Origin of the sequence: Prevotella communis (assembly GCF_022024175.1) — a bacterium.
Taxonomy (GTDB): Bacteria; Bacteroidota; Bacteroidia; order Bacteroidales; family Bacteroidaceae; genus Prevotella; species Prevotella communis.
Window position 1 is genome coordinate 3,460,290 of sequence record NZ_CP091794.1, and the last position, 57,671, is coordinate 3,517,960.

Annotated in this window: 46 protein-coding genes, 2 pseudogenes and 1 riboswitch (2 of these 49 cut by a window edge); of the genes and pseudogenes, 24 read left to right on the forward strand and 24 right to left on the reverse strand. The window is 50.9% G+C overall.

The window, feature by feature from the left end; translation table 11 throughout:
* Both rnr and trhA read left to right on the forward strand, forming a co-directional pair.
* Positions 1-649, forward strand: the 3' end of a protein-coding gene (rnr, locus tag L6466_RS13855; RefSeq protein ID WP_237802490.1) for a ribonuclease R. Its footprint begins 1,532 nt before the window's first position; 649 of the gene's 2,181 nt are visible here — the last part of the coding sequence; its start codon lies off the left edge, out of view; the stop codon is at positions 647-649.
* A 28-nt stretch (positions 650-677) separates the two neighbouring features.
* Entirely contained in the window at positions 678-1,337 is a 660-nt protein-coding gene (trhA, locus tag L6466_RS13860) for a PAQR family membrane homeostasis protein TrhA (protein ID WP_091819157.1), read from the forward strand.
* A 21-nt stretch (positions 1,338-1,358) separates the two neighbouring features.
* Here trhA and L6466_RS13865 read toward each other — a convergent pair whose 3' ends face one another.
* Entirely contained in the window at positions 1,359-2,189 is an 831-nt protein-coding gene (locus L6466_RS13865) for an ABC transporter ATP-binding protein (protein ID WP_091853910.1), read from the reverse strand.
* A gap of 139 nt (positions 2,190-2,328) precedes the next feature.
* On the opposite strand from L6466_RS13865, the gene L6466_RS13870 reads away from it, so the two are divergent.
* The 4 genes from L6466_RS13870 to L6466_RS13885 all read left to right on the forward strand — a co-directional run bounded on the left by L6466_RS13870 (position 2,329) and on the right by L6466_RS13885 (position 9,479).
* A complete protein-coding gene (locus L6466_RS13870) occupies positions 2,329-3,846 on the forward strand; it encodes an RluA family pseudouridine synthase (protein WP_237794060.1) in 1,518 nt (505 codons plus the stop codon).
* Positions 3,847-3,849: 3 nt separating this feature from the next.
* Positions 3,850-5,727 carry an AAA domain-containing protein gene (locus L6466_RS13875; RefSeq protein WP_237794052.1) on the forward strand — a complete coding sequence of 626 codons (1,878 nt, stop codon included), beginning with the start codon at positions 3,850-3,852 and terminating at the stop codon, positions 5,725-5,727.
* A complete protein-coding gene (locus tag L6466_RS13880) occupies positions 5,724-8,861 on the forward strand; it encodes a DEAD/DEAH box helicase (RefSeq protein ID WP_237802489.1) in 3,138 nt (1,045 codons plus the stop codon). The genes L6466_RS13875 and L6466_RS13880 overlap by 4 nt, the downstream gene beginning before the upstream one ends.
* Positions 8,862-8,930: 69 nt before the next feature.
* Positions 8,931-9,479: a DUF3332 domain-containing protein gene (locus L6466_RS13885; RefSeq protein ID WP_237802488.1), complete on the forward strand. Its 549-nt coding sequence runs from the start codon at positions 8,931-8,933 to the stop codon at positions 9,477-9,479.
* A gap of 60 nt (positions 9,480-9,539) precedes the next feature.
* Here L6466_RS13885 and L6466_RS13890 read toward each other — a convergent pair whose 3' ends face one another.
* Positions 9,540-10,835 (reverse strand): DUF2264 domain-containing protein, encoded by a 1,296-nt coding sequence (locus L6466_RS13890; RefSeq protein WP_091819151.1) that lies wholly within the window; start codon positions 10,833-10,835, stop codon positions 9,540-9,542.
* A 145-nt stretch (positions 10,836-10,980) separates the two neighbouring features.
* Between L6466_RS13890 and L6466_RS13895 the strand changes: the two genes are divergently transcribed.
* Positions 10,981-12,069, forward strand: coding sequence for an OprO/OprP family phosphate-selective porin (locus L6466_RS13895; RefSeq protein ID WP_237802487.1), 1,089 nt, complete (start codon positions 10,981-10,983; stop codon positions 12,067-12,069).
* Between the two features lie 30 nt (positions 12,070-12,099).
* Positions 12,100-13,617 carry a sodium:solute symporter family transporter gene (locus L6466_RS13900; RefSeq protein WP_237802486.1) on the forward strand — a complete coding sequence of 506 codons (1,518 nt, stop codon included), beginning with the start codon at positions 12,100-12,102 and terminating at the stop codon, positions 13,615-13,617.
* 28 nt (positions 13,618-13,645) lie between these two features.
* Here L6466_RS13900 and L6466_RS13905 read toward each other — a convergent pair whose 3' ends face one another.
* Entirely contained in the window at positions 13,646-14,626 is a 981-nt protein-coding gene (locus L6466_RS13905; RefSeq protein WP_237802485.1) for a leucine-rich repeat domain-containing protein, read from the reverse strand.
* 148 nt (positions 14,627-14,774) lie between these two features.
* Between L6466_RS13905 and L6466_RS13910 the strand changes: the two genes are divergently transcribed.
* Both L6466_RS13910 and L6466_RS13915 read left to right on the forward strand, forming a co-directional pair.
* Positions 14,775-15,791, forward strand: coding sequence for an NAD-dependent epimerase/dehydratase family protein (locus L6466_RS13910; RefSeq protein ID WP_237802484.1), 1,017 nt, complete (start codon positions 14,775-14,777; stop codon positions 15,789-15,791).
* A 32-nt stretch (positions 15,792-15,823) separates the two neighbouring features.
* On the forward strand, positions 15,824-16,798 hold the full coding sequence (locus tag L6466_RS13915) for a phosphatase PAP2 family protein (protein WP_237802483.1): 975 nt from the start codon (positions 15,824-15,826) through the stop codon (positions 16,796-16,798).
* Between the two features lie 29 nt (positions 16,799-16,827).
* On the opposite strand, the gene L6466_RS13920 is transcribed toward L6466_RS13915, so the two are convergent.
* Positions 16,828-18,018, reverse strand: a complete 1,191-nt coding sequence (locus tag L6466_RS13920; RefSeq protein WP_237802482.1) for an MFS transporter — start codon at positions 18,016-18,018, stop codon at positions 16,828-16,830.
* Positions 18,019-18,114: 96 nt separating this feature from the next.
* Here L6466_RS13920 and L6466_RS13925 point away from each other — a divergent pair, with 96 nt between their 5' ends.
* The 3 genes from L6466_RS13925 to L6466_RS13935 all read left to right on the forward strand — a co-directional run bounded on the left by L6466_RS13925 (position 18,115) and on the right by L6466_RS13935 (position 22,440).
* Positions 18,115-19,587: an amidophosphoribosyltransferase gene (locus L6466_RS13925; protein WP_091853890.1), complete on the forward strand. Its 1,473-nt coding sequence runs from the start codon at positions 18,115-18,117 to the stop codon at positions 19,585-19,587.
* 64 nt (positions 19,588-19,651) lie between these two features.
* Complete coding sequence (locus L6466_RS13930) at positions 19,652-20,317, forward strand: helix-turn-helix domain-containing protein (RefSeq protein WP_237802481.1); 666 nt, start codon at positions 19,652-19,654, stop codon at positions 20,315-20,317.
* A gap of 98 nt (positions 20,318-20,415) precedes the next feature.
* A complete protein-coding gene (locus L6466_RS13935) occupies positions 20,416-22,440 on the forward strand; it encodes a TonB-dependent receptor (RefSeq protein WP_237802480.1) in 2,025 nt (674 codons plus the stop codon).
* A gap of 46 nt (positions 22,441-22,486) precedes the next feature.
* Here the strand turns inward: L6466_RS13935 and L6466_RS14345 are convergent, their stop codons facing one another.
* The 3 genes from L6466_RS14345 to L6466_RS13945 form a co-directional block, all read right to left on the reverse strand.
* Entirely contained in the window at positions 22,487-22,675 is a 189-nt protein-coding gene (locus L6466_RS14345) for a Rha family transcriptional regulator (RefSeq protein ID WP_431356523.1), read from the reverse strand.
* Positions 22,676-22,789: 114 nt separating this feature from the next.
* The gene (locus tag L6466_RS13940; protein ID WP_237802479.1) at positions 22,790-23,014 is read right to left on the reverse strand and encodes a DUF8507 family protein; all 225 of its coding nucleotides are present in this window, start codon (positions 23,012-23,014) and stop codon (positions 22,790-22,792) included.
* Positions 23,015-23,218: 204 nt separating this feature from the next.
* Entirely contained in the window at positions 23,219-23,398 is a 180-nt protein-coding gene (locus tag L6466_RS13945) for a Rha family transcriptional regulator (RefSeq protein ID WP_237802478.1), read from the reverse strand.
* A gap of 217 nt (positions 23,399-23,615) precedes the next feature.
* Between L6466_RS13945 and L6466_RS13950 the strand changes: the two genes are divergently transcribed.
* Positions 23,616-24,143, forward strand: a complete 528-nt coding sequence (locus L6466_RS13950) for a BRO-N domain-containing protein (RefSeq protein ID WP_237802477.1) — start codon at positions 23,616-23,618, stop codon at positions 24,141-24,143.
* Positions 24,144-24,211: 68 nt separating this feature from the next.
* Here L6466_RS13950 and L6466_RS13955 read toward each other — a convergent pair whose 3' ends face one another.
* Positions 24,212-24,508, reverse strand: a complete 297-nt coding sequence (locus L6466_RS13955; RefSeq protein ID WP_237802476.1) for a Rha family transcriptional regulator — start codon at positions 24,506-24,508, stop codon at positions 24,212-24,214.
* A 435-nt stretch (positions 24,509-24,943) separates the two neighbouring features.
* Between L6466_RS13955 and L6466_RS13960 the strand changes: the two genes are divergently transcribed.
* From L6466_RS13960 to L6466_RS14355, 4 genes and pseudogenes are all read left to right on the forward strand, one after another.
* Positions 24,944-25,495: an HU family DNA-binding protein gene (locus tag L6466_RS13960; protein WP_237794006.1), complete on the forward strand. Its 552-nt coding sequence runs from the start codon at positions 24,944-24,946 to the stop codon at positions 25,493-25,495.
* A gap of 223 nt (positions 25,496-25,718) precedes the next feature.
* Positions 25,719-25,814, forward strand: a complete 96-nt coding sequence (locus L6466_RS13965) for a smalltalk protein (RefSeq protein WP_237794004.1) — start codon at positions 25,719-25,721, stop codon at positions 25,812-25,814.
* 231 nt (positions 25,815-26,045) lie between these two features.
* Positions 26,046-26,204, forward strand: a pseudogene (locus tag L6466_RS14350) (serine dehydratase beta chain); the annotation flags it as partial.
* Between the two features lie 89 nt (positions 26,205-26,293).
* Positions 26,294-26,479 (forward strand): annotated as a pseudogene (locus tag L6466_RS14355) (L-serine ammonia-lyase, iron-sulfur-dependent, subunit alpha); the annotation flags it as partial.
* Between the two features lie 30 nt (positions 26,480-26,509).
* Here L6466_RS14355 and L6466_RS13975 read toward each other — a convergent pair.
* A complete protein-coding gene (locus L6466_RS13975; RefSeq protein ID WP_237802475.1) occupies positions 26,510-26,674 on the reverse strand; it encodes a hypothetical protein in 165 nt (54 codons plus the stop codon).
* Between the two features lie 75 nt (positions 26,675-26,749).
* Here L6466_RS13975 and L6466_RS13980 point away from each other — a divergent pair, with 75 nt between their 5' ends.
* The 5 genes from L6466_RS13980 to pnuC all read left to right on the forward strand — a co-directional run bounded on the left by L6466_RS13980 (position 26,750) and on the right by pnuC (position 32,744).
* Entirely contained in the window at positions 26,750-27,991 is a 1,242-nt protein-coding gene (locus L6466_RS13980) for a S41 family peptidase (RefSeq protein ID WP_237794002.1), read from the forward strand.
* 65 nt (positions 27,992-28,056) lie between these two features.
* On the forward strand, positions 28,057-28,836 hold the full coding sequence (locus L6466_RS13985) for a putative polyvalent protein kinase domain-containing protein (RefSeq protein ID WP_237794000.1): 780 nt from the start codon (positions 28,057-28,059) through the stop codon (positions 28,834-28,836).
* 45 nt (positions 28,837-28,881) lie between these two features.
* On the forward strand, positions 28,882-29,475 hold the full coding sequence (locus tag L6466_RS13990) for a TlpA family protein disulfide reductase (RefSeq protein ID WP_348535150.1): 594 nt from the start codon (positions 28,882-28,884) through the stop codon (positions 29,473-29,475).
* Between the two features lie 49 nt (positions 29,476-29,524).
* A riboswitch (TPP riboswitch) is annotated at positions 29,525-29,619 on the forward strand.
* 51 nt (positions 29,620-29,670) lie between these two features.
* Positions 29,671-32,112 (forward strand): TonB-dependent receptor, encoded by a 2,442-nt coding sequence (locus L6466_RS13995; protein WP_431356502.1) that lies wholly within the window; start codon positions 29,671-29,673, stop codon positions 32,110-32,112.
* Positions 32,112-32,744, forward strand: coding sequence for a nicotinamide riboside transporter PnuC (gene pnuC, locus L6466_RS14000; protein ID WP_237802474.1), 633 nt, complete (start codon positions 32,112-32,114; stop codon positions 32,742-32,744). The genes L6466_RS13995 and pnuC overlap by 1 nt, the downstream gene beginning before the upstream one ends.
* 31 nt (positions 32,745-32,775) lie before the next feature.
* Here the strand turns inward: pnuC and L6466_RS14005 are convergent, their stop codons facing one another.
* From L6466_RS14005 to L6466_RS14020, 4 genes are read right to left on the reverse strand one after another with little or no spacing between them, the layout of a single operon-like run.
* Entirely contained in the window at positions 32,776-34,794 is a 2,019-nt protein-coding gene (locus L6466_RS14005) for a cytochrome c biogenesis protein CcsA (RefSeq protein ID WP_237802473.1), read from the reverse strand.
* A 9-nt stretch (positions 34,795-34,803) separates the two neighbouring features.
* Entirely contained in the window at positions 34,804-36,585 is a 1,782-nt protein-coding gene (locus L6466_RS14010; protein ID WP_237802472.1) for a di-heme oxidoredictase family protein, read from the reverse strand.
* A gap of 21 nt (positions 36,586-36,606) precedes the next feature.
* A complete protein-coding gene (locus L6466_RS14015) occupies positions 36,607-37,860 on the reverse strand; it encodes an imelysin family protein (RefSeq protein ID WP_237802471.1) in 1,254 nt (417 codons plus the stop codon).
* A 56-nt stretch (positions 37,861-37,916) separates the two neighbouring features.
* Positions 37,917-39,182 (reverse strand): autotransporter outer membrane beta-barrel domain-containing protein, encoded by a 1,266-nt coding sequence (locus L6466_RS14020; protein ID WP_237802470.1) that lies wholly within the window; start codon positions 39,180-39,182, stop codon positions 37,917-37,919.
* Positions 39,183-39,381: 199 nt separating this feature from the next.
* Between L6466_RS14020 and L6466_RS14025 the strand changes: the two genes are divergently transcribed.
* Positions 39,382-40,950 carry a S41 family peptidase gene (locus L6466_RS14025; protein WP_237802469.1) on the forward strand — a complete coding sequence of 523 codons (1,569 nt, stop codon included), beginning with the start codon at positions 39,382-39,384 and terminating at the stop codon, positions 40,948-40,950.
* A 79-nt stretch (positions 40,951-41,029) separates the two neighbouring features.
* On the opposite strand, the gene L6466_RS14030 is transcribed toward L6466_RS14025, so the two are convergent.
* From L6466_RS14030 to L6466_RS14080, 11 genes are all read right to left on the reverse strand, one after another.
* Positions 41,030-43,147, reverse strand: a complete 2,118-nt coding sequence (locus L6466_RS14030) for an MBG domain-containing protein (protein WP_237802468.1) — start codon at positions 43,145-43,147, stop codon at positions 41,030-41,032.
* 189 nt (positions 43,148-43,336) lie between these two features.
* Complete coding sequence (locus tag L6466_RS14035) at positions 43,337-44,794, reverse strand: hypothetical protein (RefSeq protein ID WP_237802467.1); 1,458 nt, start codon at positions 44,792-44,794, stop codon at positions 43,337-43,339.
* Positions 44,795-44,846: 52 nt separating this feature from the next.
* Positions 44,847-46,592 (reverse strand): leucine-rich repeat domain-containing protein, encoded by a 1,746-nt coding sequence (locus L6466_RS14040; protein WP_237793973.1) that lies wholly within the window; start codon positions 46,590-46,592, stop codon positions 44,847-44,849.
* A 56-nt stretch (positions 46,593-46,648) separates the two neighbouring features.
* Positions 46,649-48,334, reverse strand: coding sequence for an InlB B-repeat-containing protein (locus tag L6466_RS14045; RefSeq protein ID WP_237793972.1), 1,686 nt, complete (start codon positions 48,332-48,334; stop codon positions 46,649-46,651).
* A 59-nt stretch (positions 48,335-48,393) separates the two neighbouring features.
* Positions 48,394-50,094, reverse strand: coding sequence for a hypothetical protein (locus L6466_RS14050; RefSeq protein WP_237802466.1), 1,701 nt, complete (start codon positions 50,092-50,094; stop codon positions 48,394-48,396).
* Positions 50,095-50,471: 377 nt separating this feature from the next.
* Positions 50,472-52,454 (reverse strand): hypothetical protein, encoded by a 1,983-nt coding sequence (locus tag L6466_RS14055; protein WP_237802465.1) that lies wholly within the window; start codon positions 52,452-52,454, stop codon positions 50,472-50,474.
* A gap of 468 nt (positions 52,455-52,922) precedes the next feature.
* Entirely contained in the window at positions 52,923-53,744 is an 822-nt protein-coding gene (locus L6466_RS14060; RefSeq protein WP_237802464.1) for an AraC family transcriptional regulator, read from the reverse strand.
* Positions 53,745-53,784: 40 nt separating this feature from the next.
* Entirely contained in the window at positions 53,785-54,195 is a 411-nt protein-coding gene (ybeY, locus tag L6466_RS14065) for an rRNA maturation RNase YbeY (protein WP_237802463.1), read from the reverse strand.
* A 38-nt stretch (positions 54,196-54,233) separates the two neighbouring features.
* Positions 54,234-54,704 carry a pantetheine-phosphate adenylyltransferase gene (coaD, locus tag L6466_RS14070; RefSeq protein WP_091853320.1) on the reverse strand — a complete coding sequence of 157 codons (471 nt, stop codon included), beginning with the start codon at positions 54,702-54,704 and terminating at the stop codon, positions 54,234-54,236.
* A 64-nt stretch (positions 54,705-54,768) separates the two neighbouring features.
* On the reverse strand, positions 54,769-56,694 hold the full coding sequence (locus L6466_RS14075; RefSeq protein ID WP_237802462.1) for an ATP-binding protein: 1,926 nt from the start codon (positions 56,692-56,694) through the stop codon (positions 54,769-54,771).
* Positions 56,687-57,671, reverse strand: partial view of a HAMP domain-containing protein gene (locus tag L6466_RS14080; RefSeq protein WP_237802461.1) — the 3' portion only. 518 nt of this gene lie beyond the right edge of the window; the window shows 985 of its 1,503 coding nt (coding positions 519-1,503); its start codon lies beyond the right edge, outside the window; the stop codon is at positions 56,687-56,689. The genes L6466_RS14075 and L6466_RS14080 overlap by 8 nt, the downstream gene beginning before the upstream one ends.

Here is a 57,671-nt window from a genome sequence, read left to right on the forward strand (position 1 = left end):
GGCTCCTTTCGGTTATAAGGTGAAAACCAGCGGCACAAAGGGTGCTATCTCAAAGAATCTCAACAACTTAATGGAGGAAGCACAAGGCGAGCGCGAACAAAAACTCGTAGAGACGCTGACCCTGCGTGCGATGATGAAAGCCAGATATTCGACCCACAACATTGGGCACTACGGACTGGCTTTTGACTACTACACGCACTTCACCTCCCCCATCCGTCGTTATCCTGACACGATGGTGCACCGTCTGCTCACCCGTTATCAGGATGGTGGACGTTCTGTGAACCAGGATCACTACGAGGAACTCTGCGAGCACTGCAGTCAGATGGAGCAGACCGCCCAGAATGCAGAGCGCGACTCTATCAAATACAAGATGGTGGAATTCATGGCCGATAAGGTAGGTATGGAGTTTGATGCCCATATCAGTGGTGTCCAGTCATACGGCATCTACTGCGAGATTGATGAGAACCACTGCGAAGGACTTGTGGGTATGCATGACCTCGATGGCGACTATTACGAGTTCGACGAGCGCAACTACTGTCTGGTAGGCCGCCGTCATCATCAGAAATATCAGCTTGGCGATGCCGTCCGTATCAAGGTGGCTCGTGCCAACATAGAGAAACGCCAGCTCGACTTTGTCCTAGTTGACTAGCCCTCAACTCTCAAACCTCAAACCAAAAATGGCAATAAGATACACACACAAGGAGGAAGTTTGGAATTCATGGAGTCATGCTGGCGGTGCTATAATGGCCGGAGCAGTGGGCATCGCATTTTTTATCGTCGTATTATTAGGCAATAACGACCGCTCATGGGCAGCTATTGGTGTTGGGCTTTACCTCTTCGGTATGCTGGGCAGCTATTTGGCATCTACCATTTATCACGCCCTGAAACTCAGGAATCCATGGCGAGAACATTTCCGGAAGTGGGACCATGCAGCCATCTATTGGCACATAGCAGGCAGCTATTCGCCTATCACACTGATGGCACTACGCAATGAAGGATATTGGGGATGGACGCTTTTCACCTTTGTATGGGTCTGCGCCCTCATAGGTACCCTGATCAGTTTCATCAAACTGAAAGACCACTCAAATATCGAAACGGCATGCTTTGTGATAATGGGTCTTAGCGTATTGGCTGCCTTTAAGCCATTGGTTGACACAGTTTCAACGAATGCTTTCGTCTGGATTGTGCTCGAGGGAGTATTTTATATCACGGGTGCTGTGTTCTATTCGTTCAACAAAAAGAAATATATGCATACGGTATTCCATTTCTGCGTATTGGCTGGTAGTATCTGTCATATCGTTGCAGTATGGGATATTCTGATACGTGACATTTTCTAGGTCACACAGAAATCACTGAAATCACAGAAATTTCTTGACCCTGACACTGAGTGTAGCTTTATTAAACTCGATACCTTTGCCTCGTTCAACAAACTGGCTCAAGGCACCACTCTGTGCCAATTCGTGTGGTGTTCCTATCAGGAGCTTTGCTCCTCTTTCTGTGATTTCAGTGATTTCTGTGTGAGGTCTAGTCATCAGCCATATCTCGTCAGCCACCTGCAAAGCCAGTTCCAAATCATGGGTCGATAGAAACACCGTTTTCTGTGCCTCCCTACTGATACGACTCAGCAACAAAAGCATGTCCACCTTACTGGGATAATCCAAGAAGGCTGTAGGCTCATCCAAATAAATGATAGGTGTCTGCTGCGCCAGTGTCTTCGCTATCATGACCTTCTGGCGCTCGCCATCGCTCAAAGTCTCAATCATCCTGTTTTTCAGATGACCAATGCCTATCAAAGCCATTGCTTCCTCACAAGCCCTTCGGTCATCATCATTCAGTCGTCCCCAGAACCCAGTATAAGGCGCGCGTCCCATTTCTACCAGTTCCATCGCCGTCATTTGCTGCACATCAGGTTTCTCTGTTAACACAATACCAATAGTACGAGCCAGCTCGCGCTCAGTGTATTGTCCCAACTCACGTCCCTGGATACAGATACTTCCACCCAGTTGTGGCTGGAAGGCAGACAACGTCTTGAGCAATGTCGACTTACCCACACCATTCTCACCCAACAGACAAGTAAGACACCCCTGATGAATGTTGGCCGTAAGATGTTCAGCCACCACCCTGGTGCCCTGCTTATTCCTGTAACCTATACTCAGGTCGTTCAGCGTGACAGATATATTGCTATTCATTTTGTCGGAAGTCTTGACATTCTCCGTGCAAAAGTATGCTTTTTTTTTGATGTGAGCAAGTAATATCGAAAAAGTTTTGTACTTTTGCATTCAAATGCCGTTTCATCTTCTACACACCCTGACACCACGTCCAAAACAGATGAATAATCCGTTTTGCTACGAGCCGCATCCACTTTGTTTGGAGGCGGCCGATGAGGTGCGTGCATACCTAAAGCAGCACCCTAAATGGGACGAAGAGATACAGGCAGGAAAGATGTTTGGTGTCTTGGTGTGCGAGAATCAGCAAGGCCAACTTGGTTTCCTTGCAGCTTATAGCGGGCAGATTGGCGGACGCGAAGACTGGCCTTGGTTTGTGCCAGCTATCTTCGACTATCTGCAGCCCGATGGTTATTTCAAACAAGAGGAGGCTCGTATCTCTGCCATCAATCAACAGGTGGAGGCATTAGAAAAGAACAATGAGCACCTGGCCCTACAAGCAGAATGGCAGCAGGTCAACCAACAGGCCAACCAGGAAATTGCAGCCTATAAGCAACTGATGCAACAGTCAAAAAAGCGACGTGATGAACAACGGGAAAAAGATGGTGAGACTGAGACGATAATTCGCGAGAGTCAGTTTCAGAAAGCCGAACTACGCCGCTTGAAGAAACGTTGGCAGGAGCAAATGGATACCATTGAGAGACGCCTGCAACCATTCTCCGCAGAGATTGCCTCATTGAAAGCTGAGCGGAAACAGCGCTCTGATGCTTTGCAACGTTGGCTATTTGACCATTTCATGATGGCGAATAGCGAGAATAAATATCGCTCGCTGACCAACATCTTTTCCCAAACGCCTCAAGGAGTGCCTCCCTCTGGTTCAGGTGAATGCTGTGCCCCTAAGTTACTCCAGTATGCCTTTACCCATCAACTGCGTCCATTGAGTATGGCAGAATTCTGGCAAGGCAGGTCACCTCGCATGGAGATACGTCATCATAACCACTACTATCCTGCTTGTCGGGGTAAATGCAGACCTATCCTAGGATGGATGCTCCCCATGGAAACCAATGAGGCCCACAAGTCCCTGGAACCTATCATCATACACCAGGCATCCGGTTTCCTCGTTATCTACAAGCCAGCTGGCCTACTATCCGTTCCTGGTCTCTCTGATGCCCCATCAGTAGAAAGTCTTCTCAAGAAGCAATATTCGGAAATCTATATGGTACATCGTCTGGATATGGATACCTCGGGTGTGATGGTCGTGGCGCTGACCCAAGAGGCCTACCATCATTTGCAAAACCAGTTCTTAGCGCGAACAGTACAGAAAGAATATGTCGCGATATTGGAAAAAGAGATACAAGGGAGCGGCACCATTAGTCTGCCCCTACGACCAGACTTGACAGACCGTCCCCGTCAGGTGGTGGATACTGAGTACGGCAAGCCTGCCCTGACAGAATATCAGGCCTTAGGCGATTGTCGTATCCGACTGACTCCCCATACTGGTCGCACCCATCAGTTGCGTGTGCATTGTGCCCACGAGCAAGGTCTCAATAATCCTATCAAGGGCGATCCTCTTTATGGACGACAGAAAGCCGACCGCTTGTATCTGCACGCCGAACTGCTGTCCTTTAATGACCCGGAAACAAACGAACGGCTAACGTTCCGCTATCCTGCACCATTTTAATTTATGAGCAAAGAAATAACATCCCCTATACTTGAACTGCAACGCCAGCGTGCTTTGTTGCAGATGGAATACGATGAAGAGAAGCGCGCCTTCCAACAGCAGACCGAAGCCCTCGGCATGCTGCGAAGGGTGAAACGTGGTGATGCCTGGATGCCTTTGCGTGTTGGCAAGTCGTACTATAACTCCCTGAATCAATATTGCGTGGAGGTATTCCGCCAGGCAGACGATGACACAGACCATAACTTTGAATTCGGACGACCAGTCCAATTCTTCGTACAAAAGGAGAAAGAGATTCATTTCTTCCATGCCACTGGTAGCGTGAGCTATGTCGATGGCGACCGTATGGTGGTCAGCATACCCGACGGCTTTCCTGTTGGGGATTTACAGATCACCGATGGTCAGCTAGGCATCCAACTCTTCTTCGACGAGACCTCCTATCGCCTGATGTTCGATGCCATCGACCGCACCATGCGTGCCAAAGGCCGATTGGGTTATCTGCGCGACCTTTTCTACTCGCATCAGAAAGCCGAGACATTTTCTTTTCCTGACATCGGTTTCTCGTATCTGAATGAAACCCAGCAGCATGCTGTCAACGAAGTGCTGCGAGCCAAGGATGTAGCCATTGTACATGGCCCTCCAGGCACAGGAAAGACAACCACCCTTGTAGAAGCCATCTATGAGACCCTGCGTCGCGAGAGTCAGGTACTGGTATGCGCCCAGAGCAATACGGCGGTAGACTGGATATCGGAGAAACTCGTAGATAGAGGTCTGAACGTTTTGCGTATAGGAAACCCCGTCAGGGTAGACGATAAGATGCTCTCCTTTACCTACGAGCGTCGCTTCGAGGCTCATCCTGACTATCCCCAGCTATGGGCTATCCGCAAGGCTATCCGTGAATTGCGCAGTCATAGAAAACGTACAGACAACTGGCACCAGAAGATGGATCGCCTGAAGAGTCGTGCCACCGAACTGGAGATACGCATCAATGCCGAACTCTTTGGTGAGGCACGCGTCATAGCCTGTACCCTGGTAGGCTCTGCCAACCGTCTGCTCGACGGCATGAAGTTTGGCACCCTTTTCATCGACGAGGCCGCCCAGGCCCTTGAAGCAGCCTGTTGGATACCCATCCGCAGGGCCAGTCGTGTAATCCTGGCAGGCGACCATTGTCAGTTGCCCCCTACGGTAAAATGCTATGAAGCCCTGAAAGGCGGACTAGGTCACACGCTGATGGAACGTATCGCCGAGCAGAAGCCTGAGGTGGTGACCCTTCTGCGCATACAATACCGCATGCACGAAGATATCATGCAGTTCTCGTCCGACTGGTTCTACCATCACCAGATGGTGGCGGCACCCGAGGTAAAACACCGCAGCATCCTAGACCTCGATCTGCCTATGATGTGGATTGACACCTCACAATATGATGGTAAGGAGGAATTCGTGGGAGAGTCCTTCGGTCGTGTCAACAAGACGGAAGCCGAACTGACCCTGCTCTCCCTGCAAGCCTATTTCGAACTCATCGGCAAACAGCGTATCCTGGACGAGCGACTCGACGTGGGCATCATCTCACCCTACCGTGCCCAGGTGCAGTATCTGCGTTCACAAATCCGTAAGAAGGAGTGGATGAAGCCCTTCCGCACACGCATCAGCGTGAATACCGTTGACGGATTCCAGGGACAGGAGCGCGACATTATCGTCATCTCCCTGGTACGCTCTAACGACGACGGACAGATTGGATTCCTACGCGACCTACGACGCATGAACGTGGCTATCACCAGAGCACGAATGAAAGTCATCATCCTGGGCGATAGCAACACGTTGACACGCCATCCGTTCTATCGTAAGTTATACCAATATGTGAAGTCATTGAAAGGTGAAGAATGATCAACGCTAAGGAACAATATGATATACTTCAGGAACTGGCTGCTGGCAAACCGTCAACAGTCAACCTGCGACAACTGCACGAAGTCATCAAACTCTGTGCAGCAGAAGGCTGTCGCTCACAAGGGGGAACCTTTGGCAACCTTTTCTCGCAGATAGACTATGTCTGCAAGCACTATGGATTGAAAGCGCAACAGAAATGGGCTATCCAACAGGCTCGTCGCCATTCCAATGGAAATGAAACGTTGTCTCTCGATGAGTGGCACTACGATTTGCGAGCAGTAACTCTACTTATCTCTACCATCTTCCATGAGGATGTGCCTGGCAGTCTGCTGCAACTGTTGCCTGTCAACCTACAGCCTCAACCCACGCAACTCAACATCAACAAGCGCTATATCCGCTGTATTGTCCGTTCGTACGACGACAAGACGATAACAGCAGACAGCGAAGAGGGGGAGATTGTCATTGACTATGGCAATACTGACGGGGGGCGCGATTTTGCCTATCTGCAAAAAATACTCCGCGAGGGTATGCAGCTGAACCTGCTGGATTGCCACTATGACGAAAAGATCGTTCCAGGTCTCATCGTGGTAGAGCCCGACTTTATGCTCGACATCTCGTCTCTGGCGGCCTGTTTCACAGCCTACGGGCATCATCCCCTACTCTACACCGTCAGTCGTCTGAAGCCACGTCCCAACACGCAAGCCACACTATTAGGTAACTTTGCCGGCACGGCTCTCGACGATATCATCCACAACCCGCAGGTCACGCTACAACAGTCATTGCAACGTTCCTATCGCGAACAGGCCGACCGCTTTGCTGCATGCGAGGACTTCAATAAAGAGAGCTTTGAACAGGCTGCGGCTGCGCAGATGGAGAATATCCGCCAGACGACATCAATTCTTAATTCTGAATTCTTAATTCATAATTCCCTACTCGAGCCCTCGTTCGTCTGCGAGCATCTTGGTCTTCAGGGACGTGTGGACTTGATGACGGCCGATATGAGTCTGCTTGTAGAACAGAAATCAGGCAAGAACCAGAAGATAGAATACCAGAGTCATGATGCCCATGGTCTGCAACTGGAGAGTCACTATGTGCAGTTGCTACTCTATTATGGCATCCTGCGCTATAATTTCAACAAAAGTGATAATCAAGTAGATACCCGTCTGCTCTATTCACGCTATGCGCCAGAGAAAGGACTGATAGCGGTCAACTACTATCGCACCCTGTTTCGCGAGGCCATCAAGTTGCGTAACCAGATTGTTGCTACCGAACTGCTTATCGCTCGCGACGGATTTGGTCGCATCATCCCCCTGCTCAATGCTGATATTATATATAAAGGTGTTGCCCGCGATGGCTATTTCCATCGTTATATCCTGCCAGAACTCTTAACTCTAAACTCTTATCTCTTAACTCTCGACTCTCTTGAACGTGCTTACTACGAGCGCATGATGACCTTTGTCTATCGTGAACAAAGGGCACAGAAACTGGGCAGTAGTGAGCAAACACTCCATCATGCTGGAGGATGCAGTTCCGACCTTTGGCTGATGCCCCTCAACGAGAAACAAGAACAGGGTAACATCATCATGCCCCTCCATATCATCAAGCGCGAGAAAACAGACCCAGATGGTGGCTATAACCGCATCACCCTTCGTTTCAGCAATGTTCCCAATGCGTCCCCATTGGGCACCCTCAATTTCCGTAAGGGCGATATGATCTATCTTTATCAATACGATGAAGAGCCGAATGTCCGGAAAAGCATTCTCTACAAGGGCAGTATCGAGGATATCCATGACGGCAAGGTCATTATCCAATTGAACGATGGTCAGCAGAACGAGTCCGTCTTTGCCCTTTCAGACAAGACCTGGGCTATAGAACATGGTGGTAGTGATGTGGGTACCAACAGTAACATCCGCAGTATTCACCAGTTCATACAATCCTCGCCCCAGAAGAAGGCGCTGCTCTTAGGACAGCGTACACCTGAGGCCGACACCTCACTCACCCTGTCACAGTCGTACAGCCCTTATTATGATGATATCCTTCTGAAGGTCAAACAGGCTCGCGACTACTTCCTTCTGGTTGGTCCTCCAGGAACGGGCAAGACCTCTATGGCCCTACGCTTCATGGTGGAAGAAGAACTAAAGGGTATCGATACGTCATCCATCCTTCTGATGGCCTATACCAATCGTGCTGTCGATGAGATTCGCTCCATGCTTGAAGATGCCGGTCTTGCTGACGATGAACGTATCCTCACAGGTACCACATCCATGATGCAGGCACGTCCGTTCCTCTTGGAAGGCCGCCATTTCTCCTTGGCCATTGTCGACGAAGCCTCACAAGTATTGGAGCCAGGCCTCATCGGATTACTGAGTAGCGACCAGATAGACCGTTTCGTACTCGTTGGTGACCACAAGCAACTGCCTGCCGTGGTACAGCAGAATCCGGAGGAAGCACGGATTGACGACCCATTACTCAGAAGTATCGGACTGAACGACTGCAGGCAGTCGCTCTTCCAGCGCCTTTACAACTGGGAGGTACAGCAGCAGCGCACGCAATTTATCGGCACCCTTCACCGTCAGGGACGCATGCACCCTGATGTGGCATCGTTTGCCAGCAACCATTTCTATCATGCCTGGCTGCAACCCGTTCCCCTGCCCCATCAGCAGGAAACAGCCATCGGCTACGACCTGCCCTCACAAGATGCCATTGATGATATTCTCAAGACTCATCGCATCGTATTCTTCGACTCAACACCCAACACCATCGATCTTGCCCTGCGTATCCGTCGTTTCTATGGCGAACGCTTTAATCCAGAGAAGACCCTTGGCATCATTGTGACCTACCGCCATCAGATAGCAGCCATCCGGGAGGTTCTTCCTGATATCAGTATTGATACCGTGGAGCGTTATCAGGGTTCACAGCGTGATGTCATTATCTACGATGTTGGCGTCAGTCGTCAGTACCAACTGGATTTCCTGACTGCCAGCACCTTTACAGACGACGAAGGACAGACAGTGGACCGCAAGCTCAATGTTGCCCTGACACGTGCTCGCAAGCAGATGATTATCGTAGGATGCTCATCTATTCTGCGTCAAAACACCCTCTATCGTCAGTTAATCGATAATTTTTCTGTATAAAACAGGATGCCATTTACAGAAAATGTGTAAATTTGCACGCAGTTTTTATGACTTTAACAATTAAACGGTATGAAAAAGATTAGTTTAAGTGCAGCCTGTGTGCTGCTGGCAGGTAGTTTTCTGTGCAGTTCATGTATTGGTTCTTTCAGTCTCTTCAATAAGTACGAGAAGTGGCAGTGCAACATGACCAGCAACAAGTACGTTAATGGTATCGTAGGTCTGATTCTGCAGCCTATCGTAGGTGGCGTATGCCTCTTCGTAGACGCTGTAGTACTCAATACCATCGAGTTCTGGACAGGCAGCAATCCTATGGCTGTAAACAAGGTGCAGACCGTGAAGGGTCAGGACGGCCGTTACTATGCCGTAAAGACGCTGAAGAATGGTTACGAGGTAAAGGCTCCTAACGGTGAGATTACCCTCTTCATTCACGACAGCAAGACAGAGTCATGGTCAATCTCTCAGAACGGTGTGACCAAGGAGATTATCCGTTTCAATGCCGATGGCACCATCCAGGCTTCCCTGCAGAATGGCGAGAAGCTCACCGTGACCAACGACGAGGCTGGTATGCAGCAGGTCAAGGAAGCTGTTTACACAGACAACTGCTTCGCTCTGCGCTAAGCAAGCCTACATCAATAAAAAAGTAATGGAGAGCCACTTGTGCTCTCCATTTTCTTTTTCTTACCAGCGGTCTTTAGTCTGGATATCGTCTGCCCAGCGATGGTCTTTAGGGAAAGGTTGTCCGCCCCATGCCTTCACCTGCGTCCAAGGCTCAGCCTTACAAGTCCAGAAATCATGGTTGGCTGGCAGTCCGAGAGGCATCAGCGACAGACTGGTCATATAGAGCGAACCATTATTGGTGTACCAGTCGGCTGTCTCCGGCTGGTGTCCACAGAAGCCGATAGTAAGGAAGCCACCCTCATTGTAATTCTGTTGCTGGTCATACATCCGATGCATCACCTGCGTCAAGGCGGCACGCACCTGTCCGTTGCTCAGTTCCCGAGGCAGTTTCTGATACCAGGCCATCAAAGCCAATGGTTGCATAGCTGCCATACGATAAGGCGTAGAGCGACCAATCACAGGGAATGTTCCCTCTGGCGAGATAAAGCGCTCCAGGATAATCGAGAATTTCTGTGCGCGCTTCAGTGCACGGTCATAATATTTCCTGTACTCCAAACGGGTATTTGCCCTCGCATCAATCATATTCTGAAGGGTCTCCAGATACATGGCATGGAACACATAACTCGAGTAGTAATCGAAAGCGAACACAGGACCATCGGCATACCAGCCATCACCTACATACCATTCCTCTACCTTACGAATCGTCATCATCACACGGAAGTCGTCATACTCCCTCAGCCCAGCAGCCTTAGCGATAAAACTCTCTATCGTAGAAGAGAAAAGGAACCAGTTGGTATAAGGCGGTTCTATCGAACGCAGTTTCTTGAACTCCTTGATATAACGCTCCTTCGTTACCTTGTCGAGCGGCACCCACAAGGCATCATAAGCACGGATAAACGACTCTGCGATATAGGCAGCATCCACCAGGTTCTGGCCAGCCACACCCCAACAGAGGTAATCAGGACTCTCAGGATCTACCGAGTTCTTATACGAAGCCAGGGCCCACTCACGCAACTGGCGAACCTGTGCGAGTTCCTTCTGCTCTGCAGCAGAACTGCCAAACACGCTATCTGGCAGGGCCAGCCAAGGCGCAATACCGGCCATCAGGCGACCAAACGTCTCCATATACACCACCTTGCGATTACGGTTGTCAAACGAGGGTGAGAACTCCGTCTGCATATTCTTCTGCAGTTCACCCTTAGCCATGTTTTCCAATACCGGCTGTGCCATTTTATAGGCCTGCTCACACCAATACTCACGATCAGAAAGTTGTTTTGTTGCCTTCTTCTTTGCCTCTACAGGAAGCAGTACAGAAAAAGCACAAATAGAAACCAATACAAGTATAAAACGTTTCATTTTGTAAGAAATAAATTGAATATTGTTGCAAAGTTAAAAAATAATTCATAGTTCATGGTTCTTAATTCATATTTATTTCTTACCTTTGCAACCATATTTTATTTTTTTAACTAAAACATTGGTATTACTAAATTAATCGCACGGTATGAAAAAGCAGACATGGATGGCGGCAACTTTAGCCGTAGTGCTGGCCGTTTTCAGCAGTACGGCAGCTATGGGACAGAAGAAAAAAGACACTCCCCTTTGGATGGAGGACTTTACCAGTCGTATCACCCTGAACGGCTATGCACAGGGCGGCTGGTCCTATCAGGACCTCAACGGTGAGAAGACCAACTCCTACAATCTGAAGCGTACGCTCCTTTGGGCAAAAGCCCGTATCACAGACCGCTGGTCGTTTCTCTTTATGCACGACTTCTCGAGTGTTCCACAAGAGTTCTATACCGATTTTCGCGTGACAAAGAATAACGCGCTGACCGTCCGTCTGGGACAGTTCAAGCACTCTTACACCATGGAAAACCCCATGTCTCCTACTCAACTGGAACTTATCGACGTCTATTCTCAGGCTGTGCTCTATCTGGCTGGCGAAGGTCCTGACCCCCTGAATGGTGTGAACTATGGTCGCGACCAGGGATTGATGATCTTTGGTGATATCCTGAAGAACAAGGTACACTATGAGCTGGCGCTGATGAGCGGACAGGGTATCAACCGCAAGGACCAGAACAACCAGAAAGATTTTATCGCCAAATTGGAACTGCGCCCCATGGACGGCTTGCGTATTGTAGGCTCCGGCTATCTGGGCACAGGTAATGCAATGGGTACTGCCGCTTGGAATCCTGACATCCAGAAAGGTGACAACTACAAGCGCAACCGCTATAGCGTAGGTGTAGAATATAAGACGGCCCCCTATTCTGAGGGCGAATACAAAGAAGCCCGTCCTGCCAGCATCCGAGCCGAGTGGTTGGGCGGTGAAGATGGTGAAGTAGGCAGTCGCGGTGGCTATGTCACCACCTGTATCCCTGTCTATGACGCCCTCGACATCGTAGCATCTGGCGAGACCTTCAACCGCAACACCAAGGTTGACGGATGGGATCAGACCAACCTGACCTTGGGCGTTCAGTACTGGTTCTACAAGAAATGTCGTGTACAACTGCAATACACCCGTTGCCTCTGCGGCGAGAAAATCTCCTCAAAGGATTACAACTGGTTGCAGGCTCAGGTGCAGGTAGCATTCTAATTGGTAATTGAAAATTGACAATTGATAATTATGTTAATCAAAGTTCTCTTAACGATTATTTTCCTGGCCGTCATGATTGGTGTAGGTCTCTACACCCGCAAACAGGCCAGCAGTGTTGATGGATTCGTGCTCGGCGGACGTTCCGTAGGTCCCTGGCTCACGGCTTTCGCCTTTGGCACCAGTTATTTCTCTGCGGTCGTCTTTGTGGGCTATGCAGGACAGTTTGGCTGGAAATACGGTCTCTCGTCCGCATGGATTGGTATTGGTAATGCCGTGATAGGTTCGTTGCTGGCCTGGATTATCCTGGGACGCCGCACCAAACTGATGACACAGCATATCGAGAGCCGCACAATGCCCGATTTCTTTGGCACCCGTTTCCAGAGTCAGGGACTGCGCGTAGCAGCATCTATCATCGCCTTCGTCTTCCTGATTCCCTATACCGCAGGCGTGTATAGCGGTATCTCGCGTCTCTTCGAGATGGGCTTCGAGATTCCCTACGAGTATTGTGTAGTGATCATGTCTATCCTCACCGCTATCTACGTCATCCTGGGAGGCTATAAGGCTACAGCCATGAACGACTTCATTCAGGGTATCATCATGCTCTTTGGTATCGTGGCAGTGATATGGGCCGTACTGGCCAATAACGGAGGTCTGACAACAGCTGTAGAGCGACTGGCCGAGATTCCAGCCGATGATACAGGCGCTACAGGTGTCTTTGCTTCGTGGTTCGGACCTGACCCCTGGGGACTGCTGGGTGTTGTCATCCTCACCTCCCTGGGCACCATGGGACTGCCCCAGATGGTAGGTAAGTTCTATTCTATTACTGACGAGAGTGCCATCAAGCGCGGCACCGTTATCTCCACCATTTTCGCCTTCATCGTGGCTGGTGGATGTTATTTCCTTGGTGGCTTCGGACGTCTTTACGACCCCGTGATTGGTGCCAATGGCAAGATAGCCTTCGACTCCATCGTACCTGCTATGCTCATCACCCTGCCCGATGTGCTCATCGCCCTCGTAGTACTGCTGGTGCTGTCGGCATCTATGTCCACACTGGCCTCATTGGTACTCACGTCAAGTTCAACGATGACCCTCGACCTCATTTATCGTGACAAGAAGTCTTTGCCTGGTGAAGTAGAAGAAGGCACCATCGATGATATTGTTGCCGAAAAGGTTGAGCGTCGTAAGGTCGTGGTGATGCGCGTACTGATTATGTTCTTCATCGCTATCTCCCTGCTCATCGCCCTGAATCCTCCCACCTTCATTGCCCAGCTCATGGGTATCTCCTGGGGTGCGCTGGCAGGTGCTTTCCTCGCTCCCTTCATGTTGGGTCTCTATTGGAAGCGCGTCACCACCGCCTCTGTATGGGCCTGCTTTGTATGGGGCGTCGGTCTCACCGTTATCAACATGCTCCTTGGCAACCCCATCAATCCCATCAACTGCGGTGCTATTGCCATGCTTGGTGGCTTCCCCATCGTATTGATTGTCAGCACGATGACACCCCACATGTCCAAAAAGGATGTGGATCAGATATTCGAGTGCTACAAATAGATTTCAATAAAAATGGAGGAGTAAAATTTTACTTCTCCATTTCTTTTATCGTCAGGAAACATTTCTCCCAGCCGTTAAACGACGAGCGTTGCCCTTTAGGAATCATCAGACAGTTGTATCCTTCGTCAAACACCTTTGATGGTGATGGTACAGAGATATAAGGCGTATAGCATCTCACCTCACTGTCTGATTCCTTCAGCAATGCGCATTTCTTGAAAGCCTTCTGTTCTATGACGACACTACTGCAATACAAGGAGACAGTGAGCAGGGAGTCACAACCATAGAATGCCTCCTGACCAACGTATGCCAGGTTCTCAGGAAGGGTCAATGTCTGCAGATGACTACCTGAGAAAGCATAGGCACCAATGACGTCCAGCGTCTTGGGGAAAGAGATACTCTTCAAGCCCTCACAGTCACGAAAGGCAGAAGCGCCAATCTTCTCAACGCCCTCGGGCACCACCGTATTCTTACCACCCAGATACAGCTCACGATTCTCGGACTTGATTATCGCATTACAGTTGTTGCGTGAGTCGTAGACAGGATTGCCAGCCTTCACATAGATATTCTCTAGACGAGGGAAGCGACGTGCCAGGTCCTCACCATCACTATAAGTCTCGTAATAATCCGTGAAAAACACCGTCTCGCCCCACGACTTCACATTGCCGCCTATGACCAGCGATGTCAGCACATCATTGCCATTGGGACGCTTCGTTGTCTCGTATTCCTCCTTATCAAACACACCCAGATTCTGAATCTTTGTCAGCGGATAATCCACCTCATTGATACCCACAGCATCAGGTATCACAATCTCACGTACCTTCTCTGCCGTACCAATCAGAATAGCTTCTGTCTTATCAATTTCGAAATACAGTGTGCCATCAGTATAATAGCCATCCTTGATATATGGACGCACCACATAGGCGCTGCCACCCTTGTCAAATTTCGACATACATGCACTGGCAACAGCACAGAGAATCACACCGATTAGTAATTTTACACCCAGTTTCATTATTGACTTTCTGATAATCATGTACTTATGGTTAAGAATCTATCGGCTGCAAAGGTATGAAGATTTTGCGAATTATACAAAAAAAGGACACTTTTTTGCATTAATCCAATAAAAAGCCGTAATTTTGCACCCAGATTTCGAAATTCCTATGAAGATACTCATTACAGGAGCCAGCGGGTTTATTGGCTCGTTTATCGTGGAAGAGGCGCTGAAGCGCGGGTTTGAGACGTGGGCTGCCGTCAGGGGAAGTAGCAAAAGAGACTTCCTGCAGGACGAGCGCATCCATTTCATAGAACTGAACCTGAGCAATCAGACGCAGTTGGAAGAGCAGTTGAAGGAACATTCGTTCGACTACGTGGTGCATGCTGCTGGCGTGACGAAATGCTTGAATACCAGCGATTTCTATCGTATCAACACAGAGGGTACGAAGAACCTGGTGCGTGCGCTCATCAACCTGAAGATGCCCCTGAAGCGCTTCGTGTATCTCAGTTCGCTGAGTGTCTATGGAGCCATCCACGAGCAGCAGCCCTACGTGGAAATCAAGGAGACAGACACGCCTCAGCCCAACACGGAATACGGTAAGAGTAAGCTGGAAGCAGAAGAGTGGTTGTCTAATCATACCTCTCAGTTCTCAACTCTCAGTTCTCCATTCCCCTACGTCATTCTTCGTCCCACAGGCGTCTATGGCCCTCGTGAGCGCGACTATTTCCTGATGGCAAAGAGTATCAAGCAGCATTCTGATTTCGCTGTGGGCTATCAGCAGCAGGACATCACCTTCGTCTATGTGCTCGACGTAGTGCAGGCTGTCTTCCTGGCTTGCGAAAAAGGACAGACAGGCAGGAAGTACTTCCTCTCTGATGGCGAGGTATACCAGTCGACCACGTTCTCCGACCTCATCCGCAAGGAACTTGGCAATCCCTGGTGGATACGCATCACGGCCCCTATCTGGGTGCTGCGCGTCATCACCTTCTTTGGCGATAAGTGGGGACATATCACAGGTAAGATTTCAGCCCTGAATAATGATAAATACCATATTCTGAAGCAGCGCAACTGGCGATGCGATATCGAGCCGGCACGCCGCGAACTGGGTTATGAGCCAGAATACACGCTGGAGAAAGGCGTACCCCTGACAATCAAGTGGTACAAAGAAAACGGATGGCTGTAAGGAGTTAAGAGTTAAGAGTTAAGAGTTAAGAGTTGATTAAGAAGATATTTGCTGTAGAGAAGAAATCCAGAAAGGGCTTGATGGCGGTGGAGTGGATCATGTTGGCTTACACCATCTTCACCACGCTGTTTATTCTGGTTACATGGGTGCGGCTGGCCCATCCCGTTGATATGCTCTGGTTCAGGGCACAGTCGGTCATTCTCACCCTGGCCCTCTGGGGTGTCTATCGATTGTATCCTAGCAGGTTGACAACCCTCTTTCGTGTTTGCGGTCAGTTGCTGCTACTGTCGTGGTGGTATCCCGACACCTACGAACTGAACCGTATCTTTCCCAACCTCGACCACCTGTTTGCAGGCTATGAGCAGTCGCTCTTTGGCTTCCAACCCGCTTTGACGTTCTGTCAGACCTTCTCGCATCCTATCTTCAGCGAGTTGATGGCAATGGGCTATGTGAGCTATTATCTGCTGTTTGTAGGTATCGTCTTCTTCTATTTCTTCTGTCGTTACGAGCATTTCGAGCGCACGGCCTTCATCGTTGTAGGCTCATTCTTCCTGTTCTATCTCATCTTCGACTTCCTGCCCGTAGCGGGTCCGCAGTTCTATTTCAAGGCTGCTGGTGTTGGTCAGATAGCACAGGGCATCTTCCCCAACATCGGCGATTACTTTAACACAATAGAGTTCGACGTCCATAATCGCGACTTCATCCTGCCCATTCCCGGTTGGGAAGATGGCATGATGTATAAGTTACTCATCATGGCCCACGATGCAGGCGAGCGCCCCACAGCCGCTTTTCCCAGCAGTCATGTGGGCGTGGCCACGATTGTGATGTGGCTGGCATGGGAAACAAAAAACAGGAAGGTGCTGTTCACCTGCCTGCCTTTTGCTGTGTTGCTGTTCTTTAGCACCTTCTACATCCAGGCCCACTACGCCATCGACGCTATTGCCGGCCTCTTCTTCGGCACCGTATTTTACTTCTTTTTAAAGTGGGGATATAAACTATCGTCTTAACTCCTTTAACTCCTTAACTCCTTTAACTCCTAGAATACCGTCTCGTTCAGGTTCCTTTTCAGGAAGAACTGTTTTGTAGCCAAGAAAAACAGGGCAACACCTGAGCCATTAATAAGCACTACGGTCCAGAAAGCGGCTCCATAACTGATGAGCTCTGCAATAACGCCTCCCACGAGGATACCCAGTCCCATACCGATATCCCATGAAATCAGGATGGTACTGTTGGCCGTGCCACGCTGGTTGTTGCTCGCCACGTTGATCGTCATATTCTGGAAAGCAGGCCACATATGACCATTGCCCAGGCCAATGAGCAACGCCGACGCATAATAACCCACCATATTGGGGACCAGTATAAACAGAGTATAACCTATGAATGAGATCACCATACCGCTCCCTGCATTATGCGTCAGCCTGCCCTGTCGCAACGCCTTGCCGCCTTGTATGCGCGACAGTATCAGACCCACGCTGCACAGCATGAAATACGTGCCTGTGCCGCCCGTGATACCCATCACCTCTTTGCCATAGATAGCCAGATAGTTGCTCAGCACGCCGAAACTGAAGCCAAAGGCCACCATATTGACGCCTAAGAGCCAGCCGCGCAAGAGGAAGAAACGATCCCAAGAGAGGGTTTGAGGTTTGAGATGTGAGGTTTGAGGTTTAACCTTTACCGTACTATCAACCATCAGTCCCCCTACTGCCACTGCCAGCGCTATCCAGAACAGCAACTCAAAGCTGCCACTCCACTGATAGACGAAGATGCCTATAGTGGGAGCGATAGCCATCGCCAGGTTGTTTGACAGGCCGTAATAGCCAATACCCTCCGTTCGTCTGCTGCTAGGCAACACGTCGATAGCCACCGTCGAATTGGCCACCGTCAAGGCACCAAAGGGGCCGCCGTGCAACGTACGTACTATCAGGAACAGCAGGAGTGTCGACGCTGCCAGATAGCCTGCAAAGAAAATGGCGAAGGCCGTAAAACAAACCAGTAGCACCTTCTTACGAGGAAACGTATCTACCACATACCCGCTGAACGGACGTACCAGCAGGGCCGTGATGGTATAGCCCGACAGCACCATACCTATCACATCCTTCGTGGCTCCGAAGTGTTCACTCAGATACAGCGGCAATAGTGGCGTCAGCACATAAAAGGCAAAAAACAGCGAGAAATTCGCTGCCATCACCTTACAGTAGTTCGCATTCCAAAGTCTGTCTTGTGTCATGATGGCTGCAAAATTACGAAAAAAAATCGTAATACTTCGTTTGTATTTCATAATTTATTCGTACCTTTGCGCCCAAATTAAACAGCGATAACAACTATGGGCGGATTTTTCGGAACCATTTCCACACGTGACTGCGTAAACGATTTGTTTTACGGCACAGACTACAATTCACATCTTGGTACTAAACGAGCAGGTCTTGTGACTTTCGACAAGGAGAAAGGCTTTAGCCGTAGTATCCACTCTCTAGAACGCGACTATTTCCGCTCAAAGTTCGAGGACGAACTCCATGATTTCTGTGGTAATCAGGGACTGGGTGTTATCAGCGACACCGACCCTCAGCCCATCATCATCAACTCTCACCTGGGCCGTTATGCCGTGGTGACTGTTGCTAAGATCAACAACCTGCGCGAGATTGCCGATGAACTGCTTGCCCAGCGCATGCACCTCAGCGAGCAAAGTGCCAACAACCTGAATCAGACAGAGTTGGTGGCACTTATCATTAATATGGGTTCCACCTTCGTTGAGGGTATCAACATGGTATACCGTAAGATCAAGGGCTCTTGCTCCATGCTGATTCTTACAGAAGATGGTATCATTGCTGCACGCGACGTACTGGGACGCACCCCTATCGTGATTGGTAAGAAGGAGACGCACCAGCTCTCGCCCATCGGCACCGACGACTGTGTCAAGGCGCATGCCGTAAGCAGCGAGACAACCAGCTTCCCCAATCTGGACTATAAGCCCGTGCGCGACCTGGGTCCTGGCGAGATTGTACGCCTCAAGGCCGATGGTTTCGAGGTACTGCAGCCAGCCTTCAAGCGCTGTCAGATCTGCTCGTTCCTGTGGGTTTACTACGGATTCCCCGCATCCAACTATGAAGGTATCAACACCGAGTATGTTCGTGAGAAAAACGGACGTATGATGGGTGAGAAAGACGATATCGAGGCCGACCTCGTTTGCGGTATCCCCGATTCTGGCGTAGGTATGGCTCTTGGCTACGCTGAAGGTTCTGGCATCCCCTACAAGCGTGCCGTACTGAAATATACGCCTACATGGCCTCGCTCATTTACTCCTGGCAACCAGAGCCGTCGTGACCTCGTGGCCAAAATGAAGCTGATTCCCAACGCAGCCCTCTTGAAGGACCAGCGCGTGGTGTTCTGCGACGATAGTATCGTGCGTGGCACACAGTTGCGCGACAATGCCCGTGAGTTCATACAGAACGGCGCCAAGGAGGTCCACGTACGTATCTCTTGTCCGCCTCTGGTCTATGGCTGTCCCTTCATCGGCTTCACCAACAGCAAGAGCGACCTGGAACTCATCACCCGTCGTATCATCCGCGATTTCGAGGGCGACGACAAGGCCAAGCTCGACCAGTATGCCAAGACCGACTCACCCGAGTATAAGCGCATGGTAGAGGAGATTGCCCGCCGCTTGGGTCTCACCTCCCTGAAGTTCGCTCATATCGAGGACCTCATCGAGTCTATCGGTCTGCCCAAGAGCCAAGTCTGCACCCACTGCTTCGATGGCAGCAGCTACGACCAGCAGGGCGACGGCGAATTCTTTGGATAAAGGAAACAGAAACGACATAAGCAAGCGACCGAGGCTATCATCACAGATGGTCTAATTCACGACAATGAAACAACGATATGTAGGAGTAGTGTTTCTCGCACTGACAATCGCTTCGGGCATGATGAGCCTGAACAGCTATAAGGCAACGGAGGTGCTGGTGACTGCCGATATGAACCAGGCACTGGCCAAGGCTCTGGAAGAACAGCAGTCGGACGTTATCAGCGCTGATACGATTCAGGTGTTCAACAATCATCTGCAAATAGAAGGATTGAGAGGAAATGCTGTTCTGGCTGTAGACACCATGAAAGGATTCCGTCCGCGGCCACAGGTATCAACAGCGACGATTCTCTCACTCTCTGACCAGCGTCCTTCGATGATTCTCTGGTCGATGGCACTGCTGTGGGGACTGTTCGGTCTGTATCAGCACAGACGACTGTCTGTATTAGGACTTTATGGCGGTCTGGCCCTGCAAGAAGGAAGATTTGTCAATGCAAAGGGCAGCGAAGTAAAACTGACCCCCATGCAGCAGCAACTGATGGAAATGCTGTGGCAGTCACCCTCGCATCAGCTGTCGAAAGCAGAGATATGTGATGCCCTCTGGCCCAAGAAACCAGATGCCAGCGAGACACTCTACACGCTGATCCGACGACTGAAGCCCATCATAGAAGAACAATCCGACCTCAAAATCGAGTCAGACAGAGGAAAGTCATACAGCCTGAAAATCAGATAGATAGAAATCTGTCAGACAATTGTCAGACAAATGTCAGGAAGTATTTTCGGCTAACAGGCAATCTCTTCATATCTTTGCAATCAAAAAACAGCAAACGTATGAAGAGATTGTTTTTTATGCCCCTTCTCGCCACTATGATTGCAGTTCATGCCCAGGACATCAAGGAGGGAGAAATGCTTCACGAGGTCACCGTAAAAGGGTCGAAGGTTGTTCAACGGGTAGATGGTCAGACCATATATCCCACGCGCCAGCAACTGGAGAGTTCGCCCAACGGCTATTCGCTCTTGTCGAAACTGACCCTACCCCACCTGCGTATCGACCCTGTGATGCATACCGTCACGGCTCTTTCCAATCTTGGGAGTGTGCAGGTGCGCATCAACGATATCGTGGCATCAAAGGAGGACCTGCTTTCGCTTGATATGAAGGCCATACAGCAGATTGACTACATCGATAATCCAGGAGTCAGATATGGTGAGGGGATTGCCTACGTCATCAATATCATCGTGAAACGGCCTGTCAGCGGATATGACATCGGAGCAGACCTGACAAATACGCTCACGACCGTTAATGGCGACGAGACCGTCTATGGGAAGTTTAACTATGGAAAGAGCGAGTTTGGCGTGAACTACTCGCTGGACGATCGTAACTTCAAGGGAACGGAATATGAGGAAACGGCGACCTACGAACTGGAGTCGGGAACAGCATACAACGTCCTGCGCCAACAGTTAGAGGGACAGAACAAAAACCTTGACCAAAAAATCCAGTTGACCTACAGCCTGAGTGATTCCAACTATGTGTTCCAGTCGAAACTCTCAGCCCATCGGGACATCCAGCCCAACCGCTTGTTTTCAAGGTTTGAAGGCTACGAAGATCTTTCTTCATCGCGTACCTCATCGCCCGTGCTCGACCTCTATTTCCATCATGACTTAGGGGCACATCAGTCGCTCACAACCAATGCCGTAGGAACGTATATCAAGACCGACAGCCACGCTGAGCACAACGAGGGTGGCAGTTATGCCTACGACGTGACAGGTAAGACTTATTCGCTCTGGACGGAGGCCGTCTATGAGAACCGCCTGAAACCTTTCACGCTCTCCTTGGGTACCCAGTATGGACAGAAATATATCAATAATGCGTATTCGGGTGATGCCGATGCCTCCAACGCCATGCGATCATCCATGCTCTATTTCTTCGGGCAACTGAAAGGTCGTCTTGGCAAGCTCGCCTACATGGGGGGCTTGGGCGTGAGCTCCCGATATTACCGGCAAGACCAATGGAATGACCGTTTTCTGCTGTTCCGTCCTAAGATGACCCTTGCCTATCCGTTGGCCAGGAGCCTGAAGATAAAATACGACTTTGAGGTGTCGCAACACGTATCGCAGATTGCGCTCGTCAGCGATGTCAGCATCAAGCAGAATGCAATGGAGACGCTCGTGGGCAATCCAGAGATAACCCCCAATCGTGTGACCACGCACGACCTCCGCCTGACATACTCCACGCCAAGAATCATGAGCGAACTGCAGGGCTACTGGCGACTGAATGCCAACTGCAACATGGAGAAATATTACCGCACGGACGGCCATTTCTATCAGACGCAGACAAATGCCGACAACGAGTGCAGTTTCTTCTATATCCAGAGCTATAACCGTTGGGAGGCCATACCCGAGCATCTTTCCCTCACCCTCTACGGTGGCATCTACCGCTTTTTCAACTTTACCGATACCTATCGCCATACCTATACGGCATTCAATGGCGGTGCCAGCGCCGAAGCCTATCTTGGGAAATGGACGCTGACCGCCTACGCCGACAACGGATGGAACTTCATGGAGGGAGAACATCGTGGGCATCAGGCAGCAGCGTGGTATCTTACGGCTTCCTATCAACTGAAAAACATCACCCTGTCCCTGTATGCCCAGCATCCCCTATGCTCTAATCCGCTCAGTCATCAGACAGAGGTCCTTAGCCGATATATCCACAAGGAGGTGTCACAGCACAGCCGGGATCTGGGCAACATGCTGACCTTTAACCTCACGTGGCATCTTTCCTCTGGCCGTAAATACCGTGATATCCAACGCACCATGAATCATCGGGATACAGAAACAGGAATCCTTCAGGGAAAATAAGCCCTCGCATGGTGGCTCAGTCTGCTATGAACGATGGTTCGGGATGTCAGCGCAAAATTGCGCCCACGTAACAGGGTAATGTGCGTCCTGTAGCGTCTTTGTAAGTACTGCATCCAAATTTGGATTGAGTAACCTTTTCCCATGCAATCTCCATCTTTCTAATGTCGCGCATGAGATGATTGTGTTGTTTAAGCGAGAAGAAGGTTGGAATCTTTGCGCATTTACCCGGGGATATCCCGCTCTATTGTGGATAGAACGGGAAAAATATTTATATCCTTCTTCAGCCCATGGGCATTCGGTTTTAGAGTTCTGCATTATTTTTATCCTCAGACTGCAATGAAACAGAAAATCAGGCATGATTGTACGGTGTGCGAAGATGTTCTTGCAGAATGGCCTCGTTTTTCTCGTTGTCCCACTTGCCCTCTTCCCAAAGACGATCCATCTCGTCGTCAACTCGGCGGGCATAGTAGTCACAAATCACTTGGCGGAGTTCATTCACCTCCTCTACACTCTTCATCGACCCTAATAGCCTGAGAATGCTCATTTGTGCTTCGTTCAATGCCGTAGTTTTCATAATTGCATTTTTCAGATTACGCCGCAAATATACAAAAAGATTTTGATAACAAATTCTTTTTTCCATTTTTTCTTAGAAGAAACGTTCAAAAAGGAGCTAACAATGAATTTTCTACGCTTTTCGTACCATGCCTGGAGGTCTTTCTCAATAATGTGATTTACGTCCATGCCAAACGATAAACCGGATGCCACGGGGGACCTGTCATCACTGGATGCCCATGTCGCGCAGCACCAACTTGGCGCGTGCCTCGTCGTTGAACTTCGTGGCGATGTAGAGACACTCGGGCTTGGTAAGCGAGTAGCAAGGTACTTCACGAGTTCCACCGTTAGGCTGAACGATGGTTCGGGATGTCAGCGCAAAATTGCGCCCACATACTTTTTCCATGAAGGCTCCATGTTTCGGATAGCCTTGAGTACATCTTTGTGTTGTTTACCTGTCAGCTCAGCAATTTCGATTTTGACAAATGACCAAATGACCAAATGACCGCGCAAGACAATGTGTAAAGGTAAAAACTTGAGTTGAAAGACGAGCGGAGAAGTATCCGGATGAAATGAGCTCAAACAATCTTCGCTTTTCCAAAGCTCGTAATTTTCAACAAACAATGAAAACAGCAATCCAAATATTTACAAACGAAGTCTTCGGCGAGATTCGTACTTGCCAAGTTAATAACCAAATCATGTTCGTGGGCAAGGATGTGGCTACGGCGCTGGGATATGCCAAGCCTGAAAACGCTATTGCCACACATGTTGATACCGAAGATAAAACCACTACCCTGATTCAGGGGACTGGTTCTAACTATAAATCGAAGATGGTCATCATCAATGAGTCTGGTCTCTACTCACTGATTCTTTCTTCCAAGCTGCCTCAGGCCAAGGAATTTAAACGCTGGGTAACGGCCGAGGTGCTGCCGCAGATTCGCAAGACGGGTGGTTATATCCCCACTCGCGATGCTGGAGGACGTGAACTGAGCGGCAGGGAAATCCTGGAAAGAGCTGATGCCATTGTCGGCCGTACCCTGCAACTACTGAACGAGCCTGCCGAGGACACGCTGACGGCGACACAGGTGGCGAAGACATTCAACATGACCACGCTCGATTTCAACGCCGTGCTGCGCGAGCCTCGTCGTTGAACTTCGTGGCGATGTAGAGACACTCGGTCTTAGTAAGCGAGTAGCAAGGTACTTCACGAGTTCCACCGTTAGGCTGTTTGATGGTTCTGGATGTCAGCCGAAAAATCGACCCACATATTTTTATCCATGCAGGTTCCATCTTTCGGATAGCCTTGAAGATGCCACGGGGACTGGTACTTCGTTCCACCGTTCGGCAATTGGTAGGTTCTGGACGAGAGTCCAAATTTGGACCCTTGTACTTTTTCCCATGCAATCTCCATCTTTCTAATGTTGCGCATGAGATGAAAATGTTGTTTACCTGTCAGCTCAGCAATTTCGAGCGACGTGATTGTTTGTACTGTATGATTAATAATGTTTGTTTTCATTGTTTGAGTTGTTTTAAGCGAGAAGAAGGTTGGAATCTTTGCGCCGATTTCTTCTCCAAAAAAGTGGCTTTTTATCATTTTACAATCTGTGGTCATTTGGTCAAGGTCATTTGGTCAAAATCAATTTCGGGAACGCGGTCATTGCTCACTATATATAAATATAAATATTTATATTATAGTGGCGGATTTTGACAGTCAGTTTTCGATTTTGACAAATGACCAAATGACCAAATGACCGCGCAAGACAAAAATAGACAAAATAATCTTGGATATGTATTCGTAGACCGCAATGGAAATGTAGTACCTTTGCATTGTCAAAAATGAGCAACACGCCGTATCGCTGACAGCAAAACGCCGGCTCGCTGAAAGCAACACGCCGTTTCTCTCAAAACGACACAAATAAATCTCAAACCTTAAACCTCAAAATTAAAAACTATGGGAACAATTGAAATTAAGAAGGTGGAACGCAAGGTGACTGTGGGCAAGAAGGGCGAGCAGCGCCAGCAGGTGAAGAAGACCTACGGTAAGATTATCTATCGCGGCACAATGCGACTCACCGACATGGCCGAGCACATCATGAAGCACGGCAGTATCTATACCGAGGACGTGGTCATCGGTGTGATCACCAAGCTGAAGAGTTGCATGCAGGAGATGCTGGCCGACGGCTACAAGGTGAAGCTTGACGGCATCGGAACCCTCTACCCTGTCCTCACCTCCAAGGGCGTTGCTGACGCGAAGGACTTCAGCGCCTCTGAGAATGTCACCCGCCTGGGCATCGCCTTCCTGGCCGACCAGAGCAAGAAGTCTGCCTACAAGGCTTCCGCCATGCGACAGGGCGCTACGCTGAGCACCCAGCTGTACAGCGAGCTGACGGGCGAAGAGACGGAGAACGGAAACACGGAGTCAGGGAACAACGGAGGCACGGAGAACGGCGGCGGCAGTTCTAGCTCCGAATCTGGCAACGGCGGAGGTCCCGTCAATCCTTAAGCCTCGCACAGAGGTTATAATCTCACACAGAAATCACGGAAATCACAGAAATGAGAATCGCCAGCGATTCTTTATCCGCTGAATCCGATTAATCCGTGGTCGAAAGATTTCCGTGATTTCTATTTGCTTTGCAAATACTGGAGGCGCAGCCAATTTCTGTGATATCTGTGGTTTCTGTGTGAACTTAAATAATCTATCGGTGTGAAATTAAAACATTATTACCATGAAGAACAAGGAAGTATGGAAGTTCGTGATTCAAACCACGATTAGTATTCTGTCGGCAATTGCCACTGCACTCGGCGTGACCAGCTGCATGTAAACGACAAAAGTAGGACTGACATTCGAGCATGAATGTCAGCCTTTTTTTTAAAGCCTCATCTGACAAATCAGAAAGAAAAGACCACGATTCTTGATACTATTCATCTTTTTCCTATCCGTTTACTAACAAGTTATCAGCAGCCCTGCATCTCTAACAAAAAACATAAATACGGTTCATGGCAGTGCGAGACGTCTTTCGTAAATTTGCACCTTCTTTTTTACATGAACCCATATGAAATCACTCAGAGAACTATTCCGTATTGGGAAAGGCCCATCAAGCAGTCATACGATGGGACCAGCTAAAGCGGCGCAGATCTACGCCGGACGTCACCCTGAAGCAAAGTGTTTTGAAGTAACCCTCTATGGCAGTCTGGCAGCAACAGACAAGGGTCTGGTCCGCTAGGACTGCCACGCAAGGCGGCCTCTACCTATTTGAAGGCACAGGACTTCCGCGAGCCACTCAAAACGCGTGGCATGCTGTATGCCTATGCCCGTGCTGCCGACTCGATTCTCTATGCCATCACTTCTGATGGCACCCATCGCATATCGTTCGACCATGTGGTGCAGGTGATGAAGCGCACCGGCCACGACCTGCCATCACTCTACAAGGAAACCAGTCAGGGCGGACTGGCATTGAAATACGAGGAAGAGATGAGCGGTCTTTGAGCTTTTTATAATAAACGCCTCTTCTCTCCGTTATATAGGATATACGACAGATAACGACCAATGTACAAAAAAACGATTACCACAATCATCCTCGTCGCCGCCACCCTGACCGCGACGGCACAGGTCCTCACCAAGCAGCAGATGCTGGAGGACTACGACCAGCTCTATACGACGCTGACCACGAAGGTGCCGCACTTTGCCGTGCGCAAGCGTGTGACGGGCATCGACATCCCCAAGGAACTGCGGCGCATACGGCACGACATCGACACCGTGACCTGCGACGGCGGTTTCTACGACGTCATCTTCCGCGCCCTCGCCGCCTGCAACGACAAGCATATCAGCCCCAACCAGACCCGTGACTCCGTGGCTATGGCTCATACGATGGATGCCTACAGGAACCACTTCCGCTACGGCAATGCCAATGCCAAAGGCATTTTCTACATCGACGGCAAGTACCTGACGCTTGGCTTCAAGGACAAGGACACCGAGGTCATCCCATTCTTCGCCGAACTGACCCACGTGAACGGCATCCCCGTTGACAAGTACGTGGCCAAGTACAACAGCCGTGTGAACAGTGCCAACCGCTGGGACTTCAAGCACAAGAAGGCGTGGGCCAGCAGCCTCTTCGACCCGCGCATCATCTACAAGACCGACAAGTTCACGTGGACGGTCGTCATCGACGGCAAGCCGCAGACCTTCGACATGACGGGGCTGGCGTACAACATACCCCGCGTCAAATCCGACAACGGAGCCTACAAGGTGAACTACTTCGACCGCGACTCCACGCTCTACATCCGCATCCCAGAGATGAAAATCGGCCAGGCCGAATGGCTTGAGAACCAGATTGCCAGTCACAAGGGCAAGGCCATCCGTCGCGTCATCATCGATGTGCGCGGCAATGGCGGCGGCAACGACATGACGTGGCACCGCGTCCTCTCGGCCATCATCGACCGCCCCCTGCATTATAGCATCCGGCAGGCCGTGAAAGACCTCAGCGTCCTCGGTGGCGAATACACAGACCCCCGCGAAATCAAGGTCTATGGCGACCGCCTCACCGCCTTTCTCGACGAGGACAGCGAGACCACGCTGCAGCCCAGCGACCGCACTATCGGCTACAGCGGCACCATCTACATCATGTTTGACCACAACATCTTCTCCTCCACCTACGCCCTTCTCTCCGCCTGTCTCAGCAGCGACCGCCTCGTCAGCGTAGGCCGACCCAGCGGCTTCCTCGGCGGACTCGGCGGCACCCCGTGGGGCGACATCCTTCGCCATTCGCGCTTCTCCTACCGCTATCCCATCACGCTGGAGATAACCGATGCCGATGCCGCCAATCCCGAGACGTACTACAAAGACCAAGTGGAGATAGAAGTATGGCCGACCATCGAGCAACTGCGCACCCAGACCTTCTACGACGGCGGCCAGCACACTGAGGATTTTCTCTACAATCACGACTGGGTGTTCCGCAGAATATTGGAGGAGTCGAAGAAATATAAAAATGAAAATATATAGAGAATATTTTAGAAGATAAAAGAAAAATTACTATCTTTGCACTCAGAATAATATGGTAAATATTCATGAGTAATATCAACGATATATATGAGGCGATTGATGTTGACGGCTTCAGTAAGTCAACACTACACCTTATAGACGAATATATAAACGATATAGAAAATGGAAGAACAAATTTTTCTAGATTTAATGAACAAGAGCATGCAGGCCTCTGTAAGGCAGGTGCGGTTGTCATTGGGGCGTCCGTCGTCGCAAGCTACGCGCGCAGAAGCATTACAGCAAGTTGCCATGCTGAAGGCCGCGAAGGAGACCCATTTAACTGGGAAATAGACGAAAAACAAGAGCAATTGATTGAGCAGTGGGCAAGAGCAGCTGGATTGTGGTTTGACAATTCTGACAGCATCCTTCAGAAGAACTATGGCCCCATGATTGCACAAGGTGCAGAGGCCAAAGTGTACTATAAAGAAGGCTATCCCACCGTAACCAAAGAGCGAACATCTATTTATTCCACTACTGACAAGGCGCTGGATGCTATTGTACTTCACAATTGCCTATTTCCAGAGACAGCAATGAATGCCTTTGGTTTTACTCGCGACTCTGACAATCTGTTTAGAATCATACTGACACAGCCATACGTTCGCTGTCTGAGACTGGCTACCAAGCAGGAAATCGACACACTCGTTTCAGAAAAGGGCTTTCACGACAACGGGGATGGTCAAGGTGTAAACTACATCTCCGATCGAATTGCACTAGAAGATATGCATCCCGCTAATGTATTTATAGACGAAGTTAGTTCAAAAGCAATTTGTATTGACTGCATTGTGAAGTTTAAAAATACCAAATGATATCAGTCTATATTGAAACATAAACAAATCAACACAAAGAAAAGGATGAAAAAAGTATTATGGTTAGCAGCACTTCTGGTGGCAGGTCTGCCAGCAAGCGCACAAACAACGGACAATGCCAAGAAGGCGGTGCCTATGCAGAAGGTTAAGGTGGTGGGGAAATCTGCAAAGACGTTAGAACAGGTGAAGGCCGAGAAAGATGCCAAGACAGCCTTCATAGGTCAGCAGTTCACGGACTTCGAGATGGCCGATACGGAAGGCAAGATGCACAAGTTGAGCGAATACGTAGGTAAGGGTCGCTGGGTGCTCGTTGACTTCTGGGCCTCATGGTGCGGTCCCTGCAGGGCAGAGATGCCTCACGTGACAGCAGCCTACGAGAAATTCCACGCCAAGGGACTGGATATCGTCGGCATATCATTCGACTCTAAAAAAGACGCATGGCTCAATGCTATCCAGGCGCTCAACATGCCGTGGATAAACCTCTCTGACTTGAAAGCATGGGACTGTCTGGGTGGAAAGATATACAAGGTCAACTCCATTCCAGATAACCTGCTGATTGACCCACAGGGAAAGATCGTAGCACGCGGTCTGCGTGGCGAAGCTTTACAAGCTAAGTTACAAGAGGTATTAGGAGAATAAAAAGTTAATCCGCAAGCTTGGTAGCTTGCGGATTTTTTTGTACCTTTGTGCCCGATTCAAGGGGTGCCCGATGTTTCGAGCTGAGATAATACCCTCTAACCTGATCCGGATTATGCCGGCGTAGGGATGGAACGCATATCAAAAAAACCCTTATTTACATTAAAGATTAAAGATTAAACATTTAAAAAAAAGGGAATGAAAAAGATTCTTTTTGGATTAACGGCATTCATCGCTATGAATGCAACAGCCCAGAACGCTGGCGATTTGAAGAGGACTCCCAATGATTCCATCAAATTGCTGCAACTGCAGGGCGTAACAGTAGATGGTGTACGCTCAAGAACGACGGGCACACCACATGTCTATCTCTCAGAGAAAACACTGAGCAATTTCTCCAACTCCGGTCAGGAGCTGCCTTTCCTCTTTGCTCGCACGCCTGGCGTGATGGCCTGGAGTGAGAACGGACTGGGCACAGGAACCACCTATATGCGCATTCGTGGTGCTGGCGACTCACGTATCAACGTGACCATCGACGGCGTGCCCCTCAACTCGCCCGAGGACCAGTGCGTGTTCTGGGCCAATATGAACAGCTATGCCTCACTGCTGAACAGCGTGGAGATTCAGCGCGGCGTGGGTTCGTCGACCAATGGCGACGGTGCCTTTGGCGGTGCCATCTCGCTGCAGACAAAAGCACCCTCGCGCAAGGCTGGTGGCGAACTGTCGGCCTCGTATGGCGCCTACAACACCTATAACCTAGGCGGCAACTTCTCCACGGGTCTGCTGTGGAACCACCTGATCTTCGATGGTGCCTATCACGAGACCAACACGGATGGCTTTATCCACGGCACCGACGGACGCAGCGGTTCCTATTACGGCGGACTGACCTGGTTGGGCGATGACTTCATGATTCGCTATAAGAATATCGGCAACTTCGAGAAGACGGGGCAGGCCTGGAATGGCGTCACCGCCGGCGACAACGACTACAGCATCATGGACGGCTGTCTGGACGACGGCTCATGGAGCTATAACCTGCCCACAGGCATCAAGACCTATGAGGACCTCTACAACGCTGGCCTGGGCCGCTATAACACGCTCTACGAGACGCTGACATACGGCAGCAACGGCAATCTGTTTGAGAAGGATGCCAACGGCAACTACGTGACACACCGCTGGGAGATGGCCGACGGCTCTTACTGGCCCAGGACCACAGATAACTTCTGGCAGAACCATAACATCCTCTCGCTGTCATTGCAGCTCTCCGATAAATGGTCGGCCTCAGCATCGCTCCACTATACCCACGGCTATGGCTACTATAACGAGTTCCGCTACCATAAGAAGGCTGGCGAGAAATTCGGACTGAGCACCAACACCAAGACCGACTTCGTGCGCAAGAAGGGACTGGAGCAGGATGCCTACGGACTGGTGGGCCACCTGCGCTATAACGACAGTCGCTGGAACGTGGTGGGCGGCCTCTCTGTACAGCAGTTCAAGGGCAACCACTTCGGCTATATCACCTATATCAAGGACGAGGCCCTGCGCACGCAGTATCTGGCCAATGGCGACCACAAATACTACGATTCTGACGCGAAGAAGTTTGATGGCAGCATCTATGTAAAAGGCGACTATCAGTTGACCAACGACTGGGCTGCTGATGAATGGTATCTGACGGGCGACGTGCAGTACCGTCGTGTGAACTACAAGACCGACGGTATCAACGACCGTTTTGTACAGGGCACCGACGGCCTGTGGCACAACCAGACGCTGGACATCGACGAGAAGTACAACTTCGTGAACCCCAAGGTGGGTATCAAGTGGCACTACAGCCCATTCAAGAAGCTCATCGATATGTACAGTCACACCGCCTTCGCCACGGTGGCCATCAGTCATCGTGAGCCTGAGCGCAACAACTTCACGGACAACTACAAATATCCTAATCCCAAGGCTGAGCAGGTGATTGACTATGAACTGGGTTATAGCTATAAAGCTCCCAACTTCTATTTCGATGCCACGCTCTACTATATGGACTTCAAGGACCAGCTGGTACAGACGGGCGAGTTGAGTGACATCGGCGAGAAACTGACCACCAACATCGCCAAGTCGTATCGCGCAGGTATCGAACTGAGTGCTGGCTGGAACATCTGCAAACTGCTGTCTGTTGAGGGTAATGCTGCCCTGAGCCAGAACAAGATCAAGGACTTCGACGAGAAGGTGGAGAAGGACTGGACCAAGAACGCAGCTACGTTCCACTATGACAACTCTACCCTGGCCTACTCGCCCTCGGCCATTCTCAACGGTATGATTCATTTCAACTACGAGGGTTTCCAGGCCACCTGGCACACCAACTATGTGAGTCGCCAGTACCTGGACAACACAGAGAACAAGGACCGCTCACTGCCTGCATTCAGCTTCAGCGACCTGAAACTGACCTACACCTCGAAGGTCACGAAGGTATCGCCCCTGCACGAGGTGGTGCTGGGATTGCAGTTCAACAACCTGTTTGATGCCCACTACGCCACCAGCGGCTGGGTATACTCAGCTATCCTCTCAGATACCCACCCCAACGAGAACCGTTACTACCAGATTGGCTTCGTACCCATGGCTGGCCGTACGGCAATGGCTAACTTAACTCTGAAGTTTTAATGGATTTCTTCATGGCCCATTGGCTTGATATCGTAACAACCGTCCTCGGCTTGGCCTATATCCTGTTGGAATATAGGGCAAGTCTGTGGATGTGGGTTGTAGGCTTTGCCATGCAGGCCTTAGGAATCGTACTATATTACCAGAAAGGACTCTATGCCGACTGCGGCATGGAGTTCTATTATCTCTCCATGACCGTCTATGGTTACTGGAAATGGGTGCGGGGAAACCAGCGAGACAGGTCGTTTGATACCAGCGCCGATTCTTCAGACCCCCAACCCCCTAACTTAGGGGGCTTGGAAATCACCCACATCCCCCTGCGTCTTTTAGTCCGCTGGAGCGCCATTATGGCGGCCGTGTGGGCTTTGATTTACTGGTTGCTGGTAACTTACACCAACAGCAACGTTCCGCTGGCAGACAGCTTTACAACGGCTCTGAGCCTCATCGGCATCTGGGCTTTGGCACATAAATACCTGGAACAATGGTTTATCTGGATAGCTGTTGACGTGGTCACGTCTATCCTCTACTTCTACAAGGACATTCCCTTCAAGGCCTCGCTCTACGCCCTTTACGTCGTCATCGCCATCTTCGGCTATATGAAATGGCGCCGGATGATGACATCCGACGCCAAGTAAGAATCTTCTTTTCTTTTTCGCTTAAGAAGGGTCAGGCATACGAGTGCATGCCGCCCAGGAAATAGTTCACACCAAAATAGGTCATCAGAATGGTGAGGAAACAGAGCGTCACGTAGATATGATAGGTGAGCGGACGCTGGAAAGCACGGAAACTCTGAGTATGTACCACCACCGCATAGACCATAAAGGTGATGAGGGCCCACACCTCTTTTGGGTCCCAACTCCAATACGTACCCCAAGACACATTGGCCCAGATGGCACCTATGAAGATGCCGAAGCCCAACGTGGTCAGAGCCGGATAGAGAAACACCCGACTGAGTGTGGCCAGCACGTCGGTCTGTTCCTTGCGTTTGGTGTAATGAAAGGCAATACCTGTAAGGCCGCAGATAAACGTCAGACTGAGCAGGGCAAAGGCTGTCATGATGATGCTGACATGAAGGGTGAGCAGGGGCGAACGCAGCACTGGCATCAGATGACCTATCTGAGGATCCATCTGGGAGATATGGCTCACCAGCAGGAAGAAGCCTGAGAGCAAGAAGCCGAAGGTGAGAAGAATACGGAAACGGTGCTGCATGCAAAGCGTCAGAAGCTGTACCAGCCACGCCATAAGTAACATTGTCTCGTAACCATTAGACATCGGTATATTGCCACTGACAATCCAGCGCAGAGCCTCACAAGTAGTGAGTGCCAGAAACGACAGCAGCAGCACGCCAAACTGCAGGCGGAATGCCCACTTCTTAGGCCAGAAGAGGAAGATGAAGAAGGACAGGAATCCCATGGTGAGGCACACCATGAAGAGGATGGTGGCAAAGGGTATCGTGTTGTAGATGCGCTCTGACTTCAGTCGGAAATCTGACGGGATAGAGGCACCCGCATTCTTGTGCTGATAATCCTTCAGGCGGTCCAGATACTCATTGGCCATCGCATAGTTGTCAGCATCCACAGCACTATAAAGCAAATCAAAATAAGACGTCATCAGCAAACGGTTCTCGGCTGGTACTACCAAACTGTCTATCTCTTCTACAGGGGCATACCAACGGGTGACGCCATGCTGAGAGGTATAAGGAAACACCTTCAGAGAAAAGCCGTGTTGCAGTTCGTAGATGGCCCATTTACGATCATCACTTTGTTTCTTCAATGGCACACCACTCCATTCATCAGCAAAGAACAGATAGCCAGCCAGCACCTGTTCGGCCGTGAGTTCCTCGTAGTGAGTCTTTCCAAAGAGTTTCTTGGTGAAATCTGTGGCATAGGTCTGCAACGGACAGATACGGTCATTATAAAGGATATTCAGCTGTCCCAGTTTGTCGGCGGTCTCCTGAGGAATGGTGCGAGGGGCGGCCGACAGCTCACCAACGCCCAGCAGCAAGGCGAGCACCAGTGTGCCACGTCTCAGTAAGGGCGAACGCAACACCTGGCGGTACTGCCCCTTGGGGTCGATCAACATCCACAACAAGCCAATGAACAGCAGGGCATAGCCCGTATAGGTCACAGGAATGCCCCAGGGATCGCTGTTCACGGCAAGCACCGAGCCACGGCCATCGTCATCATAACCGCTCTGATAGAGGCGAAACCCCTGCACAGAACAGATATTATTCATGGATACCGTCTCGCTACGCTCACCATCATCCGTCTTGATACGCAGATGCGACTCATAATCGGCTGCTGCCGTGGTACCTGGATGACAGACAACGATAAAGGTGTCGAGCTTGACGCTGAACGGCAACGGACGCAGGGTGCCGTCGGCCAGCACATACGAGAGGGCTGTCTCGTTGGGACGCAGATGCAGGATGCCCTGACTGGCAGTAAGATGGGTGAGGAGTGCTCCCAGCAGGATAACAAGGAAAGAAAAATGAAGCACCACAACCGACAGTCTGCGGATACGCCTTGACAGGAAATAAACCACAGCGACAGCTGCCAACAGCGCCCACAGGGCCGTGAACCACCACTCAGCATAGAAAATCATGCCGTACAGATGTTCAGCAAATGTGGCGGCGGCCATCACGACCACCACCACAAGATATAATATGACCAGTATCTTCTTCAACATATAGGAAAATTATATTGCTCGCAGGAATTTCACCAGCGCATCACGTTCGGCCTTACTCAGTTTGTAGAAGGCCTCAACAGTGCTATAGGCATCAGAGTCCTTGGAGTAGCCGTGCCACATGATTGCCTCGACCTCATTACGCGCACGACAGTCGTGCAGACGGTCCTCGGCACCTGTCAGGCGAAGCGACAGACCACGTCCCCAGAGTGGCGTGGTACGACACCAGCCCGTACGGATATCATTCTTCATGAACAAGCGGTGCTGCACCATATCGGTGTAGGGCCAGATGGTCTGGTTGGCAAAGCGCGGCAGACTCTTCTGTGGGTCCAGACCCTTCTCCTTGCAGTAGGCCTTGATGCTGGCATCCACCCAATAATCGTCGGAACCCGTCTTCCATGAAGGACGGTGACAACGGGTGCAGCCAATCTGCGCGAAGAGCTTCTTACCCTGCTGCACCTGGGGATCGTCCAGGTTACGGGCAGCAGGCACGGCCAGGCCGCGGTGCCATATCATGAAGTCATAATAGTCGAGGTCACTCATCTCCTCCTTGCCATCCTTGAACAGGTGCTTGTCGAACGTCTCTTTCTTGGCGATAGAGTTCACGCCCAACAGCTCGTTCACACGGGCAGCAATCTGAGCATCACTACCATCAGCATAATAAGGATGGAGCAGACTCTGTTCGCTGGCACCATTCTCCTTGATATACTTGATGACGTTGGGGTCTTCGCTCTGAGCCTTAGCCCATGCAGGCGTGGTATAGAGGAAGTGACGATCGCTACGTGTCACGTTGGTGATATTCCAGATAGCATTGGCACCAGCACCATCCTGCAGCGAACCACGTGTCATAGCATACGTGAAACGTTTCACAGGACCATGATCACCGCGATGCTTGCCCAAGTCATTATAGGCAGCAGAATAATAGGCAGACGCAGCAAACTTGTTATTCGCCTTATCCCACATGGCGGGATTCAGCTCTACGTAAGGACTCTCATTGCGCCACTGTGCCTCCATATCCTCGTCGGTAATGGCATCCAGCAAACCTGTGCCATAGATACCGATGGTTGACTCCAGTCGCACCTCGTAGTTCTCGGGCTTGGGATTGGTATTAAAGGCTGTCTGAGGAATGGTCACCTCTGGATAGATGAGTTCGTATGACTCGCCATCGGCAAAAGTCATGGACAGACCGCTAGGCATCTCTGTCACCTTTTTCCATTCTATCTGAATCTGGTTTTCGTCGATAGGAGGCGTGAATGGTGCCATAGCCTGCGTCTGGGGCATACCCGTCACCTCAGAGATATAGCTGTTCTTCGTATAGGCAGGTTTGCCATCAGTACCGATAGGACCGTCCTGATTATGATAGATAACCAGCAGGTAGCCATTACCTATCTCGTTGGCACGATACTGTTCCTGACGTTTGCCGTGGCCATAGCCAGGATGACAGTGAATACAACTTGAGCGAACCCATGCCGGTCCGAGACCTTTTCGAGGTTCTGTGTTCAGGGTGTAGAGATGCTCGAAGAAATCCTCTCCATGTTTAAAACGTTCCTGACCGTCGGCCAGCTGGTCAACGGCAGGTGCTGGTGCAGAGTAGCTTCGTTTGGTAGTAGTGCCCAGTTCGCCACCAGGATACCATTCTTCAGCTGTAAAGACGTCATTAGCCTTGCCAAATGCGTCTTCTTTCTCCTCCAAATTATAAGTCTCCTTGACCTCCTTGTCATCACTACAGGACGACAAGAAGGTCAAGGTAGAGGTTGTAATAAGGAAAGAAAGCAGTAATCTTGTTTCTTTCATTCAGTTATATATTTGTTAGTATTATTCCGGAATTTCCACTACTTCATCATCTTCAAATGACTTGTTCCAAATGGTGCTGACATACTTCACAAACGGACCAGGGATAGCGCCAATCTTACTGATGGCACTGCTGATGGCAGCCTCTACGGCCTGTCCAGTCTTAGAGTCGTTCTTAGCAAACCACTGACTCAGGCTCACCTTGGCATTACCCTTGGCACCATTGGTATTTCCGTACCACACGTTCTCGATAGAACGGATGTTATTCTGGAAGTCGGTCAGCGAGTTATAGCTATAAGGTGACTCCACATAGAAGATATAACCACTCTGGAAGGGGTGACCAATCTTACCAGAGCCAACCTCGTCGGCAATGGCTACTGCACTACCCTCATCATCATTGAGTACCTGAGAGAGGGCATCGTTCAGGCCGTCGAAGGTGCTCTCGGTAGAACCAGAGTTCTTCATGTTCCAGCCAAAGCTCTTACCCTTCTTGGTCAGATAGTCACGATTAGCATCCTGTACAGCCTTCAGACGTGCAGCGTTGGGTGTCTCGCTCCAGGCCACCTCCAGGTTATAGCATGAGAGGACCAGTTCCTTGGCCACAGCCTCAGCATATTTCAGTTCCTCAGCACCCTTCACATCCGTGAATCCTTTATAGGTATCATTGCTCTGGAACTCTGCCACCTGACGGTTCTTGCCATCACGGAAGAGCACGAACTCCAAGGCATGGAAGCCCAGGATGCTCTGGTCGTCGAGTGCCTCCTCGCTAAACTGGCCTGTGGTGAAATAGCTGTGCAACAGGTCGCGGTTCAGAGGCCATGAGTCAATACCTGGGTCGATATCAAAGTCGCTGGCAGCACCACCCAGGAATGCCTCACTCTTCTCCCACCAGGCACGAGCCTCCTTGAAAGCGGCACAGGCATTGTCGATATTTGCCTGCGTAATCTCGTTGGCAGAGAGGTCGCCCAGCGATTTCTGCAGCTTCTCGGCAGCGTCAGCCAGATTCTTATAGGTAGGCACAATGACATTGTCAACATTGTTCTCCAGAATCTGCTGCAACTCAGCTTTCTGAGCATCGGTCAGATTACTCTTCTCAATCTTGGTCATAGCCAGGTTCAACTGGTTGATGACATCCTCACAGGCATTCATAGCCTGCTGGCCATACACCTTGTTGTTGAAATCGGGGGCGTTATCGTCGTCGCTACTGCACGATACGAACCCCATGCCCATTGCTCCTGTTATCATAAACGAAAGAGCGAACTTAAAAATTGTTTTCATAATACACTATTTTTCTTAATTCTAAACTCTTAATTCTTAATTCTTAACTCTTAACTCTAAAGAAAGAATCCCTCGTAGGCGATACCGATGTTCAGACTCGGTTCGTTGTTGTACTGCCCTTTCAGGAAGCGATGTGAATACTCGGCCTTCACGGCTATCTGCTTCATGGGGTAGTAGTTGACACCCACTGCCATACGGCGTACCACAGAATAATCATAGCTGCTGGCACCCACCTGTTTGGCATAAGGGTCGTATTGCTCATAGCGTCCGAAGATAAAGAGGCGCTCGCCCCGCTTTCTCATATCACGAATCTGAGAGAAGATATCGTAACCAGCTTCAAGTCCAACAGCATAGGCCTCGCTGCTCACCGTGCGCATAGAACTGCTATGGTGGAAGGGTGACTTCTTGTTGGTACGGTTATACATATCCATCAGATGCTCGGCATCGCCCAGATGACCATAGTCAGCCTGTCCACGAACAATCCAGTTGTAACCTTTACAGGTGAAATCAAGGGCACCAATGGCTACGGCACCTTTATACATCGTGGTGAGTCCGGTGGCCTCGTTGGGACTGCTGTTGCCGATGCTATGACCATAATAGCCGCTCAAACCGATGCGCAGACCGGGAATGCTATAGTTGTCCACACGGGCGCTGACACCAAACTTATTGGCAACCTCGTATTCCGTGGGCGACTTCGTGCCGTTCTTAATCCAATTGCTACGGGTAAACTGGTCGCTGTTCAGGCCGGCCAGCAACTGCACCTCATAGCGCCAGTCTTTCTGACGCCCCCAGAACGAGATACCCGTCTGATGCCAAGTACAAGGCAGGATGGTGTTCTCGCCTTCAGGACGATAGACCGTAAAGAACTGCAAAGGCTCGTGATGGGCATTGGTGAGTCCTACAGGGACTACGATATGACCAGCCTTGATATTGGCCCAGCGCGCAAAGGACTTCTGAATCCAGAACTGCTCCAGCTCTACCTCACCACCCTTCTCGGTCTCCTGTTCCCATTCTGCAAACTCGTCGGCCTCGAGTTCCTCTGCAGAACCCGTTCCGCCATGCTCAAACTCAATCTCTGTGCCAAAGGTCCAGCCACGACCGAAGTCGTAACTCAAGTAGATAACGGCATGGGGAATGTCCAGACGGTTGTGTGAAGGGTCGTTCTTATGGTTGGCAGCATCATTATAACGAAAAGGGTTGTCGCTATAGAAGTTGCGGGAGAAGACCACTTCTCCGTAACCTCCTACGCTAAGACGGTTGCCACCAGCATGACTCATCACACTATCGGCAGCACTCTCTTGTGCATGAGAGACCGTTGCCATCCCGAATAATCCAAGCGCAAGCAATGCGCAAAAATTTCTATTCATGGTTAAAAAATCATTCATTCATTAATTTCCGGCTGCAAAGGTATGGCATCTGAAGAAAACACGCAATACCCAAAAATTGCTATTTTGCGAACTTCCTTTTGGCATTTCGGTAAAAATAACTAACTTTGTACCCAATTTTAATGAGACTATAAATATGAAAAGGATTTTTATACTGCTGTCGGCAGCCATGATGGGCCTCTCGAGCTATGCACAAATGAACGTGACACGCGATGACACCCCCTTGCGAAAACTGAGTATCGCAGAGATGGCTGTAAAGGCACTCTATGTGGACAAGGTCGATGAGAACAAACTGGTAGAGGATGCCATACGTGGCATGCTGGAGAAACTGGACCCCCACTCTACTTATACCACACCCAAGGAGACAAAAGCGATGACGGAGCCCCTGAACGGTTCGTTCGAGGGTATCGGCGTACAATTTAATATGGTGGAGGATACGCTCATCGTTATCCAGCCCGTTATCAATGGCCCATCAGAGAAAGTAGGTATCGTGGCCGGCGACCGTATCGTGATGGTGAACGATACCGCTATTGCTGGCGTGAAGATGACCAAGGAGGAGATTATGCGCCGCCTGCGCGGTCCGAAAGGAACCATTGCCGACCTGCGTGTTGTGCGTCCTGGTATCAAGGACCTGCTCACCTTCAAGGTGAAGCGCGACAAGATTCCTGTACATACCGTTGACGCCACCTATATGATTCGCCCAGGCATCGGTTATATCCGCATAGGCAGTTTTGGTGCCACCACCTACGACGAGTTCATGGAGAGCATGCAGAAACTGAAGGCACAAGGCATGAAAGACCTGGTGCTCGACCTGCAGGAGAATGGTGGTGGCTATCTGCAGGCTGCTGCCGATCTGGCCGGTGAGTTCCTGGAGGCAGGTGACCTGATTGTCTATACAGAGGGACGCGTGACCAATCGTCGTGACTATAAGGCACCCAAGCATGGCAGTTTCCGCGACGGACGTGTCGTTGTGCTGGTGGACCAATATACGGCTTCGGCTGCAGAGATTGTGACAGGTGCCATTCAGGATCAGGACCGTGGTATGGTGGTAGGACGCCGTACTTTTGGTAAGGGTCTTGTGCAGCGCCCCATAGATTTGCCAGACGGTTCGATGATTCGACTGACCATTGCCCACTACTACACCCCTTCCGGACGTTGCATCCAGAAGCCCTACGAGAAAGGCGACAAGAAGAGCTATGAGAAAGATATCCTGAACCGATTGAATAGCGGAGAACTGATTACTGCCGACAGCATCCATTTTGCCGACTCACTGAAGTATCAGACCCTGAAACAGAAACGTACCGTCTATGGCGGTGGCGGCATCATGCCCGACTATTTTGTGGGTCTCGACACCACACGCTATACCAAGTTCCATCGTGAGCTGGCTGCCAAGAGCGTCGTGATACAGCAGAACCTGCGCTATATCGACAAAAACCGTAAGGCACTGAAGAAGCAGTATCCCGACTTCCAAACCTTCAAGGCCAACTTCGAGATTCCTCAGTCGCTGATAGATACCATCATCACAGAGGGCGAAAAACTGAAAATAAAGCCTAAGGACAGCCTCGAACTGGAGAAGACGATACCTTACCTCAAACTACAGCTGAAAGCGCTTGTGGCGCGTGATTTGTGGGATATGAGCGAATATTTCTCTGTATTCAACGAGGATAGTGAGATTGTCAACAAAGCACTGGAACTGTTGCAATAGGATTAATTGCATTTTTTATTATGAAACATAAAAAACTCCGGAGAAAAGCCTCCGGAGTTTTATGTTTCTATATTTTCTCTTACTTCATCACGACCTTTTTGCCGTTGATGATATACATACCCTTCTTGCTAGGAACGGTGACCTTGCGGCCATTCATGTCGTAGATGGTCTTACCGGCAATAGCCTTGATGGTGCTGATGCCCGTGGCTATCTGCGCCAGTTCTGCATAAGCCGTCTCTGCATCCGTCAGCACACTGAGGTTAGTCACCAGTGCCTTCTGGTCGGCAGTCAGCGCATTATAGGCACTGCGGGCAGCCTCAATCAGCGCCTTGCTCTCGGGTGTGTAGGCCACCTCGCCGATAGCCGTGATCTTTCCGATGACAGCGTCGGCAGCCTCCTTGTCGGCAGCAGCTTTCTCTGCAGCGGCCTTCAGGTTGGCATAGGTTCTCTCGGCAACGGTCAGCACCTCGATATTCGTCACCAGTGCCTTCTGGTCGGCAGTCAGCGCATCATAGGCATTGCGGGCAGCCTCAATCAGCGCGTTGCAGTCCTCTGTGTAAACCACCTCGCCGATAGCGATAATCTTGTCGATGACTTCACCGGCAGCCAGCTGGTCGGCAGCAGCCTTCTCAGCAGCAGCCTTCAGGTTGGCATAAGTTGTCTCAGCAGTGGTCAGCACCTCATAGTTGTTAACCAGAGCCTTCTGATCCTCGGTCAGTGCGGTGTATGCATTGCGGGCAGCGTCTATCAGAGTTTTGCTCTCGGGTGTGTAGGCCACCTCGCCGATAGCCGTGATCTTTCCGATGACAGCATCGGCAGCCTCCTGGTCGGCAGCAGCCTTCTCAGCAGCGGCCTTCAGGTTGGCATAGGTTGTCTCGGCAGTGGTCAGCACCTCAAGGTTGGTCACCAGTGCCTTCTGGGCATCCGTCAGGGCATTGTAGGCCTCGCGGGCTGCATCAATGAGTCCCTTGCTGGCTTCCGTGTAAGCCACCTCGCCGATAGCCGTAATCTTACCCATGGCATCGTCGGCAGCAGCCTGGTCAACGGCAGCCTGGTCCACCAGGACCGTCAACTTGCCGGGAACGAAGGTGATGTCGTAGTTCTTGGCGGTAAGACCCGACGGTGTGATGTCGTAGGTGCTGCCCACGGCACTCTCTGCGGTATAGTCACAGGCAACAGCCAGCGTGCCTTCCAGCACGTCTGCCGTCTCCTGGGCCACGAAGCCCTCGTAGGATACCTCGTACTCGGGCACCTCGCTGCCATGGATGATGTTCACGTCGGCAGCCTTGACGGTGAGCGGCGCCTTCTTGATATTGAACTTCTGCGTAGCCGCACCGGTGAAGTTACTGTTCTTCACAGCGCTGGCCGTTACCACAGGAGCCTTGGCATCCGTAGTGCTGGCTACGTCCTTGTTGTTGATATACGAGAAGACATAGTCTGTACCCTCCACCAGTGTGATGCCGTCGTAGGTCAGTGTGGGAGCGGGCTCCTGCGCCTTGCCGTTGTAGGTCAGGTCGGCCACCTTGCTCATGAAGCCGTCCTCCAGGGTCTTCTTACGGATGGTGAACGTCTTGGAGTTCTCACCCACATAGAAATTATGTCCCTCCACGGCCTTGATGGTCACGGTAGGAGCGTTCTCAGCAGCATCCTTGTCGCAGGCCATCACATTGTCAGAGTAGGTCACGGTATAGTCCGTGCCCAGTACCAGCACCTTGCTGCCGTCCTTCACGGTGAAGGAAGGTGTATGTGCCTGTGCGTTGTAGGTCACGGGCAGGATGTTGGAGATGGTGATGTCCGGATGGTCCAGATGCTTCTTGTACACCACGCTGAACTCTGCCTTGGCGCGCTGCATCACGAAGGTGTAGGTATGTGCGCCGGTCTGTGCGTCCTCAGAAGCGAAGGTCACGTCCACATCCTGCAGCAGGCCGATGCCGGCTGTACGGCGGGGAGCCTTTGCCATGGCGGCAATCCACTGACCAGTAACATTACCGATTGACCAGCCGTCATCAGGCGTCACCACGATGGTCACGGTCTCGCCTTCCTTGGCCTTTGTCACCTCATCCTGGCCCACGTAGAACTTCATGGTACTGTGGTCGTTGGTGCCCACGGTGAGGTCGTAGGTCGGAGCGACGTCCGCCCACGCGCCCGTCACTGCTGCCATGAGCAGCACGAGCAATGAAAATAATTTCCTTTTCATATATCTTATAGTTTTATGTTCTTTTTTCTTCTGAAACGAAGGCTTTGTTTTTATTTGGAAACTAATTCCCGTAATTAACATAATTGTTCCATAATTAATATTATAATTTTTTATTATGGCCATTATGAATAAATTACGCTTATTATGGCAATTAGTTTCTTAAACATATCCTTCGTTTCTTATTCACTCTCACTTCACCACGACTTTTTTGCCGTTCATGATGTAGATGCCCTTCTTGGTCGGCATTCCGTTCAGTTTGCGGCCGTTCAGGTCGTACCAATTGTCAATTGTCAATTTTCCATTTTCAATTGAACCGACTCCCGTAGCTTCGCTGTCGAATACGAGGTTGATAGCGCGGGCATTAGAGTTGCTGATGCTCAGCCAAGCCTTGTTGGCGCCGACGGGGAGGTCGTTCTTCACGAAGACGAAGGCCTTGCCGTTGAGGGCATAGTTGGTCTGGTCGTCGGTCGAGGCGGCGATGGTCGTGGCCTCAGTCGTGCCGATGAACTCAGGTGCTACGGTGAGCTGCAGGTTAGGCTCCTCGTTGGCGGGGATCAGCAGGAAGGTCTTGGCCTCGTCGCTGTTGTTGAAGATGAGCAGCGGGGTGCGGCTGGGCGCGGTCTCGATAGCGGCGCTGAGTGTGGCCTGGTCGGCGTTGACGCTCGTGATGGTGTAGAGCTCGGCGTCGGCCGATGTCTCGGTGTCGGCGTAGAGGGGCTCGTCCTTATAGTAGGTGATGAACTCCTTGGCGGCCACTTCTACCTGGTAGCCCTGGAAGAGCTGGAAGGTGTTGCTGAGGTCGGTCTCGCCGGCGTAGTTGCTGCCTTTCTCGGCGAAGGCCTTGAGGGCGTAGAGGCCGGGGGCGAAGTCGAAGTCGACGAGTTCTACGCCGTCGCCTTCGGGCTGCTTTGTCTGCTCGTCGAGCTTATAGATGCGGCAGTAGTAGTCCTGGGTCTGTGTGAGGTCTTTCTGCTCGATGTCGTCGTGCACGGCTACGAGTGCCAGCACCTGCAGCATGTTCATCTCGGCGGGTTCGTACTTACCGGGAACCTGCTCGCTCTTCTTCACGCGGTAGCGCACGCCGTTGGTGCCGTCGCCCATGGTGGCGGTCACGTCCACCGATATGTCGCGCTTGATGGTGTAGGTGGCGGTCACGTCGTACTGCGGCATCTTGAACGATGCCTCGGTCTTGTCGGCGTTGAGGTTCACTGCGGAGCCGTCGATATAGCCGGGAATGGTGATTTCGAGGAAGTAGTCAAATTCTTTGCTATTTGGATCAAAATACTTTCCTGTACACGTAGCAGTACCATTGAAAGGACCGTTGATAGTGATGAAATGGTTGTTTGCATAAGGAGATCCAGTTAGACCACAAATTACTTTCTCGCTGCCAGAGGAGACAGGAGGTCCATAAGATCCACTTGCACAGCCTTCTCCATTAATTGCATAAAGCTCCTGTATTATCAGGTCGAGTTCTCCATTGCCATAGTCATAATCACAGCTGATTGTCCACGGCAGCGTGACGTTCTCCACCGTCTTGGTGTTGCCGTTGGCTTTGAACTGCACGGTATACGGTCCTTGTGCCCATGCGCCCGTGGCTGCGGTGATGAGCAGCGCGAGCGTCATTATATATCTTGATATTGTTTTCATATATTGTATTCTTTTTATGTTATACCTTATAATATATACATTCGCGAGGGGGTTACTTGATGAATCGATAGGATTCATTCGCGTTGATTATTGCTTCAGGAAGTACTGCTTCAGTATTCGAATCAACAAGTTGTCCATAGTTGGTATGATGAACTCTGTTGCCTTCTCTGATGAATAAGCCTGAGTCTTTATTTTCATCGCGACTGATGGCGTTGGCCCAGCTATCTCCCTCGGCATAGTAGATGGTAACGCCGTTGACGGTGAGGGTCAGCAGTTTCATCGTCTTCTTCACCTCCACCTTGTCGATGACGTAGCCGTGCTTGGCTTTGATCTTCACCTCGGTTTCGGGGTCGATGCCGGTCTTGCTTGCTTTGCCGTTGGCGTCGATGGTGACGGACCCGCTGCCTACGGTGACGCTTTCAACCTTGCCCTTCGAGAAGTCGTTGGCGGGCTTCACAGCGAGGTCGTACTTCTCCACGACGGTGAACTCGCTGCTGTAAACGGTGCCGTCGTAGGGGCTGTTCTCGTCGGTCTGCTCGGCCTTAATCCAGTAGTAGCCGGGCTTCATGTCGGCAAGGAAGGCTTCGAGGGTGATGGGGTTGTCCTGGTCGTACTCGATGGGTAGGCTTGAGTCGTCGCCCACGAGCACCTTGATGGTGATGCCGTCGGCAGCGATGATGTTCTGAGCTTCAGCAGCGGCCAGCGGGTCGATGAGCTGGATGGTGAGTGCCTCGGCGGGCTGATACTTGCCGTCGCTGCCCTTCTTCACGACGATGTTGCCAGAGCTGGGCAGTCCGCTGAAGATGACGGGATTCGTCTCGTCCTGCATGTCGCGCACCAGCATGTAGTTCACCGTGGCGTCGAAGGGGGGCATGGTGAACGATGCCTCAGTGAATAGATCCTGGGCACTTGCCGCATTGGTGGTCACTTTGATGGGGGTAGGCAGCGGCTCCAGGTCGCCCACGAAGGTGACGTTGACGCTGCTGAAGTTGTTCTGATAGGTGCTCAGGTGCTCGGCGAGCACGTGGCACTGGGTGGCCTTGCCTGACTTGAAGTCACTGCTGGTATTGCCCCAAGTCAGGTTGTCCGGGTTGGCGTAGAGATTGACGTCCGATATGGCTGAGCTGAGCGTGAAGGCATAACCGCCGATGCTCGTCACCGTCGAGGGGATGGTGATTGATGTCAGGCTGCTGCATCTGCCAAAGGCACCAGTGCCGATGGCCGTCAAACCTTCGGGCAGGGTGACGGAGGTTATGGCTGAGCAGCCCATGAAGGCAGCTTGGCCGATGCTCGTCACCGTCGAGGGGACGGTGATTGATGTCAGGCTGCTGCAGTCGCTGAAGGCATTAGCGCCGATGGCCGTCAAACCTTCGGGCAGGGTGACGGAGGTCATGGCTGAGCAGCTGCTGAAGGCACTTTCGCTGATGCTCGTCACCGTCGAGGGGATGGTGACTGATGTCAGGCTGAAGCAGCTCATGAAGGCATTAGGGCCGATGGCCGTCAAACCTTCGGGCAGGGTGACGGAGGTCAGGTTGGAGAAGAAGTAGAAGGCATTAAAGCCCACGGATGTTACGCCGCTCTCCACCACCACGCTGGTGATGTCTCCACTGTTGCCGTCCCATGGCCGGTCGGAACCGTTAAGGTAGTCCGCCATGCCACCGTTGCCGCTGACGGTCAGCGTGCCGTTGTTGAGTGTTACGGTGCAGTCGCCGCTTTCCCACTGCGTCTGCGCCCACGCTCCGCCGACTGCCGTGAGTAGCAGCGCGAGCGTCATTATATATCTTGATATTGTTTTCATATATTGTATTTCTTTATGTTGTTTATACCTTTTATATATATACATTCGCGAGGGGGTTACTTCAGTTCCGACAGCTGGTCGGTAATGTCGGTGCCGTTCACGCTGATGCTGGTGAAGGATGCGACATCAAGGTCGCTACCCTTCCATACCTCGTAGGTGTTGGCTGTCGGGTCGAAGGTGACCTGGAATCCATACCAACTCCATCTATCAGTGAAGGAGTTCGTGCCGCTCCCCTTGAATATGAGCTTGCCATTCTCTACAGACAACTGTTTAGGACCGTTGCCACCGCCAAGCTGGCCCGTTCCGCTGACAAAGGTGAACGTGCCATTGTTGTTGGTGAAGGTGCAGGTACCGTCATCTCTGTATTTGAATGCGATGACTACCGTTGCGCCGTTCTCGAGTGCGGTGGCCAGCGTCGCCGCCCCTCCCTTCTTCACCTCCACCTTGCGGAACTTGTAGCCGTCGGCGGCCTTGAGCTTCACCTCGCTGCCCATCTTCACGCCCTCGAGCTTACCCTCGGTGACGGTGGCGGCTGCGCCACCTACAGTAACGGTAGCCTTGCCACTCTCGATGGTGTTGGCGTTAGCAGCAGTGAAGGTTGCGGTATACGTCATCTCCTCGAAGATGGCCGTGATGATCATATCCTCCTCACCGGGTTCGATGGTGATCTCGCGCACCAGGTCAGTGCAGTCGGAGGCATCGCTCCAGCCCTTCAGTTTGTAGCCCTCTGCAGGTATGGCCTTCACCTTGACGGTAGCCGTCTGAGCCACGGTAAAGGTACCGTCGCCGTTGACAGTCACGCCCTCGGGAATGCCGCCATCTTTATAGAAGGTAATCTTGCTGACTTCGGTGGAGCAGCTCTGGAGCGTGAGGCTCTTGGTGGCTTCGCCTTCCCATACGGCGCTCTTGCCCTCGAAGGTCCAATTGTCATTAGGCTTTATGTTAGGGTTATATTCACCATAATTATCAATCATCGTGAATTCGATGCGGCTGAAGGGGTCGCCTGTGGTGCTGAAGGTAACGGTAGAATTATCTTCCCACTGGTTAACGAAGAAGCTAAGACTATGCAAATAGTCACCAGCCTCAGTGATCTCATTGATATATGCATCCTGGGTGCTGGTCATAGTGATGTCATCTACGGTATATTCCTTGGTATTAAACGTCCAGCCGCTCCATGTGTCAGCCGTCCATTCCACTTTGGTTTCGCCACCCATGCTTACGCTACCCTTTTGGACGTCGTTGGCAGCAAGGGTCACCTTGGTAGGAGCATAGATAGGAGTCAGCACCACGTCGCTGCCGGGCATGGTGAAGGTCCACTGCTTGGTATTAGCGGCGGGTTCGGCCACGGGGGTTACCTCGATGGCGTCGCTGGTGGTGTAGTAGAACTTGTAGTTATCTTTTTCACTAAATAAATTTTCATGAGTAAGTGGAAGTTCACCTACATTTACTTTGGTCCCAGCATTTTGAACCAACTTAAATGAATTGCTGCTTGCGCCCGCTCCGTAAATGATGAGAACTTTGTCCGCCGGGACGGAATTGAGAAGGGCCTTGGCCTCGTCATCGGTCAATGAGGAAAATTCCTTGAAGCCTGGCAGGTCGTCGACTGTCAAAGGCGTGTCATCGTTGTTCCATTCCGAGGGCACTGTTAACTCTTTAAGGATCACGCCGTCCGTGGCCCACGCGCCCGTGACTGCCGTGAGTAGCAGCGCGAGCGTCATTATATATCTTGATATTGTTTTCATATATTGTATTTCTTTATGTTGTTTATACCTTTTATATTATATACGCGCGAGAGGGGCGGTCAGAAGCCGAGGACTGGCCTGACACGAACGCTATTCGACTTAATGTAGGAGTCCCAATACTCGCTGGAGAATATCCATGAGTAATTGCCACCGTCATACGTGGCAGACCAATAGCCGCTAGTAATTGCCGTACCGCCAACTGTGGTGATATAGGCATTCACATTGCCGTCGTAAGTCGTGCCGTAACTATCACTTACCGTCGAGCCGAGGTTGGTGAATATCGCCTCGTAGTCGCTCTTCTGTGCCACGGCCCAGTTAGACACGGTGGTCTCGCCCAGCGTTTCGTAGCTCGACAGGTTGCCGCGGGCGCCAGCATCGGGCAGCACTTTCAGCGTGGTGCCGGCGTAAGAGGCAGACGTCCAGCCGTTGATGGTGTTCCATGTCTGATTCGTTGCGTCCTGCAGGGCGAGAATCAGGCCGTGGCCCGTTTCCGTCACCTTGCCCAGGATGCCCACTGCGGTGCAGCCGTCGGGAACAGTAGTCTTAGCGTCGTGCAGGTGGCCTGCGGCGCACACCACCTTGCCGATGTCCGCAGCCGTAGCCTCAGAGGCAATCGGCCCGTCCCATGTCGGAGCAGCCGCCTTCTTCTCGGCCTTCACGCCGATGACTTTCTTCGTGCCGGTGTAGGTGACGGTGACGGTCTCGCCCTTCTTCACGCCGGCGTTGGGAATGGCGGTCCACTTGTCGGACTCTTCGGTGCCCTCGGCGAACTCAACGGCGTAGGTGGGCTCGGGCAGCACGGTGACTGCGAGGCGCTGGGGGTCGGTGTCGCTATGCTCGTCGTCGCCCTTGATGTAGTACCACACGTAGTAGGTGCCTGCTGCGTCGATAGTCTCAGCCGTTGGGATGGCGGCTTCCCACTCGTCCTCGGCCAGTGCGATGGCGTCGGCCTGGGAGAAGTTCTCGCCGTAGATGACGAAGTACATCAGTGTGCCACCGGTGACTGCGTTCTCAGCCAAAACTGCGAGCGGAGCCTCGGTCTTGGCAGCAGCATCCACTGCTGCGGTCAGCCCATTGTCTGCCAGAGTAGCCAGGTCGTAGTACTCCACGCTGACGGTTACGTTGCCACCGGGCATCTTGAACGTGCCGGTCTTCGTCGCAGCGTTCCAGGCGAAGTCGTCGACGGGGGTGCCGGAGGCGTTAGGCGTTGCTGCTGCAATGAGAGTGGTAAGACCTGTCGTCAGGTCTTCGTCGAAAGTGATGTTCATAGAACTCGAGTGTGAACTGTTGGTCAGCACGCAGCACCAACCGTCTTTGGACACAAACATGGCCGTATGCTCAACGGTATTGCTCACCTTGGCATAGGCGCAAACCACGCCGTAGGCAGCATGCTGATACTCGTTGGCCGTAGCATTCCACTGATAGAGGCGGAACACAGGCACATCGGTGCAGTTGTAAGTGTACTGATAATAATCTACATCGTCGATTCCGTGTTTATCGGTCGTCGACCAGAGACCCATATACTCCAGTTTCCACGGGCCGGCCGAGGTGTTTTCTGCCTCGAACCCACTGCCTTTGTAACCTACATATGGGTTCGCGAATCCTGAAAGCGAGGCCGAAGCCGTTGTCTTAGGATAGGCAGGATTGCGTTGACAATCGTAGCAATACTGGAAGATGTCCTCTCCCGTCTGCGCCCACGCTCCGGTCGTCACGGCCAATAGCGCGACGAGCGTCAGTATTGTTTTCTTTAATTGTATCATAATCTTAATGTTTTAATGTTTCTTTGTTCTTGATTCTATTCACTCTAAATATCGATTGTATTGACTACAAATGGAGTTTTTTGCCTCTGGGAGTGCTCTGTATTGACTACAAAGCCGATTTTTTGCCTCTGGGAGTGCTCTGTAGTGACTGCAAAGCCACTTTTTGCCCCTGGGAGTGCTCTGTATTGACTACAAAGCCACTTTTTTGCCCCTGGGAGTGCTCTGTATTGACTGCAAAGCCACTTTTTGCCTCCGGGAGTGCTCTGTATTGACTACAAAGCCATTTTTTGCCTCCGGGCGTGCTCTGTATAGTCTGCAAAGCTCGTCATCGTCTCCATCGTTTCCTTATACATTATATATATATACGCGCGAGGGGATTACTCCGACAGGTAGAAGGCGATGTATATTATAGGTTTGCCGGTGAACCTATTATCATCCTTCAGCAGATCAACCGTCGAGGCGGCACTGCCCGTCCACGTGATGGTCGCATTACTAGAAATATCCCATCCCTCGCCGAGGTTTGCAAGATCCCAACCTTCAGCACCTTGGGGTTTCATATCGATCTTTGTGAACTTCTTGCCGGTCGGTGCCGTAAAGGTAAAGCCGCCGGATGCGTCCACTCGGAAACTGATGCCAACCTTCGTCGGATTTGAGCTATTTTTCCACGTGGCTTCTACCTGTTCGGCATTACCACGCAGCTTGACCTCATCCATCTCATACTCGTCGGTGTCGTAGACAGAAAGTTTGCTGACGTTCGTAACGTCCCATATGATGTCGGCCACGGGAACCTCAATGGCCGTAGCCGCAATCTCGCTGTCGCTGTGCGTGTCGTCGCCCTTCACGTAATACCAAACATATACCGTGCCACTGGCGGTGATGGTCTCAGCCTTGGGCACCGCCTCGCTGAAGCCATCCGTCGAGGCAGGCTTCGTGTTCGTCGTGGTCAATGCATACATCAGCGTGCCGCCGTCGGCCACGCCACCGCTCACCAGCGCCGTGCTCTTGCCAACGCCAACAATCGCCGCACCCGTCGGCGCCGTCGTCACCGTAGCCGGTTCCTTCGCCGCCGGAGCGTCGCTTGTAGCCTCCTGAACGAGACGGACACTGCACCCGTAGAAACGACTGCCGTCGCTCGCGGGAGTCAGACTGCCCGAACCGAAGAACACTCCGTACGTTTTGTCCGTGCCATAAGGCGTAGCAGACGAGTAGTCGCCGTACGAGCCCGGATTGTTCACCCTCGAGCCATTCCGGTAGCCTGCAGCCGGCAGGAACACACAACCGGCTGTCTCCATCTTGGTCCAATCCTCAACGGTGTAGCTGTTGCCATTCCAGCCAGTGTTGCCTGTATCGTTGACACCTGTCGGAGCAGTCACGCCGTCGGGGTGAGTATAGGTGTCGGGGAAGAGGATAATGCCCCGTACATTGTTTACCATAGCCTTGGCATAGCGGCCGTTCTCGGTGCCGTTCACGGTAGATGCACTGCGGGTTTTGAACAGATATGTCCACTCGTCACTTGTCAGCGTGCGCCAGCCTGTGCCCATCGTTGCGCCCCAGTCCACGAAGTCGCCGGAATAATCACTGTTGGCTGCAGAAGTATTCATACCGTATGTGGTGGCAGATGTGCTCCAGCCGAACTTGTCCCATGCGTCTGCGCTGTAGCTTGTGTAATAGTCATACTGGTTGTCGAAGAAGCTCCACTTCGACGATTCGTAGCGCAGGTTACCCTTCGAGAAATACACCTGCTTCGTGTCGCTGACGCTGAAAACGCCGCTGAGGGCCCCGTCGGGAACGCTGGGAGCAGCCGCGTCGCTTGTAGCCTTCACGCCCTTCACCTTCAGTCGTCCGTTGTACTGCAGCGTCACGGTCTCCGAGCCGTCGCCCTTCAGTCCGCCGATGGGCAGCGCCTGGGCCTGGCCCTCGCCCACCTTCACCGTCCACTTGCCGGCATCCTTCACGCCGTCCTTCATGTAAGCGTAGAGGGGGGAGGTGGCGCTGACGAAGATGCCATGAGCATAACTACCAAAATTTATACTGATGGTGGCTTTGCCATCGGCTATAACCGTCACCGGGGTGCTTGCGCCGTTTAATTCGCCAATGTTGACGGCGCTGGTGTTGTTGGAGCTGATTCCGGTAAGAGGCATTTCAAAAGAGGACATAGTGCTGATTAAATTACTGAATTGTTCACCCGTAACCGCCTCAAAGAGTTCGCCGATGGTAGTGGCGTAGGGCAGCGGCTGCTCCAGCGAGCGTGTCTGTTCGCGGTAAGTGGCCGTAATCAAATGCTTGGCGTCTTGCGCCCAAGCGCCCGTCGCCGCCGTCATGAGCAGCACGAGCAAAAGTAGTAATTTGTTTCTTTTCATACTGTTAATAGTTTAGAATATTAATAAAGATGTTTATACAATACTTGTTTGTTGTTCGGTATATGTTGGTTAGTGTTTTATAATGTGCTATGACAGGCACTGTTTTCGGAATGTTCCCTGATGGATTAAAAACTGATTTCGGCGGACCTCGCGCACTATGACATCGTTCTTTTGCCGAAGTTCATCATTTTGGTGAAATAATCGCCAAAAGAGAACGGCTATGAGCAATATCAGTAGCACGACGGCCGCCGAAAGCAGGATAATAATAGTAGTAGTCATCAAATTAGGTAAAAATATATGTTGTTTAGCTTTTTCTGCTGCAAAAATATATAAAAATTATATATTATGCAATAGCACAGACAAGATTACATATATTTTCAGACAAGATTACATACTACAAGACAGCATTTAGCATACGGAAAGACAGCGTTTAGTTTGCTGAAAAGACTGCGTTTTGAAAAAGAACGGTTACTGATTCTGCAAGGCAGACTTGCGGAACTCGGTGGGCGTCATGCCGAAACGATGGCGGAAACATTTGCCATAATAAGCATAACTGCTGAAACCACAGTCGATAGCAATCTGAGAGACACTCTTATCGGGATGAGTGGACATGAGAAACGTAGAATACTCCAGGCGGAGCTCCTGCATATAGTCAGTGAGCTTAGCATACTGGCTACCCTTTGAGAAAGCAGCACCCACACGCTCCTTGGACAGATTGAAACGGTCCATGATAGTCTGGCGGTCGAAGTTCTTATTAAGGAACAGGCGTTCGCGCACGATGATATCGTTGATATAACGGAACAGCTGTTCATCGGAAAGGGTGCTGATGTCTGTTATATCGCTGGGAGAAACGGTGTTTTTCAACTCCTCTTGTATGTATTTCTCCCTGTAAATCATGGCCTCGTTAATCTGGTTGGCCAGCGACAGGTTTTTGCGGCTGATAATACGGTTCTTGCGGATAATGACGAAGACCAGGATAAGAACACCAATCAGAACGCCGAGAACGCTGTTCAACAGGTAGCGCTGACGGTTGTTATCAGTCTGCTGCTTCATGATAATCTGATCGTAGTCGTGATAGATAGCAGCCAGTTCCTGAGCCGTTTTCACAACCCTCAACGTGTCTTTCATCTCGCCATACATATAGAGCGAGTCGGCCTCACCCATAATCCGAGCGAAGGAAGAGCTATCACGGACATCTGGCGAGAAGACACTCGGTTCACCGCTGCCCGTACAGTCCACGAGGAGTACCGGAGCTATTGTCAGGATGATGAGGTATAATATCTGGCGCATAGTTTTAATAGCTTTATAGCTGATTAATATGCTAGTTTTTTTAACGCAACGCTAATGCTTTATTTTCAGCAGCTTCCATCAGTTCCCGCTCACCGGGCCCCTTGTCATTGATACCACAGAGATGCAAGATGCCGTGAATGATGACACGATGCAGTTCCTCGTCATAGGTCTTATGAAACAGTTCCGCATTAGAGCGTACCGTATCTAAAGAGATGACCAGGTCGCCATTCAGGACATCATCCTCACAATAGTCGAAAGTGATGATATCCGTATAATAATCGTGCCCCAGGTATTCGCGGTTGACCTCCAGGATATGCTCATCATCGCAGAAGAGGTAGCCCACTTCGCCCACCTTCTTATTATAAGTAGCTGCCACACGACGAATCCAGGCGGTGGTGTCGCGCTTTTTGATGGCAGGCATTTTCACGTTCTCAGTGCTGTAAGAAATCATATTTCGTTATTACGTTATTTCGATATTTCGATATATCGTTATTTCGATATATCGGTATTACGACTAGGCAAATAAGATGAGACATCTACGCCGAAATGCTGCAGTTCACGCACCATCGACGATGAAACCGAAGCATATTGAGGTTCACTATAGAGCAGGATAGTCTCCACCTCACCATTTGTCAGCTGGCGGTTGACATCGGCCTGCTCACGCTCATACTCAAAATCCTTCACAGAGCGCACACCCTTCACGATGAAACGGGCCCCCTCAGAACGGGCAAAGTCGACAGCCAGTCCAAAATAGGCCTTCACCTCAATGCGGGGCTCATCAGCATAGAGCGCCCGGATAGCCTCAATACGCTCTGCAGCAGGAGGGATGCCAGGCTTCTGTACATGATCGCCCACAACCCCAATGACCAGTTTGTCGAAGAGCGGGAGGGCACGGGTCACGATTGAATCATGACCTATGGTAAAGGGATTGAATGTTCCGACAAATATTCCTGTTTTCATCTCAAAGAGTTTGGCTGCAAAATTACACAAAAAAAGTAAAGTACACAAATTTGTGGTCTATAAATCACAGAGGGAACTCAAAGATAAACCGACAACCATCATGATAGCTGGTGTCGAGCCAGAACTTACCACCGAGGTTCTCAACATGCCGCCTGGTGAGAGGAAGTCCCAATCCCAGTCCCTCACTGAAGTCATCAACCTTGGTGAAGAACTTGAAGATGCGCTCACGGTCGGCCTCGGCAATACCCTTTCCTGTATCCTCAATAATGAAGCGTATCGTCGTATCAGTACGGGTGATACGCGTCATGATATGCTGTCCGTCGGAATATTTCACTGCATTGAGCAGCACCTCGGCCAGACTATACTGCAGGAACTGCCTGTTGGTAGTGATAAGCAAATCGTCGGGCACCTCTGTCTCAAAGCCAATGAAACGAAGGTCGGGATAGAGCTGCATGACATAGTCCACCATCTCCATCATGGCCGTATTGGCCGACACCGCCTCACGATTCCTGCTGATAGCCGTCTCGGAGAAAGTGGCATCAGAACTGTCGAGAAGCATCAGAATCAGTCGGGTAAGCAGTTTGGAGTTGTGCTCCATTGTTGCCGTCAGACCCTTTATCTCATCCTCCGACACACAGTCGCAAGGCAGGATGGGAGCCGATGGCGAGTTGAGTATCTGCGCGTATCCCATAATGACATTGAGCGGTGTGCGCACCTGGTGCGTCATATTCTGGATAAAGGACGTCTTCTGCCTGTCGGCCTCCTTGACCAGCAGCGTGGCCTGTTCCAGTTCCTCATTATACTTATGCGCCTTGTCACTGGCCGCACGCACACTGTCCATATATTGCCTAAGCGACTCGAGCATCGTCACATAACTGTTCTGCAAACATCCCATCTCATCGATACGAGAGATGCGCTCTATCTCGACCTTCAAATCGCCCTTTGCTATTTCCTGCGTCTTGCACAGCAACTGGCGCAACGGACTTAGCGAGCGCGCCATCATCTTATAACAATAGAAAGCAATGAAAACCAGAGCGACAATAAGGAGGGTAACGACGATAAAGATAAGCCTATAATAATCTTTCAGGATATCACTGTCGGGACACACGATAGCCAGACTCCAGGAAGTGCCAGGCACAGGCTTATAACAAACCTGCGACGGGACATCATTAATCGTCACCGACATCTCCCCCTGATTACCTTTCGTCATCTCGTGACCCAGGACAATGAGGTCTTTCTGCTTCTGCAGGTTGGCCACCCCGAAAATAGTCTTGTTGAAGAGACGGGTAGAATCCGGATGTCCCACATAGCGACCTTTTTCATCGAGCAGGATAAAATATGAATTAGGATAAGGTTTCTCTTCTGCCAGTATATCCGAGATATGCAGAAGCGACATCTCTGTAGAGACAACACCAATATGCTGATGCTGCGCATTATAGAGCGGTCGGCTATATGTGGCAATCATGCCATTCTTATTCAGGTTCAACTGGTTGGTCTCGTCATAATAGACCACCCAAGCCGGCTTGTGCCTGTCGCGCGGCGTTGCGTACCATTCCTCTGTGAAATAATTATAATCCTTTTCCTGCGCCGTCGTAATAGAGTCGCTATCCTTTCGGATAGAATAAGCCATAAAATGGCGTGGATATTGTGGAATGACGTCTGGCTCGATACTGATAGCACACCCATCGGAATAGGGGTTGAAATGCACTATACGCTCTGAGATCGCCATCAGCGAGTCGGGCTGCATACTTTTCTCTATCAGCCAACTGTAACTGTTTGTTGCCGTCTCGATGGTGATGAGGTAGCGATGAATGCGCTGCAGCGACACGTCGAGCATCACATTGGCGCGCTGCACGGCCTCGCCACGAATCATGCCCTGAGAGTGGTAGAAAAGGAGTCCCACAGAGCCACAGAACACAGGCACAGCCATGATGAGCACCCAAAGACTGAGCTTCGTTGAGAACGACCTGCGAATATTCATCTTAATCATGTTCTACCTCCTTTCTGATATCCTCTTCCGACTGATTCAGCAGATGATTCAATACCCGTGCGATGGTGTTACCATTCTTCTGGATATTCTCCACCAGTTTAGCCGTTTCTTCCCACTTGGCCTGCCCCTCAATCTGGCGCAATGCCTCTACATCCTTGTCGATGACCTGTGCCGGAGGCAACATCTGATCAGACATATGGTGCAGGAAGGCCGTTTTCATTTTGTCGGCCTTCTGAGCTTGTTTATAAGCACTTTTCAGTTCCTTACTGCGCTGTTGAATGGCATCCGTCAGCTGTTCCAACTCACCAATCTGCGACGCCACAGCCCTGCGCATCCGGATGAAATTGCGCTGCAGACTGCCTATCTCGTCGCGGCCCCATGTATGGGGTATAGGGTCGTCGTAATGGCCTTCGGCAATATGCTGGGCTTTCTCGGTCAACATCTTCAACGGACGCAGACGCAGGAAGAGGATTGCCCAACAGGCCAGCAACATCAGCAGCAGACCGCCAATAGCGATGAAGACGGCGTAATTATACAGTCGGTTGTACTCACCAAAGATACTGTTTTTCGACATTGCCACAGCCATTGTCCAGCCCAGCTCATCCTTTGAGCGCATAGGCACATCGACCTTCTTGAAGGGTTTATAGAAGATGTAAGAGTCGAATCCATAGAAATTAAAGGGGACATATCCGGATTTGCCCGACTGAATCTGCTGCAACAACTGCTGCAACGTCTCGTCAGGTAAGCCAAGGGAAGTGGGCTGCACCAGATGCAAACCCGTGGGATGGACGATAAACGAACCATCTTTATCCAACACCGCACAATAGGAGTCGGGCGTAGGCTTGATATTGGCAATGGTGCCTGACAGCAGACTGATAGACACATCTACACTGATGACACCAATAGGCTCACCATCATCACCGGGTATGGGCACACTGTAGGATTCCAGCGGCTCCTCGTCGGTATCCATGCCCTCC

Coding starts and splice junctions, on each gene's coding strand:
- L6466_RS14045 (WP_237793972.1), bottom strand. CDS start 48,334: ATGAAAACAATATCAAGATATATAATGACGCTCGCGCTGCTACTCACG.
- L6466_RS13995 (WP_431356502.1), top strand. CDS start 29,671: ATGAAAAAGATTCTTTTTGGATTAACGGCATTCATCGCTATGAATGCA.
- pnuC (WP_237802474.1), top strand. CDS start 32,112: ATGGATTTCTTCATGGCCCATTGGCTTGATATCGTAACAACCGTCCTC.
- L6466_RS13895 (WP_237802487.1), top strand. CDS start 10,981: ATGAAAAAGCAGACATGGATGGCGGCAACTTTAGCCGTAGTGCTGGCC.
- L6466_RS13985 (WP_237794000.1), top strand. CDS start 28,057: ATGAGTAATATCAACGATATATATGAGGCGATTGATGTTGACGGCTTC.
- L6466_RS13890 (WP_091819151.1), bottom strand. CDS start 10,835: ATGAAACGTTTTATACTTGTATTGGTTTCTATTTGTGCTTTTTCTGTA.
- L6466_RS13950 (WP_237802477.1), top strand. CDS start 23,616: ATGAAAACAGCAATCCAAATATTTACAAACGAAGTCTTCGGCGAGATT.
- L6466_RS13905 (WP_237802485.1), bottom strand. CDS start 14,626: ATGAAACTGGGTGTAAAATTACTAATCGGTGTGATTCTCTGTGCTGTT.
- L6466_RS13945 (WP_237802478.1), bottom strand. CDS start 23,398: ATGGAAAAAGTATGTGGGCGCAATTTTGCGCTGACATCCCGAACCATC.
- L6466_RS13940 (WP_237802479.1), bottom strand. CDS start 23,014: ATGAAAACTACGGCATTGAACGAAGCACAAATGAGCATTCTCAGGCTA.
- L6466_RS14075 (WP_237802462.1), bottom strand. CDS start 56,694: ATGATTAAGATGAATATTCGCAGGTCGTTCTCAACGAAGCTCAGTCTT.
- L6466_RS13920 (WP_237802482.1), bottom strand. CDS start 18,018: ATGACACAAGACAGACTTTGGAATGCGAACTACTGTAAGGTGATGGCA.
- L6466_RS13935 (WP_237802480.1), top strand. CDS start 20,416: ATGAAGAGATTGTTTTTTATGCCCCTTCTCGCCACTATGATTGCAGTT.
- L6466_RS13880 (WP_237802489.1), top strand. CDS start 5,724: ATGATCAACGCTAAGGAACAATATGATATACTTCAGGAACTGGCTGCT.
- L6466_RS13925 (WP_091853890.1), top strand. CDS start 18,115: ATGGGCGGATTTTTCGGAACCATTTCCACACGTGACTGCGTAAACGAT.
- L6466_RS14005 (WP_237802473.1), bottom strand. CDS start 34,794: ATGTTGAAGAAGATACTGGTCATATTATATCTTGTGGTGGTGGTCGTG.
- L6466_RS13960 (WP_237794006.1), top strand. CDS start 24,944: ATGGGAACAATTGAAATTAAGAAGGTGGAACGCAAGGTGACTGTGGGC.
- L6466_RS14020 (WP_237802470.1), bottom strand. CDS start 39,182: ATGGCAACGGTCTCTCATGCACAAGAGAGTGCTGCCGATAGTGTGATG.
- L6466_RS13965 (WP_237794004.1), top strand. CDS start 25,719: ATGAAGAACAAGGAAGTATGGAAGTTCGTGATTCAAACCACGATTAGT.
- ybeY (WP_237802463.1), bottom strand. CDS start 54,195: ATGATTTCTTACAGCACTGAGAACGTGAAAATGCCTGCCATCAAAAAG.
- coaD (WP_091853320.1), bottom strand. CDS start 54,704: ATGAAAACAGGAATATTTGTCGGAACATTCAATCCCTTTACCATAGGT.
- L6466_RS14040 (WP_237793973.1), bottom strand. CDS start 46,592: ATGAAAACAATATCAAGATATATAATGACGCTCGCGCTGCTACTCACG.
- trhA (WP_091819157.1), top strand. CDS start 678: ATGGCAATAAGATACACACACAAGGAGGAAGTTTGGAATTCATGGAGT.
- L6466_RS13875 (WP_237794052.1), top strand. CDS start 3,850: ATGAGCAAAGAAATAACATCCCCTATACTTGAACTGCAACGCCAGCGT.
- L6466_RS13870 (WP_237794060.1), top strand. CDS start 2,329: ATGAATAATCCGTTTTGCTACGAGCCGCATCCACTTTGTTTGGAGGCG.
- L6466_RS13910 (WP_237802484.1), top strand. CDS start 14,775: ATGAAGATACTCATTACAGGAGCCAGCGGGTTTATTGGCTCGTTTATC.
- L6466_RS14015 (WP_237802471.1), bottom strand. CDS start 37,860: ATGAAAACAATTTTTAAGTTCGCTCTTTCGTTTATGATAACAGGAGCA.
- L6466_RS13885 (WP_237802488.1), top strand. CDS start 8,931: ATGAAAAAGATTAGTTTAAGTGCAGCCTGTGTGCTGCTGGCAGGTAGT.
- L6466_RS14010 (WP_237802472.1), bottom strand. CDS start 36,585: ATGAAAGAAACAAGATTACTGCTTTCTTTCCTTATTACAACCTCTACC.
- L6466_RS13955 (WP_237802476.1), bottom strand. CDS start 24,508: ATGAAAACAAACATTATTAATCATACAGTACAAACAATCACGTCGCTC.
- L6466_RS14030 (WP_237802468.1), bottom strand. CDS start 43,147: ATGAAAAGGAAATTATTTTCATTGCTCGTGCTGCTCATGGCAGCAGTG.
- L6466_RS14060 (WP_237802464.1), bottom strand. CDS start 53,744: ATGCGCCAGATATTATACCTCATCATCCTGACAATAGCTCCGGTACTC.
- L6466_RS14025 (WP_237802469.1), top strand. CDS start 39,382: ATGAAAAGGATTTTTATACTGCTGTCGGCAGCCATGATGGGCCTCTCG.
- L6466_RS13930 (WP_237802481.1), top strand. CDS start 19,652: ATGAAACAACGATATGTAGGAGTAGTGTTTCTCGCACTGACAATCGCT.
- L6466_RS13865 (WP_091853910.1), bottom strand. CDS start 2,189: ATGAATAGCAATATATCTGTCACGCTGAACGACCTGAGTATAGGTTAC.
- L6466_RS14055 (WP_237802465.1), bottom strand. CDS start 52,454: ATGAAAAGAAACAAATTACTACTTTTGCTCGTGCTGCTCATGACGGCG.
- L6466_RS14035 (WP_237802467.1), bottom strand. CDS start 44,794: ATGAAAACAATATCAAGATATATAATGACGCTCGCGCTGCTCATCACC.
- L6466_RS14050 (WP_237802466.1), bottom strand. CDS start 50,094: ATGATACAATTAAAGAAAACAATACTGACGCTCGTCGCGCTATTGGCC.
- L6466_RS13990 (WP_348535150.1), top strand. CDS start 28,882: ATGAAAAAAGTATTATGGTTAGCAGCACTTCTGGTGGCAGGTCTGCCA.
- L6466_RS13900 (WP_237802486.1), top strand. CDS start 12,100: ATGTTAATCAAAGTTCTCTTAACGATTATTTTCCTGGCCGTCATGATT.